We start from the raw sequence: 57,671 nt of genomic DNA, 5'->3' as shown, positions 1-57,671 counted from the left end.
TTATCCAAAGGCCGGTTGCCACCATTCTACTGATGGTCGCGGTGTTGCTGTCGGGCACTTTTGCCTACAACATGCTCTCGACCTCGGCGCTGCCACAGGTGGATTACCCGACTATTCAGGTAACCACGCTTTATCCGGGTGCCAGCCCGGACGTCATGGCGTCCGGTATTACCGCGCCGCTGGAACGCCAGTTGGGCCAGATGGCGGGCCTGAGCCAGATGTACTCCACCAGCGCCAGTGGTTCGTCGATCATTACCCTGAAATTCTCTCTGGATCTCTCGCTCGACGTTGCCGAGCAGGAAGTGCAGGCGGCCATTAACGCCGCCGACAGCCTGCTTCCCAAAGATCTGCCGAACCCGCCGACCTACAAAAAGGTCAATCCGGCCGACAGCGCCGTGCTGACGCTGGCCGTGACCTCCGAGTCGCTGCCGCTGACCAAAGTGCAGGATCTGGTCAATACCCGTGTAGCGCTGAAACTGTCGCAGATCTCCGGTGTCGGTATGGTGACGCTGGCAGGCGGCAATCAGCCTGCCATTCGCGTGCAGGTTAACCCGCGCGCGCTGGCGGCCCACAGCCTTACGCTGGAAGATATCAACACGCTGATTGGCAACAGTAACGTCAACGGCTCAAAAGGCGGCTTCGACGGCAAACACCATTCGATCACCATCGATGCCAACGATCAACTGCGCACCGCCGCGGAGTACGGCAACCTGATTGTCACCTATCAGAACGGGGCGGCGCTGCGCTTGCGCGACATCGCCACGCTATCCGAAGCACCGGAAAACCAGTTCCTGTCGGCCTGGGCCAACAAACAACCGGCGATCATCATCAGCGTGCAGCGCCAGCCGGGTGCCAACGTTATTTCGGTGGTGGACGCCATCAAGCAGCAGTTGCCGAAATTGCAGGAAGCCCTGCCGGATTCGGTTAAAGTCACCCTTTTATCTGACCGTACCCAGACCATCCGCGCTTCCATCAGCGACGTACAGTTTGAGCTGATGCTGTCAATTGCGCTGGTGGTAATGGTCACTTTCCTGTTCCTGCGTAACGTCGCGGCGACCTTAATTCCCAGCGTTGCGGTCCCGCTTTCCCTGGTTGGCACCTTCGGCGTGATGTACCTGTGCGGATTTAGCCTCAATAACCTCTCGCTGATGGCGCTGACCGTCGCCACAGGTTTTGTTATTGATGATGCCATTGTGGTGGTGGAGAACATTACCCGCAGGCTGGAAGAGGGGGAAACGCCGATGCAGGCGGCGCTGAAAGGCTCAGCACAGATCGGTTTTACCATCATTTCCCTGACGTTTTCGCTGATTGCCGTGCTGATCCCGTTGCTGTTTATGGGGGACGTGGTCGGGCGGTTATTCCGCGAATTTGCCATCACGCTGGCGGTGTCGATTTTAGTTTCGATGGTGGTCTCGCTGACCCTGACACCCATGCTGTGCGCTTATTTACTGCGCCATATTCCTGAAGACAAACAGAGCCGCTTTTACCGTAAGGGCGGGCAGCTCTTCGACAAGTTGATCGCCGGTTACGATCGGATGCTGATTGTGGTGCTCAATCATCAGCGTCTGACGCTGCTGGTGGCCGCCGCCACGCTGGTGTTCACCGCGCTGTTATATGTGATTGTACCGAAAGGCTTTTTCCCGTCGCAAGATACCGGGATGATTCAGGGCATTACGCAGGCGTCGCAGGATGTGTCCTTCGGCGAAATGGGCCGTCGCCAGCAGATGCTGACCGCCGCTATTTTGCAGGACCCGGCGGTGGACAGCGTCTCATCAACCATCGGCGTTGATGGCAACAACACCAGCCTGAACAGTGGCCGTTTGCAGATTAACCTCAAACCTTTTGGTCAGCGTGACGAACGCGCACCGGCCATTATTGCCCGCCTGAAACAGGAAACGGCGTCTGTGCCCGGCATTGAACTTTACATGCAGGCTTCGCAGGATCTGACGGTGGATGATCAGGTTACGCCGAGTCAGTACCAGTTCACGCTCGACGATGCGGACAGCGAAAATCTGGTCTCCTGGACACCAAAACTGATTGATAAACTCAGTCAGGAGCCAGAATTCAGCGACGTGGTCAGCAATCTGCAAAATCAGGGACAGGTGGCTTACGTTGAGCTGGACCGCGATGCGGCTGCCCGCTTTGGTATCACCGCCGCCGATGTTGATACCGCGCTGTATAACGCTTTCGGTCAGCGGCTGGTTTCCACCATTTTCACCCAGTCGAACCAGTACCGCGTAGTACTTGAAGTCGCGCCGCAATTCCAGCAATCTCCGGCTTCGTTTGAAGATATCTATCTGGCGACCAGCAATACCAACTCGGCTTCCGCGTCAGATGCCAACAGCACCTCGACCACCAGTGCGTCCGGTTCCACCACCAGTACGTCAGGGAGCGGCTCGTCCACAACGTCCACCACCTCCACGGCGGGCATGGTCCGGCTGACGTCGATTGCCAAAATCCATATGCGTACCGGCGCACTGTTGCAGGCGCGGCTGAATCAGTTCCCGGCGGTTACTGTTTCCTTCAACCTGAAAGACGGCCACTCACTGGAGCAGGCACAGGCGGCTATCAAACAAACCGTTGCCGACTTGTCGGTGCCGGACAGCATTACGCTGCGCTATCAGGGCGCGGCCTCCTCCTTTGAAAGTGCCACCGGCAACACGTTGTGGCTGATCCTCGCTGCGCTGCTCACCATGTATGTGGTGCTGGGTATTTTGTACGAGAGCTTTATTCACCCGGTGACCATTCTCTCGACGCTGCCGTCAGCGGCGGTCGGGGCACTGTTGTCACTGTTGTTCGCGAATACCGAATTCAGCCTGATTGCGCTGATCGGGGTGATCCTGCTTATCGGCATTGTGAAGAAGAACGCCATCATGATGATCGATTTTGCGCTGGAAGCTGAAAACAAACACGGCATGTCGCCGCGTGATGCCATTCATCAGGCCTGCCTGCTGCGTTTTCGGCCGATTCTGATGACGACAATGGCGGCGCTGCTCGGCGCATTGCCGCTGATGCTGGCGAGCGGATCCGGCGCAGAATTGCGCCAGCCGCTGGGTCTGGTGATCGTCGGCGGGCTTATCTTTAGCCAGCTGCTGACGCTCTTCTCCACGCCGGTGATTTACCTGATGTTTGACCGCCTGGCGACCCGCTGGAACCCGCGTCAGAGAAGAAAGCGTGCATTGCTGGAGGAAAAACAGCAGAACGCTCAACATCCGGCCGGTGATCGATAAATGAGCATCTCGCGCTTTTTCATCTTCCGTCCGGTAGCGACGCTGCTGCTGACCGGTGCCATTGTGCTGCTGGGACTGCTCGGTTACCGCCTGCTGCCCGTGGCACCGCTGCCGCAATTGGATTTCCCGGTGATTGTCGTCAGCGCCAGCCTGCCCGGCGCCAGCCCGGAAACGATGGCCGCAACCGTGGCGACGCCGCTTGAGCGCGCGCTGGGTCAGATTGCGGGCGTCAGTGAAATGACGTCCAGCAGTTCCCAGAGCAGCACCAACGTGGTGTTGCAGTTCGATCTTGATCGCGAGATCAACGGCGCGGCGCGTGACGTGCAGGCAGCCATCAACGCCTCGCGGGCCCTGTTGCCCAGCAGTATGCCGTCGCTGCCCACCTACCGGAAAGTGAACCCGTCCGACTCGCCGATCATCATGCTGTCGCTGACCTCCAAAACGCGCAGCAAAGGTGAGCTGTACGACATCGCCTCCAGCCAGCTGCAACAGAAAATCGCTCAGGTGAACGGCGTGGGTCAGGTATCGCTGGTCGGCTCGGCGCTGCCGGGCGTCCGTATCGATCTGCGCCCTGAGGCCATCAGCCATTACGGTATTTCACTCGACACCATTCGTTCTGCCATCGCCAACAGCACGACCAATTTGCCGAAGGGCGTTTTGCAGGGCTCCGGCCAGTCGTGGATGATTGAGGGCAACGGCCAGCAAAGCACGGCGGCGCAGTACAAAACGCTGATTGTGACGTATATCAACGGCTCGGCTATCCGCCTGAGTGATATTGCCAACGTCTATGATTCGGTTGAAGACAAATACAATATTGGTTACTACAACAGCACGCCGTCGGTGATGCTGGGCGTCACGCGTCAGGCGGGTGCCAACATACTGGAGACCATTCAGGCTATCAAAAGCGCACTGCCGCAGATGGAAGAGAGTCTGCCGGGAGACGTGGAGTTACATATTGCGCTGGACCGTTCGGGGACCATTTCCGGCTCGCTGCGCGCCACTGAAGTGACCCTGCTGGAAGCGACTTTTCTGGTGATCATTGTGGTGTTTGTTTTCCTGCGCAATTTGCAGGCGGTGATCATTCCGGCGCTGGCGTTACCGGTTTCGTTGATCGGAACCTGCTCGGTGATGTATCTGCTGGGCTACAGCCTGGATAACCTGTCGCTGATGGCGCTGATTATCGCCACCGGCTTTGTGGTCGATGACGCCATTGTCGTCCTGGAAAATATCACCCGGCATATTGAAGAGGGGATGGGGCCGGTGCGCGCCGCCATTAAAGGGTCGCAGGAAGTCAGCTTTACCGTGCTGTCGATGACGCTTTCGCTGGTGGCGGTGTTTATCCCGCTGCTGCTGATGGGCGGGATCCTCGGGCGCCTGTTCCGTGAATTTGCCGTGACGCTGACCATTTCACTGATCATTTCTATGCTGGTGTCACTCAGCCTGACGCCAATGCTCTGCGCCCGCTTTTTGCGCCGCAAATCGGCGGTGGAAAAACGTCAGCCGCGCATTTACCGCATTATAGAGCGTGCGCTTAACCGCCTGCTGGCCGGTTATGCCGCGGCGCTCGGCTGGGTGATGCGCCATCAGTTGATCACGCTGTTCGGTTTGCTGCTGACCATCATGCTCAACTTCTATCTCTATACTGTGGTCGAAAAGGGCTTCTTCCCCAATCAGGACACCGGCATGTTGATGGGTATGATGCGTGCCGACCAGAACACTTCCTTCCAGTCGATCCAACCTAAGGTGCTGGAATACAGCAAAATCATTCAAAACGATCCGGCGGTTGACGCAGTGATGAGTTCGGCGGGCAGCGGCGGGTTTGGCTCACGCAATACCGCCACGTTCTTTGTGCGGCTCAAAGATTACAAAGATCGCAGCGCAAACGCTAATGAAGTGGCTAACCGCCTGATGGCGGAAACCAGCAAGCTGGCCGGAGCACAGCTGTTCCTGATGGCCGCGCAGGATTTGCGCGTCGGCGCGCGCAGTGCCAATGCGCAATACCAGTACAGCCTGCAGGCCGATGACCTGTCGCTGCTGCGTGAATGGGGGCCAAAAGTTAAAGCCGCGCTGGAAAAAATCCCGCAGCTGACCGGTGTCGACACCGATTCACAAACCGGTGGGCAGGAAGTGCTGCTGACCATTGATCGCGACAAAGCAACGCGTCTTGGGGTCAACGTGCAGATGATCGACACGCTGCTCAATAACGCCTTCAGCCAGCGGCAGATCGCTACCATCTATAAAACGCTGAATCAGTATCACGTAGTGATGAACCTGACGGACGATTACACCAGCAACCCGGATGTGCTCAATCAGTTGTATGTGATAACGGATTCCGGCGCTCAGGTACCGCTGTCAGCCTTCACGACTTTCAGCGGGGCCAATGCGCCACTGTCGGTGGCGCATCAGGGGCAGTCTGCGACCACGACACTGGCCTTCAATCTGGCTGATGGCGTGGCGCTGGGTGACGCGCAGGGATTGATTAAAACGGCGATGGCGCAAATTGGCCTGCCGGACACGATTCAGGCCGGATTCGCCGGTACCGCGCAGGCGTTTGACTCCTCGGTCAGTATGATGCCGTGGCTGATCCTCGCCGCGCTGGCGGCGGTCTACATTGTGCTCGGCATGTTGTATGAAAGCTATATTCACCCGCTGACTATTCTTTCTACGTTGCCGTCAGCGGGCCTTGGCGCATTGCTGCTGATGCTCCTGACTAACACTCAGCTCACGGTGATTGCGCTGATCGGAATTTTGCTGTTGATCGGCATCGTGAAGAAGAATGCGATCATGATGATCGACTTTGCGCTCGACGCCGAACGCCGCCTCGGGCTTTCACCGCAGCAGGCGATCACTCAGGCCTGTTTGATGCGTTTTCGGCCGATCCTGATGACCACGCTGGCCGCCTTCTTTGGTGCGCTGCCGCTGGCGCTTGGCAGCGGCGGTGATGCGGATCTGCGCAGCCCGCTGGGGCTGGCTATTGCCGGCGGGCTGGCGCTCAGCCAGATCCTGACGCTATTCACTACGCCGGTGGTTTATCTGTATATGGACCGTTCGAGCCGCGCCACGCGCCGTTTATGGCATCGTCTGCGGCCGCACCACGCGCCATCGCCGGAGACCGGTTCACATGATTAATTCTTTGAAAAGCGAAACGATGCTGATGATTTCCCGTAACCCGCGTTCTGTTGTTTTCCGTCTGGCCCCGCTGGCTTTGGCGCTGCTGGTCAGCGCCTGCACCGTCGGCCCGGATTATCAGCGGCCATCCGCGCCGCTGTCGCTGGAGTTTAAAGAGGCCAAAGGCTGGACGGCGGCGATCCCGCAGGAGAATCAGGCCAAAGGCGACTGGTGGTCGGTGTATCAGGATCCGGAACTGTCCTCGTTACTGAGTCAGGTACAGATTTCCAACCAGAACGTCGCGCAATATGCCGCGCAGTATCGCGAGGCTCAGGCGCTGGTGACGCAGGCGCGTTCCGGGCTCTATCCGTCAGTGGATGCCAGCGTTGGCAGCACCCGCAGCGGGACGTCCCTGGCGGTGACTAAAAAACAATCCGCCGAACTCAGCGCCAGTTGGGAGCTGGATCTGTGGGGCAAACTGCGACGCACGGTCGAAGAGGATAAAGCCAGCGCGCAGGCCAGCAAGGCCGATCTGGCAGATGCCACGCTCAGTGCGCAGTCTGAACTGGCGCAGGACTATTTCCAGTTGCGGGTCATGGACGAGCAAATCGCCCTGTATAACCGCAGCATTGCCGCCTATGAGCGCTATCAGACCATCATTCAAAACCAGTACACCGGCGGGAATACCTCGCGCGCCACACTGGCACAGGCGCAAACTCAACTGGAAAGCACGCGTGCATCTGCGTTGCAGGTACAGTGGCAGCGCGCACAGATGGAACATGCCATTGCAGTACTGATGGGTAAACCGCCGGCGCAATTCACCCTGACGCCGCGTGAAATCAAATTCACCTTACCGTCTATCCCGCCGGGATTGCCGTCGCAGTTGCTGCAACGCCGCCCGGACATCGCCGCCGCTGAGCGCAACATGGCATCGGCCAATGCTGCCGTCGGTGTGGCAACCGCCGCGTATTATCCGGACCTGACACTGAGCGCCAGCGGTGGCTTTGCCAGCGATGCGTTCCATAATCTGTTCTCCCTGCCGAACCGTGTCTGGTCGTTAGGGCCAGAGCTGAGCCAGACCGTGCTAGATTTCGGCGCGACGCGTGGCAAAGTCGCCCAGGCCGAAGCCGCCTATGATGCGCAGGTGGCCGCCTATCGCCAGAGCGTGCTGGGTGCCTTGCAGGAAGTGGAAGATTATCTGGTCGAGCTGCATACCCTCGATGCGCAGACGCTGGCGCAACAGCGCGCCGCCGACGCTGCCAAAGAGTCAGCCCGCGTCACCTATAACCAGTATCAGGCCGGTATGATTGACTATCTCGACGTTGCCACCACCGAAAATACCAGCCTCAGCCAGCAGCAGAACGTTCTTTCGCTGCTCAGTACCCAGATGGTGACCAGCGTGAAATTGATCGCCGCACTGGGCGGTGGATGGAATGGGGACGTAGGGGAGTGATCGGCAGCAGGAGTTAATTTACCAAGAATTATCTTGTTAAATTAAGGAGGGATCGGCTAGGGTGGTCATTCACTCATTTCGTGACAGGATGCCAAATGCCGATTCTCTCCACATTCCATGCGCAGATTGATTATCAGGACAGCGGTTCAGGTGAGTCGACGCTGTTCTTAATGCCGGGCTGGTGCCAGCCGAAATCTGTCTTCGCCGATTTTGCCGCGCTGGCAGCGGAACACTTTCGGGTGGTCAGTATAGACTGGCGCGGGCACGGAAAATCCTCCACTGATGGCAAGGATTTTGATGGTGCCTCGTTGGTTGAAGACGGACTGGCCCTGATTAACCATTTAGGCCTGAAGCGGGTCGTGCCGGTATCAGTCGCCCATGCCAGCTGGGCTGCCGTAGATTTGGCGGAGCGTTTGCAGGAACGCGTGCCTGGGGTGGTGTTTCTCGATTGGATCATGGATCACCCTGCGCCTGAATTTTTCACCTCCATTGATCAGATGCAACGTGAAGATCAATGGCTCCACGCACGGGATCAACTGTTCGAATTCTGGCTGGCCGGAAGTCACTCGCCGACCATGATTCACCATATGAAAACGGAGATGGCCGCGTCCAGTTTCCAGCTATGGCGACTCGCCGGTCAGGTTATCCGTGATGCCTATCTTCACTGCGGTTCACCGCTTCAGCGCTTCGGACAATTCAAGAACCCACCGAAAATGTTGCATATTTACTCCCTCGATAGAAATGACGCTTATCTGAGTCTGCAACAACGATTTGCCTCACAGCATGATTTCTTCAATGTGAAACGTCTTGAGAATGCCAGAACCCATCTGGCTGTACTGGAAAGACCGCAGGATGTGCTGGATGTGATTCTGGAGTGGGGGAAGTAAATACGACCGATATTTTGAAGAATCGCAGCGCAATGTTCCCGTCTGTGGAACAGGTGTGATCATCACGCAGAATAAGATTTCTTTACGACTTTGTTCTTGTTGTGTTTGAGGCTTGTGGAGATAATATGAACAGGTTGTCCAAGATGGGCAACTATTGGCCTTCAGGCATATCAAAAGGAGTGATTGTGAAGACTTTAAAAATGATCGTCGCAGCGGTTCTGTTGGGTACGGTTTCTTTCGGTGCACTGGCTGCGAAAGAGATCACTCGTGAAGAAGCTGCTAAGTATGAAAAAGTCGGTGTCGTGGATACATCAGGTCAAACGACTGACCCGATGGATACGAAAGCAGCGCTTTCACGTCTGGCCGATGAAAAAGGTGGCAAGTATTTTGTTGTGATTGCTGCCCGTGAAAAAGGACGTTTCAGCGCAACGGCTGAAGTCTATAAGTAAGGGCTGCGTTTAGCTGTCCTTTTCAACCGGAAACGCCCCCTGACCTTCACACTGTTTCCGGTTGAAATCTGTTTATCCGTTCATTCTGTTCGGCGTCCTGTTTCCCCTTATCCCCTTAATGTCCGTCAAACTGTGATCCCTTTCATACTCCTGGTCTATTTGTCTATACAACTATACATTCCATGACTTTACTCTATTAACGGCGTTTTTTCGCCCATTGACGAAGGGGAAACGGATGATGAAATTAGGCAGCAAAATCCATGATTTGGGTAAAGCGCTGATGACGCCGATTTCGGTGATCGCCGCAGCGGGGATTTTCCTCGGGCTGGCGGCAGCGTTGCAAAACCCGGCAGTCACCGGCGAGTCTTTCGCGCAGATAAAATCGCTGCAACTGGTTATCGGTTTTATCCGGCAGGTATCGGGCGCGCTGTTTGCTAATTTGCCGCTGTTTTTCGCGGTCGCTACGGCGATGGGGCTGGCCAATGCAGAGAAAGCTACGGCAGCTTTCTCTGCAGTGATTGGCTTCGTCGGCCTGCACGTTGGGGTTAATTATAGTCTGCTGGCGCAGAATATTACGCCGGAGACCATTACCCTCGCCAAACTGACGGCCAAAGGCATGACTGAAAGTGATGCGATGATTTATGCGGCGGAGTTCACCAATACGCTGGGGATCTTCACCTACAACATGAGCGTACTGGGGGGGGTGTTGGTCGGGCTTATCACCATGTGGCTGCACAACCGTTTCTATACCATCGTGTTGCCGACGGCGATCGCATTCTTTGGCGGGCGGCGCTTTGTTCCGATTGTCACCATTCTGGTCCTGCCAATTGTGGGTGTGCTGATGTCGCTCATCTGGCCGACCATTGCCCTTGGCATTCAGTGGGTTGGTGAGCTGATTGGCCGCACCGGCGAGATAGGCACCTTTATTTATGCCACCTCCGAGCGGCTGCTGATCCCCACCGGCCTGCATCACATCATCAACGAGACGGTGCGCTTCACGCCGATTGGTGGCGTGACCACGGTGGACAATCAGAGCATTGTCGGTGCGCTGAATATCTTTAACGCCTCGCTGGCCGATCCCGGTGCGATTAGCGATCAGGTAACGCAGCAGGCCACTCGTTTTCTGGCGCAGGGTAAAATTCCGGTGATGATGTTTGGCTTACCGGCGGCGGCGCTGGCGATGTATCACTGCGCCCGGCCTGAGCATAAAGGCCGCGTGAAAGCGTTGATGCTGGCGGGAGCGCTGGCTTCTTTCACCACCGGTATTACCGAACCGCTGGAGTTTTGTTTCATCTTTGTCTCGCCGGTGCTGTATGTCATGCACGCGGTGCTGACCGGGATTTCATTTGTTCTGATGCAGATGTTCCACGTAATGATCGGCAATGTGCAGGGCGGAGCGATCGATTTCCTGATTTTCGGCGTACTCGGTGGCGCCAGGACTCACTGGTGGTATCCGCTGATCCTTGGGATCATTTATGCACCAGTGTACTACTTCAGTTTCCGCTGGGTGATCCTGCGTATGCAGGTCAAAACGCCGGGTCGTGAAGATGAAAACGATGCCGATGAGCGCGCGAAACCGGCGCAGGGCAATGAGAAGACCAAAAACATTATTCTCGGGCTGGGTGGCGAAGGGAATATTTCGCAGGTGGACTGCTGCTTTACCCGCTTACGGGTGAAGGTGAAGGATATGGCGCAGGTTCAGGATGAAACCCTGCTGAAAACCGGCGCGATGGGCGTGAAGCGCGTGACGGACAATGACGTGCATGTGATTTATGGCCCGCAGGTCGAGCAGGTGGCGAATCTGGTGAAGGCTGAACTCTCGGGGATCAGTTAATTCAGCGTTGATGAGAAGTCAGGAGGTTGGCTTTGCGGTTAGCCTCTTTTTTTGCCTTTCACTTCAGCGCGGATGCTGAAACTGTAATGTTGCTGGTTGTAATAGACGTCAGACACTTCGAACTTCATCCCGTCCGTGAATTCAGTCACGGCGCGCGAGTGTAGTACCGGTTCATCCCGTGACAGATTCAACGCCAGCCGGATCTGATGAGAGGGCAACTCTGCTGAAATCTCTTTATTGCTTCCCACCGGTTCGAAACCCTTTGCACGCAAATAGGCATATTTCGACGTGGTGAGATCTTCGCGGGTCAGATCGGGGAACATATCTGCCAGCAGCCAGCACTGTTCGTAGACAAAAGGCGCCTGGCCGAGCAGGCGCAGGCGTACCATAAAATGCAGCGCGGTGCCGACCGGCACCTCTAACGCGGCGGCGATCTCGGTATCCGCGCTGGTGCGTTTAAATTCCAGTACGCGATTTTCAATCGGCTGATTGATCTCGACCGCTAGTTCGCTGGCAGTCAGATGGCGGTCGAGCGGCAAATTGACTTTGCTAAGCGTCGTCTTTCTGACAACAAACGTTCCGCGTCCGCGAAAACGCTCCACCCGTCCCTGACGCACCAGATAATCCACCGCTTTACGGGCAGTCATGCGTGAGACGCCATAAATTTCACACAGCGCGGCCTCCGTTGGGATCGGATCGCCGGGTTTAATCTCTCCGGCAGTGATTTTTTCAGTAAGCTGCTGTTCTATTTGCAAATAAAGTGGAACGAACGAGGTTTTGTCGATTTTCATCAGCCCTCCGGTAAGCTGTTTGAATTGTATAGCGGGGTATACATTTGAACAAATTTAACGCGAAGAATTGTGCGCTGGGAGGGGTTTTGAGGCACGTGCGTGAGGGGAAAAAAACCCAACCCCGGATAGGGTCGGGTTGCAGGCTTTATTCAGGCAATAACGCCGATGAAGAGAACTGGCTGCCGCCCTCCTCCTGACGTTTGAAGCGCCAGCAGTGCTGATGATATTTCGCCACACTGTTACGGTGCGCGACGCTTATCACAGAGGTTTGAGGCAATTCGCTGACCAGCAGGCTGTACATCCGCTGTTCGGTTTCGTCATCCAGTGCACTGGTGGCTTCGTCGAGGAACAGAATATCCGGTTCGATAAGCAATGCGCGGGCAAATGACAAACGCTGCTGTTCACCAGGCGACAGGCGCTGGCTCCAGTTGGCGTATTCGTCCAACACACTTTGCAGATGCGGTAAGCAGCACTGTTCCAGCACGGTATTCAACTGGTCATCGGTGTAGTCGCGGCTGGATTCCGGGTAACTCAAGGCTTCACGCAAGGTGCCAATCGGTATGTAACTGCGCTGTGGCAGGAACAAATGACTTTTACCGGCGGCAAGGTGAATATTCCCCGCACCGTAAGGCCAGATCCCCGCAATGGCGCGCAGTAGGGTTGATTTACCACAGCCGGACGGGCCTGCAATCAACACGCGCTCACCGGCCTTTAGGCTGGCTGAAATGTTGCAAAACAGCGGGCTGCCGTTGGGTAGCTTCAGGGTTAAATCGTCGAGTTGCAGATCCACACTGTCTGATTCACGCACGCTGATACCGCGTGGCTGTGCGTTGACCTGATCGATTGCCGCATTGAAACCCGCCAGACGGTTTACACACGCTTTCCAGCTTGCGAGATCGGTAAAGGCGTTGATAAACCACGAGAGCGACCCCTGAACCTGACCGAACGCCGAGGCGATTTGCATCAGCGCACCCATCTGAATCGCGCCAGAGAAGTAGCGTGGCGAAGCGACCAGAATCGGGAAAATATTGGCGAACTGGGCGTAAAACGTGGAGGCGACGTTGAGGCTACGGGTGACCTTCATGATCGACCACCAGTTGGTTTTGATCGACTCAAACTTGCCACTTAGCTGCTCACGTTCGCTTTTCTCACCGTGATAAAGCGCGATCGCATCGCTGTTTTCACGCACGCGGATCAAACCGAAACGGAAGTTTGCTTCGAACCATTCCTGATTAAATCCGAGGCGTACCAGTGGCTTACCTACCCACCAGACCACGACCGAACCGACAATCGCGTAGAGCAGCGCGAACCAGAGCATATAGCCTGGGATGGTGAATTCATGGGAAGAGATGGCGAAAGTTAATGGTCCGCTGATGGCCCAAAGTATAAACACGAAGGAGAAAAGGGTGACTACGCTCGACAGCAGCCCGAGCACCAGCGAAAGCGTTCCGCTGGTCAGTGCGTTGAGATCGTCGGAAATACGCTGGTCCGGGTTATCCACCTGATGTTGATACTCGGTGTAATAATAGGCGTGATTGCCCAGCCACTTGTCCATATACTCTTCGGTCATCCAGCGCCGCCAGCTCATTTGCAGGCCCTGTGTCAGGTAGACTTTATAGATGGCAATGACGATAAAGAGCAGCGCCAGCCAGGTAAATTTGAACAGCTGGGCTTTGAAAACCGGATAGTTTCTGTTTTGCAGCGCATCGTAAAACACCCGGCTCCATTCGTTGAACTGAACGCTCAGGTATACGCTTGCCAGTGAAAGGATAACGATAGTGGTCAACATGCTCCAGGCACGCCACTTCTCTTCCGAGAGCCAATAAGGCTTAATCAACTGCCAGACAGCACGCCACGGTGCCGATTTCCCAGGTTTATTAGTCATAAATTGCCGTGTTTCAAAAATATTTATGTTGTGAATGAATCATCATCCCAGAATGAGTGACCCAGCGCGAGAGGGCAATGGAACACATGTAAGGATGTTTTTCCCGCGGTAAAGTTCAATTCCGTATTAAGAAAAGGGTGTTTGATGAAAGTGGTATTGAATCTGTTGATACTGGCAGGATGCTCAGTCAGTTTGCAGGCTTTGGCGAAAATCGATGAGCCTGACATTAATGGGGACTGCCTGAAGGCGGGTATTTACGCCTCCGCCGGGAAAGTGGCCTATCAGCAGGGCCAGTATAACAAGGCGCGCGAAGTGTTTCGTGACCAGGTGGCATGGAGTGAATTTTGCCATAAACCGCAGGATACCATTGCCACCGCCTACAACAATATTGCCCTGACCTATATCCGTCAGGGGCAGTACCGCAAGGCTAAAGCCTGGCTGGCACTGGCGCCGGAGGACAAGAAATCTCAATACAACCTCAGCCAGATTCAGCCCCAACTGAATGTTTTACCCGCCGCCCCGAGCGTCGCCGGGTTGTACTGGCAATACGCCGGTTATGGCAACTGGAACGTGGTCGAAGTGAAAGCCGAAGAGGCACAATTTCGCATTGATTTCAGCGGAATGTACATGGGGTTGATGTCACTCTATTACGGTCCGAATACCGGTGAGTTCTCGGTGGTGACAACGGTAAAAGAGGGAAAAGCGGAGTATCACGAAGTCGATGATAAAAATGCCGGTGGCGGTCAGTGCGTGGTTAATATGGATTTCGCTGCGGAACAGGTCAACCTGCACACCCTTGGCGACTGCGGTTTTGGCATGAACGTGCAGGCTGAAGGACCGTTTGTACGGGTCCTGTAGGTAGAATGTTGTCCTCCCCTAAACCCACAGGTCTGGGGGAGGACTGCAACATTACGTTTCAGAGTTTTACTGGGGCCACTTCATTTCACCCTTCAATACCTTTGCGCTCATCAGCAGCGACGAATCATCTTTCAACTGCGGATAGTGGCCTTTCATGGTGGTGATCAGCGCCGTGGAATCCTTGGCTTTTGGCAGCTCTTTTTCCAGCGTCAGCAGATAATCTTTGGTGAATCTCACCGATTCCAGCGTATGTGGTGCGCCGGGCAGGAAGTGGCCCGGCACGACGGTAGCCGGTTTCAGCGCAGTGATTTGATCCAGTGCGGCAACCCACTGCTGACGGGATCCCACGGTTTGGTTGTCGGCAACCCACAGATGCATGTTATTGCCATCCACCAGGACACCACCCACTACGGCTTTCAGCGAGGGGATCCACACGAAAGTGCGGTCGGCCACCTGGCCTTTCACTTCAAACTTTTTGCCTTCCAGTTCAAAGCTGTTGCCCTTCAGTGCCTGCGGCACGATCACGGTTTTCGGCGCATTTTCTTTCAGTTGCGGTCCCCAGAAGGCGACTTTGCCCTGTTTGGTGGCGTTGATTTCATCAATCGTCGCCTGAGTCGCGAGGATCTTCGCATCAGGGAAAGCGGCATGAACAACATCCAGCCCAAAGTAGAAATCCGGATCTGACTGGCTGATATAAATCGTGGTCAGGTTTTTGCCGCTGGCTTTAATCTTCTCCACCAGCTTTTCTGCGTCGTTGCGCTGGAATTGCGCGTCGATCAGCACGGCGTCTTTTTCACCGGTGATGATCTCAGACGATACCGGGAAGACGCTGTTTTCACCCGGATTGTAGACTTCCATTTTCAGATCAGCGGCATAGGCAGACAGGCTGGTGCCGAGCAGTAACGCGGTGGTCAGGGCGATTCTTTTGAAACGTTTGGCGTTCAGGCGCATGGGATTTCCTCAGAGAGAATAGGGGCAAAATAATAAATATCGGTAAGCACCTACTGTACGTTGCATAAAGCGGGAGAAAAACCGGATAATGCGCAACTGTTTGTTGCACAAACCGGACGAATCCATGGACAGAATTACCGCTGCTGAAGTTTTTGTCGCCATTGTTGAACGGGGAAGTATGGTCAGTGCCGCCGAGTCTCTGAATATGTCGCGCGCGATGGTGACGCGATATCTGTCTGAAATGGAAAAGTGGTCCGGTGCACGCCTGCTGCACCGCTCGACCCGTAAACTCAGTTTAACGGATGCCGGTGAAAACACCCTCGCACGCTGCCGGAAAATGCTGGCGGTGGCGGCAGAGATGGTGAGCGTGGGTGCCAGTCAGGACGACGCGCTGCGCGGTTTATTACGCCTGAGTTGTTCGCAATCTTTCGGGCAGGGCGCGGTGGTGATCGCCGTTGCGGAATTTTTACACCGCCATCCGCAGGTCAGCATTGATCTGCAACTCGAAAGCCGGGCGATCAACCTGGTGGAAGACCGCATCGATCTGGCGCTGCGCATCACCAATGATCTTGACCCTAACCTGATTGCCCGCCCGCTGGCGCAGTGTCCCTCCGTCGTCTGCGCCTCTCCGGCCTATCTGGCCGCTCAGGGGACGCCGCAAAAGCCGCAGGATCTGGCGCTGCATAACTGCCTGACCTACAGCTATTTCGGCAAAAGTCTGTGGCAGTTTGAGCGCGAAGGTGAAAAAACGGCGGTGCCGGTCAGTGGCAACCTCAGCGCCAATGAGTCGCTGGTGCTGCTGACGGGCGCGGTGGAGGGGGCGGGGATCGTTATGCAACCTTACTACTCTGCCGCGCCGCTGGTGGCCACCGGTCAACTGGTGGCATTGTTACCGCAATGGCAACCGCAAAACATGGGCATTTACGCCATCTACGCATCACGCCGGCAAATGCCAACGGCTTTGCGGGCATTGCTGGACTTTCTGGTGACGTGGTTCGCTGGGCATCCGCGCTGGTTGTCACTGAGTGCTGAAAAATAATCCGATGACACCGGTGGCACGACATTTTGAAACTTTTGCACACATTTTACTCATTATTTAAATATCAACTAGTTAAGGGTTTACCCATCCCATTTTGTGCCATCCGGTCAGGCCAAAACTGGTCAAAAGTGTGATCTGCGTGGTATTTCTGTGCCCTACGCAACATTGTTCTAACAATTATAAATAAACCAACGGGGAAATTTATGCCTGTTTCACTACTGGCACTGGCGCTGAGTGCGTTTGCGATCGGCACCACGGAGTTTGTCATCATGGGGCTGTTGCCTAATGTGGCGAACGATTTACAGGTCAGCATTCCGCTGGCGGGCTGGCTTATCAGCGGATATGCACTGGGCGTTGCCATCGGCGCGCCGATCATGGCGGTGCTGACGGCCAAATTACCGCGTAAGAAAACCCTGTTATTGCTGATGGTGATCTTCATCTTCGGCAACCTGATGTGCGCCTTGTCGTACAGCTACGGTTTCCTGATGCTGGCGAGGGTGATCACTGCTCTGTGCCACGGTGCCTTCTTTGGTATTGGGGCCGTAGTGGCCGCCAATCTGGTGGCACCGAACCGCCGTGCCTCAGCCGTTGCGCTGATGTTCACCGGTCTGACACTTGCCAACGTGCTGGGTGTGCCGCTGGGTACCGCGCTCGGTCAGGCGCTCGGCTGGCGTTCAACCTTCTGGGCGGTGGCGATTATCGGCGTGGTGTCACTGTTCGCGCTGTACAAGAAGTTGCCGGATAAGAAAGACGAAGAGCCAACGGATTTACGCAAAGAGATGGGTGCGCTGCGCGGTCTGGGACTATGGCTGTCGCTGTCGATCACGGTGTTTTTCTCCGCCGCGATGTTTGCGCTGTTCACCTACATTGCGCCGATGCTGACGGAAATCACCGGTGTGTCTGAGCACGGTGTCAGCTGGACGCTACTGCTGATTGGTCTGGGTCTGACGATCGGTAATGTGGTCGGTGGGCGTCTGGCGGACTGGCGTCTGGGCGCGACCCTGACGATGATTTTCCTGCTGATTGCCGTCTTCTCGGCGCTGTTTAGCTGGACCAGCGTGAACCTGCTGGCGGCTGAAGTGACGCTGTTCTTCTGGGCGATGGTCAGCTTTGCCGCCGTCCCGGCGTTACAAATCAACGTAGTCACTTACGGCAAAAATGCGCCGAATCTGGTCTCAACCCTGAACATTGCGGCGTTTAACGTCGGTAATGCGCTGGGTGCGTGGGTCGGCGGGGCAGTGATTGCCCGCGGCATGGGGCTGACAGCGGTTCCGCTGGCAGCATCTGGCCTGGGGCTGATTGGTTTTGTGCTGTGCATTGTGACGTTCCGCCGTGCGGCGAAAAAAGCTGAAAAAGCGATTGCCTGATGAATACGCCGCCCCCGACGTAATGAAGGGGGCGGTAAAATATTAAGGTGTTACCCAGACGTAGTCTGCCTGCCGCTTATCCACTTCAATCCCTTGTTCTGACAGCATTAATACCGTCACAGATGCTGTTGGCTGTATATCCTTCACATGCACCGGCACCCCAACGTTTCGGTTCGCATGATAGCCTCCTACGATCAACAAAGCCGGCTGCGGCGCGGCCAGCAGGCGCTGTGCCATTCTGCGGTCACGCTGCTGCTGAATCGCCAGCATCGCGTTGAGTTGTTGTGGCGCAATATTTTGCTGATGTGAGATGCGGATGGTTTCGGCAATGGCTTCTTTCACCGGCGCGGTGGCGCTGTTGTTACCGGCCGGGAAGACCGGGTTCTGGTAAAAGGCCATGATCTCGCTGCGGTCCAGATTGGCGTAAAGCAGCGGGTAAGGCGCTTTCATCGCGGCTATCACCACGTCGCTGTACATCGACCAGTCCCAGCCTTTTTGCCAGTTGAGCAGTTCCGCCACCTGCGTAGGACGGGCTTGCGGGTTGGTTTGCAGCCAGACTTTAACCTTATCCACCTGCGGTTGCTGGTTAGGTGTCAGCATTTCCATCAGTACGCTGCCCTGCGGGCGCAGCAGTGGCAGGCTCTGAACCAGCCAGTTTTCGATCTGATGGTGGTACGGATTGTCGTGCTTCTCACCGACAACCACCAGAGGTGCGTCAGCCAGATAGCTTATTAACTCAGACTGCGAAAGTGTTTTGCCCGTGCGTAAATCGGTAATGGTGCCGCCCGGCGGAGTGACCGGAGCGGGCATTTTTTGTGGCGTGGTTGAGCAGGCAGTGAGTGCCAGAATAGCCAGAAGTAAAAACTTGTTCATGGTGATCCTCATTTTCCATAGCGGGACTGTGTTCGCATGTTATGGATAATGATTATCATTTACAAGATCGCCTGCCGAGGGCCACCTCAAGACGTCCCGCAAACCGCTCTGCCTGCTGGTGGCAATGTTCGACGAAAGTGGTGACCAGCGCTGAGGCAGGGCGATGCAGCGGGCGGATCAGGCTGACAGTGAAGGGCACAGGCAGGCTGAACTCACGGATTACCATGCGGTCACCGCCGCGTTCCACGTAGTCCAGCGCGGTCAGCGGATTGACGACCGACACGCCGACGCCTTCACACACCATGCTGCACACGGACGCGGCGCTGTGGGTTTCCATCACCAGACGGCGGTTCACCTGATGCTCGGTGAACAAAATATCCTGCAGTTGGCGGTAGCTGTCGGTGGCGGACAGGCTGATAAAATTGTGACCGCTAAAGTCCTGCGGCGTGAGGCACTTTTTTGCTGCCAGTGCGTGGCCCGCGGGCAGCACACAGACTTCGTTGAGCGTCAGCAGGTTCTGGCGTTCGGTGCCGGCAGGCGTGTGGGTATTTTCGGTCAGCCCGAGGTCATGGCGTTGCGCCGACAGCCACTCTTCGAGCAGCGGCGATTCCTGCGGCACGATATTGAAGCTGACATCCGGATAGCGATCCAGAAAGGGTTTGCACACCGCAGGCAGCAACGACTGGCTGAACACCGGCAGGCAGACGATGGAGAGCTGTGCCTGTTCAAACTGACGGATGCCCTCCGCCGCGCTGACGATACGGTCCAGCCCGTAATAGGAACGCTGTACTTCCTCGAACAATCGCAGCCCTTGAACCGTCGGAAAAAGACGGCCGCGCAGGCGTTCAAAGAGCTGTAAATTCAGCAATTTCTCGCAGCGCGCCAGCTCGCGGCTGACCGTTGGCTGAGAAGTATTAAGCAACGCGGCGGCTTCGGTCAGGTTACCGGTAGTCATTACGGCGTGAAAAATTTCGATATGGCGCAGTGAAATGGCTGGCATGGGGACTCCGCAGGGCGGTGACGGGGGGCTATTCCCATATCATAAATGAATAGATTGGTGCGAAACAGATATTTTCCCGCAGAGAAGGGATCGGCGATACTCATGTTAACTTCTTCTTAGCCGATCTCAGGACTCTTTATGCCACGCGCCTTAAACGATACTTCTACCGCGCTGAATGCCGCCAATCTTCTGGCACTGACGCAGCAATATGGCTGTCCGGTTTGGGCGTATGATGCGCAGATCATCAGCGAGCGTATTGATCAGTTACGCCAGTTTGATGTGATCCGTTTTGCGCAGAAGGCTTGTTCGAATATTCATATTCTGCGTCTGATGCGTGAGCAGGGCGTGAAGGTGGACTCCGTCTCGCTTGGCGAAATTGAACGTGCACTGCTGGCCGGTTTTGTGCCAGGCCGTGCAGCCAGTGAGATCGTCTTCACCGCTGACGTGCTGGACCAGCCGACGCTGGACCGCGTGACTGAACTGGATATTCCGGTGAACGCCGGGTCGATTGACATGCTGGGACAGATTGGCCGCCAGAAAGCCGGACATCCGGTGTGGCTGCGCGTCAATCCTGGTTTTGGTCATGGCCACAGCCAGAAAACTAACACCGGCGGCGAAAACAGCAAACACGGCATCTGGTATGCCGATTTACCTCAGGCACTGGCTGAGATTGCGCGTTATGACCTGAAGCTGGCGGGCATTCATATGCATATCGGTTCCGGCGTGGATTACGCTCACCTTGAGCAGGTGTGCGATGCCATGGTGCGTCAGGTGATTGAAACCGGTCATGATATTGATGCGATTTCTACCGGCGGTGGTTTATCGATTCCCTACCATTTCGACGAAGAAGCCATCGATACTGAGCACTATTACGGATTATGGAACCGCGCGCGTGAGCAAATTGCCACACATCTCGGCCACGCTGTGCATCTGGAAATTGAACCGGGCCGTTTCCTGGTTGCCGAGTCTGGTGTGCTGGTGGCGCAGGTTCGTGCCGCTAAAAACATGGGCAGCCGCCACTTTGTTCTGTGCGATGCGGGTTTCAACGACCTCATGCGCCCGGCCATGTACGGCAGCTATCACCATATCTCATTGCTGCCAGCTGATGGCCGCGACCTCAGCGGACAACGGCTGATCGATTCAGTGATTGCCGGTCCGTTGTGCGAATCTGGCGACGTGTTTACGCAGGAAGCGGGCGGCGGCGTCGAAACTTTCCCGCTGCCGCCGGTGCAGATCGGTGACTATCTGGTGTTCCACGATACCGGCGCGTATGGCGCATCGATGTCATCGAACTACAATAGCCGCCCGCTGCTGCCGGAAGTGTTGTTCGAAAACGGCGTGCCGCGCCTGATCCGCCGCCGTCAGACTATTGAAGAGTTACTGGCGCTGGAACTGATCTGATTAAGTCCGGGGCTCGCCTGCCTTTCAGCGGCTGGCGAAAGGCCCTGGTAAGACTGATTCACGTAATTTCAATTCGCCGGTAAAGGGCATAATCGGCGCCAGCGGTTTGCCTTCAATCAGCCGCAGCGCCTGCGCAATGGCGGCGGCTATCATGGCGTCAATCGGCAGATAGACGGTCGAGAGCGCCGGATGCAAATACGCCGCGCTCGGCTCATCGTCAAATCCAAACAGGGAAAGATCCTCCGGCAGGCGAATTCCCGCCTGATGCAGCGCCTTCATCGCCCCGACGGCCATATCGTCATTACAGCAAAAAAGCGCACTGAAACTCACGCCGCTTTCCAGCAGGGTTTTACAGCCGTAGTATCCGCTCGGCACGCTGCTGTCGCCGTGGGCCACGCGTAGCGATTCAAACCGCAGCTGGTGATGAGCCAGCGCGGCTTTGTACCCTGCCAGCCGTGCCTGCGCGGTCGGCGTGCGCATCGGGCCGGTGATGCAGGCGATATGGTGATGGCCCTGTTTGATCAGAAACTCCGTCGCTTCAAAAGCCGACTGCTGCTGCTCAAAGTAGACGCAACGCTCGGGTGCGTCGGGCAGTGCGCGGTTGACGACCATCAGCGGAGTAGACAGGGTGCCGAGCAGGTTCATCAGCTGGCTGTCGGACATAAAACGGGTGTAGAGAATAATGGCATCGCAGCGCCGGTCAGCCAGCAAATGTACGGCCTGCAGCTCATCTTCTGGCGTGTCGTGGCCGTCGGTCACAATCAGGTGTTTACCACTGCTTTCCGCCAGTTTCGCGGCCTGACGCAGTAAGCGGCCAAAATAGGGGCCGTCGAAATTGGAGATAACCAGCCCGAGGCTGTGCGAGCTGTTGGTCGCTAGCGATTGCGCCAGAAAATTGGGCCGGTAGCCGAGTTCCTCCATGGCGCGAAATACCGCATCACGCGTGCTCTGTTTTACCTGCCCGGTGCCGTTAAGCACCCTTGATACCGTTGCTTTTGAGACTCCCGCGCGCAGCGAAACGTCTAACATAGTTACCATCGGTCTCTCATCCCCGCATCCGGCTAATTAAACTTAACTTTATCACAGCCCGGCGACGGGGAAGGGAGTGAAATCCGTCAGTTCGCCTGTTCTTTCTGCGCAAACATCTCTCGGCGCAGCAGGACGATCTCCCCGGCCAGATCCCGGCACAACATGGCGGTCATCAGGTGATCCTGCGAATGCACCATGATCAGGTTGACCGGGATCTTGCCGGTGCCCTCATCCAGACCGATCAGCTGTGTCTGCACTTTGTGTGCTTTGCGGGCCGCGTCATCCGAGGCTTTAAGCATCGTATCGGCTTCCTCCCACTGCTGTTTACGTGCGCTCTGAATCGCCATCATGGCGTGGGATCGCGCTTCGCCTGCGTTGATCAATAACTCCATGACGGTCTGTTCGAGGTCGAATTCCATCGTTAACTCCAATTGGTATACCAGAATGGGTGAAATTCATCATATTGGAATTCCAATATTCACATGTGAGAACGAGATCACAGAAATTAACCGTCAGTAAGCTATTTTTTGGCATACCAAATTGCGATGACGCTGTACGCACTGGATAAACAGGAAGACCTCAGAACCGGAATCTGACCTATTTCGCGACAGAAATTTTTTCTGGCACCTCTGCACCGGGTATTCACACTGCCTTCTGCGCGGAATAAACACCCAATAGTTTAACGACGTATAAGAAGAGTAGAGGTGGTGTTATGTCTTTACAGGATCGTTTGATTGACTCTCTCGGGGGTTTTGCCAATTCGTTTAATAGCCTGCGGTATATTATGGCCATTAAGGCGGCGTTTATTACGTTAATGCCCGTTATTATTGTAGGGGCATTTTCAGTGCTGATCTCCAATATGGTGATGGACCCGAAAAATGGCCTGGCGCATTTCGAGATGTTCTCCTGGCTCGCGACGCTCAAACCGATTATGAGCAGTATTAATTATGCCACGCTGAGTTTTCTGACTATCGGTGCGGTATTTTTAATTGGTATTGAGCTTGGGAAAATTAACGGTTCGCGTTCGTTATTTCCCGGCCTGTTGGCGGTTATCTGCTTTATTGCCGTCACGCCAACCACCGTCGATATGATGGTCAACGGCCAGATGCAGGAAGTTAAAGACGTTCTGGCGAAACAGTTCTCCGATACTAAAAGTCTGTTCCTCGGTATGTTTATTGCCATTCTGTCGGTGGAGATCTATTCCGCGCTGGAAAAGGTTAACCGTCTGCGTATTAAAATGCCGGAAAGCGTACCGCCAAACGTTTCGGCCTCTTTCTCTGCTTTAATTCCCGCCATTATTACCGTGGTGATCATCGCTACCTTCGGCTTTGTTTTCCATCGCGTGACCGGCATGTATTTATACGATGCGGTGTACGAGGTGATCCAACGTCCGCTCGAGTCGGTGATGCAAAGCCTGCCGGGGATCCTGCTGCTGATGTTTGTCGCCCAGCTGTTCTGGGTGATCGGCATCCACGGCAACCAGATGATCAAGCCTATCCGCGAACCGCTGCTATTAGGCGCAATTATGGTCAACATGACGGCGTTCGAACAGGGTAAAGAGGTGCCGAACATCATCACCATGCCGTTCTGGGATGTGTACATGAGCATCGGCGGTTCCGGTTGCACCATCGGTTTGCTGCTGGCGGTACTGATCGCCACCCGCCGCAAAGAGATGAAAGAGATCGCCAAGCTGTCGATGGGGCCGAGCTTCTTTAACATCAATGAACCGGTAATTTTCGGTATGCCGATCATGCTCAACCCGATCCTGGCTATCCCCTTCATTATCACGCCGCTTATCACCGGTACCATCGGCTACTTTGCTACCAGTCTCGGTTTTGCCGGGCGCGCCGTGGTGATGGTGCCCTGGACCACGCCGCCGATCATCAACGCCTGGCTTTCCACTGCCGGGTCGATGGGCGCGGTAGTCACGCAGCTTGGCTGCATCGTGGTATCGGTGCTGATTTATCTGCCGTTTGTGAAAGTGGCGTCGCGCCGTGCGGACATGGCGCAACAGCAGGCCATGCAGCAGCAACAGACCGCCAGCGTGCAGCGCACCGCATAACTTAATGAATCAGAAACGAAAAGAGGTAAGTGATGAGTAAGGTTTCTATTGCCATCCCGGACGGCTTTATCCTTGGCGCGGCGGCTTCTGCCTGGCAAACCGAAGGCTGGAGCGGCAAAAAATCCGGCCAGGATTCATATCTCGACCTGTGGTACAAAAATCACCGCCACGTCTGGCACAACGGCTATGGCCCGGCGAAAGCCACCGATTTTTACCACCGTTATAAAGAAGATGTGGCGCTGATGAAGGCCAGCGGCCTGACGCACTACCGCACCTCGATTAACTGGTCGCGTTTCTTCACCGATTACGAGTTAGGAACGGTGGATGAAGAGTATGCGGCCTACATCGACAGCTATCTCGATGAGATGAAACGTCAGGGTATCGAGCCGATGCTCTGTCTGGAGCACTATGAATTACCGGCATATTTGATTGAAAAATATGACGGCTGGAGCTCAAAGAAAGTCGTCGAGCTGTTCGTGCTTTATGCCGAGAAAGTCTTTGCGCGCTTTGCCGGAAAAGTCAGCCGCTGGTTTACCTTTAACGAGCCGGTGGTGGTGCAAACCCGGGTCTATCTGGACGCTATCCGCTGGCCGTTTGAGCAGAACACCGGCAAATGGATGCAGTGGAATCACCACAAAGTGCTGGCGACTGCCAAGGTGGTAGAACTGTTCCGCCGTCAGGGTTATGACCAGCACGGCAGCATCGGCGTGATCCTTAACCCTGAAGTGACCTATGCCCGCTCAACGGCAGCGCACGACCGACAGGCGGCGCATTTGTACGATCTCTTTTATAACCGCGTCTTTTTAGACCCGATGATCAAAGGGGAGTATCCGCAGGAATTGCTGGATCTATTGCAAAAGCACGACGTGCATTTCGATTATTCGGAGCAGGAGCTGACGGTGATCCGTAATAACACCGTTGATGAAGTGGGTATTAATCTTTATTACCCGCATCGCGTGAAAGCGCCGGGCCGTGAATGGAATAAAGAGACGCCATTCCACCCGGCTTTTTATTATGAACATTTCGAACTGCCGGGTCGCCGGATGAATACGTCGCGCGGTTGGGAGATCTACCCGAAAATTGTGTATGACATGGCGATGCGCATTAAAAATGAATACGGCAATATTCCATGGTTTATTGCCGAGAACGGCATGGGCATTGAAAACGAAGGCCGGTTCCGCGATGCCGCCAGCGGTGAAATTCAGGATGATTACCGCATTGAATTTGTCGCCGAACATCTTTACTGGGCACTGAAAGCCCGCGAAGACGGGTCGAATTGCGGGGGCTATATGTTGTGGGCGTTTACCGACAACGTTTCTCCCATGAATGCGTTTAAAAACCGCTATGGCCTGATTGAAATAGACCTCGACGATAACCGTAACCGCCATCAGAAAAAGTCATCGCACTGGTTTAAATCACTGAGTGAAACAGGCGTGCTTTCATTAACGCTGGACGACGAAGATAAATAACTGAGGGAATCGTATGAAACGTATCGTACTGGCCTGTTCAGCAGGCATGTCCACGTCACTGGTGGTCACCAAAATGGAAAAAGAGGTCGCGGCGCGCGGTCTGGAATACAAAATCTACGCTATTCCCGAGCAGGATTTACGCGATGAGCTGGAGCAATATGCGCAGGATGTGGTGGTGGTGCTGCTCGGCCCGCAGGTGCGCTTCAAGCTGACCGAGAATAAAAAACTGACAGATCGCTACAACATCCCGATCGCCATCATAGATTCGGTGGCTTATGGCACATTGAACGGTGCGAAAGTACTGGATCAGGCACTGAGTTTGCTACACTAGGCGCGGCTAAAAATCCGGTATACCTATCAGGTATGCCGGATCCCATTCATAGTTTTCGGGGCATTAGGGTGGAAGTGTGGAAAAGGGCGCGGTTTCGCAGGAACGTAAGCAGTATCAGGAAATAGGTCATGACCTGCGGGAGAAAATCCAGCAGGGGCATTTTGCTATTGGCACGCGTTTGCCGCCTGAACGAAACATGGCCGAAACCTACGGTGTCAGCCGCACCATTGTGCGCGAAGCCTTGCTGATGCTGGAGCTGGAAGGAACGGTGGATATCCGCCAGGGTTCCGGCGTGTATGTGATCCGAATTCCCTCGGCGGAAGAGGGGCAGGATGACCTGCTCTATCAGGGCCAGATCGGGCCTTTTGAGATTTTACAGGCGCGGCAGTTGCTTGAGAGCAACATCGCCGCGTTCGCTGCCAAGATGGCGACCAAAAACGATATCGAAAACCTGCGCCGTACGCTGGAGCAGGAACAGAGCGCGATTGTCGCTAACGACGAAAGTGGCGATAACGACCGTCTGTTTCACCTGCTGATTGCCGGGGCGACGCAAAATCAGATGCTGCTCGATTCGGTGAAAAATATCTGGCTGCACCGTGATTCCAGCCCGCTGTGGAAGCAGTTACACAGCCATATTGCCACCCGCGGTTACCGGCTGAAGTGGCTGGCGGACCACCAGAATATTCTGGCCGCACTGCGCCGCCGCGACGTCATGGGCTCATATCAGGCCATGTGGCAGCATATGGAAAACGTCAAAAATACCCTGATGGAACTCTCCGACGTGGACGCGCCGGAGTTCGATGGGTATCTGTTTGAATCAGTACCCATTTTTCAGGGCAAGATGGTTTAATGAAGGGTAATTACGACGATACTGCAGGGCCGGTCACTGAGTGACGGCGCACTAATGTTGGGCTGAACATGTGGGTGGTTTCCGGCAGCGGTTGCCCTTTGGCTAAGGCGAGCGCCAGCTGCGCCGCCTGATTGGCCATCGCGACCACCGGGTAACGCACCGTGGTCAGACGCGGGCGCAGATAGCGCGAAATCAGCACGTCATCAAAACCAATCAGTGAAATTTCCCCAGGTACATCAATGCTGTTGTCGCTTAAGACCGACAGCGCACCGGCGGCCATCGGGTCGTTGTAGCAGGTGACTGCGGTGAAGCTGCGCCCCAGCCCCAGTAAATCCGCCATCGCCTGTTCCCCGCCAATTTCATCCGGCTCACCGTAAGCGATCAGTTTGTCATCCACCGGAATGTTGTGCTCTTTCAGCGCGTCAAGATAACCCTGAAGCCGGTCAGTGGCGTCGGAAATGCCGTGGTTGGAACATAAAATTGCGATGCGCTGATGGCCACTCTGGATCAGATGACGGGTCGCCAGCCATGCACCGTGACGGTCATCCAGCGCCACACAGCGCTGTTCGAAATCGGGCAGGGTGCGGTTGATCAGCACCATGCCGGGGATCTGTTTCATCAGGCTTTGCAGCTCGTCATCCGGCAGCATTTTGGCGTGAACGACCAGCGCCGCACAGCGGTGGCGGATCAGCTGTTCAATCGCCTGACGCTCTTTATCGACATTATGATAGCCGTTGCCGATCAGCAGGAAATTCCCCGTGGCATAGGCCACCTGTTCGACCGCTTTTACCATGGCACCAAAGAAAGGGTCCGAAACATCAGCGACAATCAGGCCAAGGGTTTCTGTCGACTGCTGCGCCAGCGCGCGCGCATTAGCATTCGGGTGATATTGCAGATGTTGCATAGCGCTCTGCACCGCTTCCCGCGAGCTGTCACTGGCCTTGGGTGAGTGGTTTATCACGCGTGAAACCGTCGCGACGGAAACACCCGCCAGTTTTGCAACATCTTTGATGGTAGCCATTACACGTCCGAAATTTGTGTGAGGGTAAGCGTTTACACTATCAGTTTTGCGGAAAAAGCGGGGTGGGGCAAGGGATGCAGATCGCAACTTTGTGATGCAAGGCAATGTTTTGGGGATTAGTCACTGGCAGGTATACCCCGATTGAGGCCAGCTTCCCCTGCAAACCTCCCCGATTATCGATATTTGTGCTTTGAGTTTCTTCCTGCCGGAATGTTACTTTTAACCCTATTCACTTGCTTCTAATAATAATCCCATCCGAGAACAACATGACAATCAAACGCTATCCGCAACTGGCTCACTGGGGAGCCTATACCGCCGTCGTAGAAGACGGGCGGCTGATCCGCTGCGAGCCGTATTCGGCGGATGCCGATCCTTCGCCACTGCTCGACTCCATCGTCCCGCTGGTCTACTCCGACAAACGTATCCGCAAACCGGCGGTGCGCCGTTCGTGGCTGCAAAAGCGCGAAAACAGCGATCGAACCCTGCGCGGTAAAGAGGACTTTGTCGAAGTGGACTGGGATCTGGCGCTGGATTTGGTCGCAGAAGAGAACAAACGCGTACGTGACCGCTACGGCGCCTCGGGAATTTTTAACGGTTCATATGGCTGGTCCTCCGCCGGTCGCCTGCACCATGCGCGCTCCTTAGTGCGGCGTTTTTATTTCACCGGTGGCGGCGGCGTGGACCAGCAAGGCAACTACAGCTGGGGCTCGGCGCAGTTCTTCCTGCCGTATGTGATTGGCACCTTTACGCCGATGACCGGCCGCGTCACCTCGTGGCCAAGCGTAGTAGATAATGCGGAGATCCTGCTGGCCTTCGGCGGACTGGCGCTGAAAAATTCGCAGGTGGCGTCCGGCGGTGCCGTGGAGCACACGCTAAAACCGGCGCTTGAGCAGCTGGCGAAAAAAGGCACACCGGTGATTAACATCAGCCCGATGCGCGATGACTGCCCGGCGTTCCTGAATGCGGAGTGGATCCCTATCCGCCCGAATACCGACGCCGCCTTGATGATGGCGATTGCCTTCGAAATTCAGCAGCAGGGCGCGCAGGACGATGCTTTCCTCGCCAGCCACTGCGTGGGCTATCCGCAGCTGGCAGCTTATCTGCAAGGGGAAACCGACGGCGTGGCGAAAACGCCGGAATGGGCGAGCCACATTACCGGCATTCCGGCCGCACGCATCGCCGGTCTGGCGCAGCAGCTGATTGGCGTGCGCAGTTTTATCACCTGTTCTTACTCGGTGCAGCGCGCCCATCGCGGCGAACAGCCGTACTGGATGATGATTGCGCTCTCGGCGATGCTTGGGCAGGTCGGCCTGCCGGGCGGCGGTTTCTCCTTTGGTCACGGTTCGATGAACAGCGTCGGCAACCCGCGCTTTGACACGCCGGGCCCGGCGGTGAGCGCTGGGCCTAACCCGTCCGGCCTGTCGATCCCGGTGGCGCGCATCAGCGACATGTTACTTAACCCCGGCCAGCCGTATGAGTTTCAGGGTGAAACGCTGAATTATCCGGATATCCATCTGGTGCACTGGTCGGGCGGTAATCCGTTCCATCATCATCAGCAACTTAACCGGCTGGTGGAGGGCTGGCAGAAGCCAGACACGGTGATCGTGCAGGACAACGTCTGGACCCCGGCTGCCAAAATGGCCGATATCGTATTACCGGCCACCACCACGCTGGAGCGCAATGATATCGGCGGTTCGTCCCGCGACCGCTTCGTGCTGGCGATGCATCAGGCCATCGCGCCGCAGCATCAGGCGCGTAATGACTTCGACATTTTTGCAGATCTGGCTGAACGTCTGGGTTACCGCGAACAGTTCACTCAGGGCCGCGACGAAGACGCCTGGCTGCGACATATCTACCAAAAATGCGGCGAAGCGCAGAACGGTACCGGTGTGGAATGGCCAGACTTCGAAAGCTTCTGGGAGCGTGGCTTTGTCGAATTACCGATGCCGCAGAAAGATTTCGTCTTCTTCGAGGAGTTCCGCGAAAGCCCGCGCGCCAATCCGCTCGGCACGCAGAGTGGCAAAATTGAGCTGTTCTCCGAGAAAATTGCCAGCTATGGCTACAAAGATTTTGCCGGGCACCCTGAGTGGAAACCGCCGGTAGAGTGGCTGGGGTCTGACACCGCTAAACAGTGGCCGCTGCATCTGATCTCCATCCAGCCCAAAGACCGTCTGCACAGCCAGCTCGATCAGTCACCGCTGGCGCAGTCGAACAAAACGGCAGGTAAGGAAACGCTGATGATGCACCCTGAGGACGCCGCCGGACGCGGGCTGCAAAACGGCGCACTGGTGAAAGTCTCCAATGATCGTGGCAGCTGTCTGGCGGGCGTAGCGCTGAACGACGGTATTACCCGTGGCGTGGTGCTGATGGCAACCGGTGCGTGGTTTGATCCGGGTTTTGGCGGCAAATGGAAGGAGACCGAGCAGGCGGGAAACCCCAATGTGTTGACGCTGGATATCGGCACCTCACCGTTGACCCAGGGGCCGAACGCCATGAGCTGTTTAGTGGAAGTTGCGCCGCATCCGTGACGCCGCGATAGCGTTTGCAGCAACGCTAATGATTTGCCCAACGCGCTAAAATTTTATCGGGTAACTGCCTGATGTTTCATGAATGTGTGAACTTTGGCAGTTTTTCACCACTGGTTACACTTTGCGGGATTATGTTGCGATTGGCTGCTGGCTGGGCATTAGCTAAGCCGCTAAATTGAACGTCCCAGAGGTATTGATTGGTGAATCATCAACGTACTCTGTACGTTGATACCGATTAGATTTGCACCAACCTACGCGGATGCGTAGGTTTTTTTTGCCTGAAATTCACGATTTTTCTGTTATCTGACGTGCATATTCCTAAAGTGTCCTCCCTTGAATCGTCAAAATCCCCCCTGCTGTAGTATGCTGTTTCTATGTCCTTTTTTGCCCAAAATTCATGATGATTCATAAGGAGATGGCTCAGATGTACAACTTTCTATTTAGGTTTTTTCGGCTGCTGTTCCGGCTGGCGTTTCGGGTCACGGTGACACCGGAAAACGCCAGTTTTGATTATCCTAAGTTGTTGATAACCCCTAATCATGTCTCGTTTATCGACGGCATATTGTTGGTGCTTTTTCTGCCGGTCAAACCGGTGTTTGCGGTTTACTCCAGCATCACCGAAAGCTGGTATATGCAGTGGCTGAAACCTTATGTGGATTTCGTGCCGTTAGATCCGACCAAACCGATGGCAATCAAACGCCTGGTGCGTGAAGTCGAAAAAGGCCGCCCGGTGGTGGTGTTCCCTGAAGGGCGCATTACCGTCACCGGTTCTTTGATGAAAATTTATGACGGCGCGGCCTTTGTGGCGGCGAAGTCTCAGGCGACGGTCATTCCGGTGCGCATTGACGGTGCCGAGTACACACCGTTTGGCCGCCTGTTTGGCAGCTTTAAAATCCGCTGGTTCCCGAAAATCACTATCAACATTTTGCCCCCGCAACAAGTGCCGATGCCGGATGCACCGCGCGCCCGTGAGCGACGCGTACTGGCCGGGCAGAAACTCCATGACATCATGATGGATGCGCGGATGAGTACCCGTGATCCGCAAACGCTCTATCAGGCATTGCTGTCCGCGCAGACCCGTTATGGTCGCCGTAAACCTTGCATCGCTGATATCGCCTTCAAAGAGGACAGCTATCAGGGGTTGCTGAAAAAATCCCTCGGTGTCAGCCGCATTCTTCAACGTTTCACCCGTGAAGGTGAACACGTCGGCATGTTATTGCCGAACGCCACTATCATGGCGGCTGCGCTGTTTGGCGCGTCTATGCGTAACCGTATTCCGGCGCTGCTTAACTACACCGCGGGTGCGAAAGGCATCAAGAGCGCGATGAAAGCAGCGCAGATTGAAACCATCATCACCTCGCGTCAGTTTCTGGAAAAAGGCAAACTCACCCATCTGCCGGAAAATGTGCCGGAAGCAAAATGGGTTTATCTGGAGGATCTGAAAGATACGGTGACCACCGAAGATAAGCTGTGGATCCTCTTCCATCTGATCTTCCCGCGCCGGGCGATGCTGCCGCAAAAAGCCGACGACGCAGCGTTGGTGCTATTTACCTCCGGCTCAGAAGGCAACCCGAAAGGCGTGGTGCACTCTCATGCCAGCCTGCTGGCTAACGTTGAGCAGATCCGCACCATTGCGGACTTCACGCCGCGTGACCGGTTTATGTCCTCGCTGCCGCTGTTCCACGCTTTTGGCCTGACGGTGGGGTTGCTGACGCCGCTCATGACCGGCGCGCGAGTGTTCCTCTATCCAAGCCCGCTGCATTACCGCATTGTGCCGGAGCTGGTTTATGACCAGAACTGCACCGTGCTGTTTGGTACTTCCACCTTCCTCGGTAACTATGCGCGCTTTGCTCATCCGTATGATTTCGCCCGCCTGCGTTACGTGGTAGCCGGGGCCGAGAAGCTGTCTGAAAGTACCAAGCAGATTTGGCAGGACAAATTCGGTATCCGCATTCTGGAAGGTTATGGCGTGACGGAGTGTGCCCCTGTGGTTTCTATCAATGTACCGATGGCGACCAAAATCAACACCGTTGGCCGTATCATGCCGGGCATGGAATCGCGCCTGATTAAGGTGCCGGGCATTCAAGAGGGCGGGCGCTTACAACTGCGCGGCCCTAATATTATGAAAGGCTATCTGCGGGTGGAAAACCCCGGCGTGCTGGAAACCCCACAGGCTGAAAATGCCGAAGGCGAAATGCAGGCTGGCTGGTACGACACCGGAGATATCGTCACCCTCGATGAGCAGGGATTCTGCGCCATTAAAGGCCGCGTAAAACGCTTTGCTAAACTGGCCGGTGAAATGGTGTCGCTGGAAAGCGTGGAGCAACTGGCGGTGAAAGCCTCGCCGGATGCTCAACATGCGGCGACGTCGCGCAGCGACAGCAGCAAAGGCGAAGCCCTGGTGCTGTTTACTACCGATGCCGAACTGCGCCGCGATGCGTTGTCGAAAGCGGCCCGCGACCTCGGATTGCCAGAACTGACCGTGCCGCGCGATATTCGCGTGGTGAAAGCCTTGCCGTTACTGGGCAGTGGTAAACCTGATTTTGTCACCCTGCGCGAGATGGCAGAAAAACCGGAGAACGAGGCATGAGTCAGCCCTTAGCTGCAAAATCCCCGCTGATGTCGCGCAGCATGACGGCGGTGATCGCCGCGCAGTTCCTGTCGGCATTCGGCGATAACGCGCTGCTGTTCGCCGCACTGGCATTAATCAAACAGCAGCTTTACCCCGACTGGAGCCAGCCGATTCTGCAAATGGCGTTTGTCGCCACTTATATCATTCTCGCGCCCTTTGTCGGCCAGTTCGCCGACAGCTTTGCCAAAGGCCGGGTAATGATGTTTGCCAATATTCTCAAACTGGCCGGGGCTGCCATCATTTGCGCCGGTCTGAATCCTTTCCTTGGTTATACCCTAGTCGGGATTGGCGCGGCGGCTTACTCACCAGCTAAATACGGAATCCTCGGTGAAATCACCGAAGGTGAACAACTGGTGAAAGCCAACGGCCTGATGGAAGCGTCAACCATCGCGGCTATTTTACTCGGTTCGGTGGCCGGTGGTGCGCTGGCTGACTGGAGCATTCTGGCTGCGCTCGGTATCTGTGTGCTGGCCTATGCGGCGGCAGTGGTGGCGAACTGGTTTATTCCGAAGCTTGCAGCGGCGCGCCCGGGGCAGTCATGGAATCCGAAGGCCATGACCACGACCTTCTTCCGCGCCTGCCGTATTTTGTGGAACGATGGTGAAACCCGTTTCTCTCTGGTGGGTACCAGCCTGTTCTGGGGCGCGGGCGTGACGCTGCGTTTCCTGTTGGTGCTGTGGGTGCCAGTGGCGCTGGGGATTACCGATAACAAAACTCCGACGTTACTCAATGCCATGGTTGCGATTGGCATCGTCTTTGGTGCGGCGGCGGCGGCCAAGCTGATCACCCTCAAAACCGTTAAGCGCTGTCTGCCTGCGGGCGTGGCAATTGGCGTGGCAGTTGTTGTCTTTGCGGTACAAACCAGCATGATGAACAGCTACGCGCTGCTGGTGATTGTGGGCGTGCTGGGCGGATTCTTTGTCGTGCCGCTGAATGCCCTGTTGCAGCATCGCGGTAAAGAATCGGTTGGTGCAGGTAACGCGATTGCAGTACAGAATCTCGGTGAGAATACCGCGATGCTGCTGATGCTCGGCCTGTACTCGCTGGTGGTGATGATGGGCGTTCCGGTGGTTGGTATTGGAATTGGCTTCGGTGTGGTCTTTGCGCTGGCGATTACCGCGCTGTGGGTGTGGCAGGTGGTGCAGAAACGCCGCAAATAACTCACCGTTTTTAACCAACAAAAACCCCGGTTAATCCGGGTTTTTTGTATATTATCGTGATGCATCCTGTCAGATTTACCAGTAGCCCAACCACTTCCACCATAATCCCCCAATCAAGATCCAGATAATCAGATTAATGACGCTCAGGATAAATCCGGTCTTCCACCATTCCCCCAGCGTGACATAGCCCGAACCGAAGATAATCGGGGCGGTGCCAGTACCGTAGTGGGTCAGGGACATCATCAGGGAGGAAGAGAAGGCCAAAATTAAGGCTAAGAATGCGGGAGGTGCGCCAAGAGCCAGACCGGCGGTGAAGAAGGCGGCAAACATGGCGGTGATATGCGCGGTGGTGCTGGCGAAGAAGTAGTGGGAATAGACATAGACCAGAACCAGCAGGATCGTGCCGCCAATCCAACCGATGCCTAAGTGATCAATCGCGCCGCCAACACTCTGCGACAGCCAGCTGATCAGGCCAAGTTTACCGAGAAACATCGCCATCATGACCAGCGCCGCGAACCAGACGATGGTATCCCACGCGCCCTTATTCTTGAGTAAATCATCCCAGCTTAATACGCCCGTTATCAGCAAAATGGACAATCCCATCAGCGCCGCCGTTGTTGGATCAACTGCCCAGGCACTACCCAATAAGAGCGCCGGAATACCCGCCCACAGCAGCAACAGCAAACCAAATGCCGCCAGCGTGATTTTCTCCGGCAGGGAAACCGGCCCCAATTCGCGCATTTTCTCTTTGGCAAATACCTGAGCATCCGGCGTTATTTTGATTTGGGGCGGGTAAAGCCAGTAGATCACCAGCGGAATGACAATCAGCGACACCAGCGCGGGCAGCAGTGCTGCGATGGCCCACATTCCCCAGGTCAGTTCAAACGCTGAACCGGTCTCTTTCATAATCAGATTAACAATCAGAGGATTAGGGGCCGTGGCGGTAATAAACATCGCCGATGTGATCGGGTTAATATTATAGTTAACCAGCGCTAAGTAACGGCCAATTTTCTCAGTCGATCCCGGCTCCGGTTTTGAATTAAAACTGTCGGCAATCGAGCGCATAATCGGATGAATAATCCCGCCGCCACGGGCGGTATTACTGGGTGTGACCGGTGCCAGGAGGGTTTCGGCAATTGCCAGTGCGTAGGCGATACCCAAAGTACTTTTACCGACCAGCGAAATAAAATAGTAACCGATACGCGCGCCCAGCCCCGTTTTATTCAGGCTTTGCGACAGCATGATCGAAACACCAATCAGCCAGATAAGATTATTTGAAAAACCACTTAACGCATCATTGAGTGCCGCCGCCGGTTTGCCGGGGTTGGTCACCCCGGTGAGCGCGACCAGTGCAATGGCAATGATGGAAATGGCGCCAATGGGCAGGGCTTTACCGATAATGGCGGCGATCGTGCCGACAAACAGCGCTAACAGATGCCAGGCATTGGGCGTCACATTTTGTGGCTGCGGAATAACAAACCAGATAGTCAGCGTAATAATAATCACGATAAGGGAGGGAACAGGTTTCAGCGGTGTCATCCGATCCATAATATTTTCACTCTTCCAGAGATAATCAACATCTCAGAAAAGCAGGAACAACAATCTGAGATTAATGAATGCCGTTATTCTGTGATCAATGCTGGCCGCATGGGGAGAGGTGCACCGACCCTTCATCGATAATAGAGAGTGGGGGAAGGATAATATTTGTCCGAAGTCATCTATGGTGCAGGAAAGTCATAAAAAAGGGCACTGTGCCGTCAACGTTGACGACTACACAGCGCCCTCTCTGATAGTGATGCTTTGGGATTATGGTGCAGGAATAGTGAAGCGTTTATGGATCTCTTCAAGCGAGTTCAGCACATTTTGATCCAGCGTAAGGTTCTGGCTGTCGATATTGATCTTCAACTGCTCCAGCGTCGTTGCGCCGAGCAGGGTGCTGGCAACAAACGGCTGTTGGCGAACAAAGGCCAGCGCCATCTGCGAAGGATCCAGACCGTGCTTTTTCGCCAGCGCGACATATTCGGCCACTGCGGCTTCAGACTGCGGAGAAGAGTAACGCGTGAAGCGGCTGAACAGCGTGTTACGTGCATTCGCCGGTTTCGCCCCATTCAGGTATTTGCCACTCAGCGTACCGAACGCCAGGCTGGAGTAAGCCAGAAGCTCTACGCCTTCGTGCTGGCTTATCTCGGCCAGACCAATTTCAAAGCTGCGGTTCAGCAGGCTGTAAGGGTTTTGGATCGACACAATGCGTGGCAGATCGTGTTTCTCGGCCAGTTGCAGATAGCGCATCACGCCCCACGGCGTCTCATTAGATACGCCGATGTAGCGGATTTTCCCGGCGCGTACTTGCTCATTCAACGCTTCCAGCGTTTCCAGAATAGTGACCGGTGAGCTGTCGTCGGTGTATTGATAACCCAGCTTGCCGAAGAAATTCGCCGGGCGCTGTGGCCAGTGCAACTGGTAAAGATCCAGATAATCGGTATTCAGGCGCTTAAGACTGGCGTCCAGCGCGGCGCGGATATTTTTGCGATCCAGATATTGATCCGGACGGATGGCGTTGTCGCTGCCGCGTGAAGGACCGGAGACCTTACTGGCCAGCACGATCTTTTCACGATTGCCGCGGGCTTTCAGCCAGCTGCCAATATAGCTTTCGGTAAGGCCCTGGGTTTCAGGACGCGGCGGCACCGGATACATTTCTGCCGTATCAATCAGATTGATGCCAGCAGCAACGGCGTAATCCAGCTGTTGGTGGGCTTCGGCTTCGCTGTTCTGTTCACCAAAAGTCATGGTGCCAAGTCCCAGTAAGCTCACTTCTAAAGAACTGTGGGGTATACGGTGATATTGCATTGCCGGTCTTCCTTACTTTTTGAGGATGTCAGGCTGCTTAAAAGGGCCTTAACTGACCTTATGTCTATTTTAAATTAAAGACGTTATCTTTTTTAAAGACGTTGTCTGTGCGTCAGGGACGATATCTGACTATATACAAGCGATGCGGGTGGGGGAAGTGGCAAGCGGAGATCGGCAGGAAATGGCAACGCGGGAGGGGATCGCAGGGCGAAATGCCAGCGGTAAACCTCCCGCTGGCGTCAGTTCTGAAAGTCCTCAGGGCGTGCTTAACGTTTCATGACCTGGCTGACGTCGTCATTATTTATCTGACGTTCATTACCCTGCTCATCGGTGTAGCTCAACAAGCCGGTGGATTTGTCCAGTTTAGGCTTGCCGTCCGTGAGGATCATGTTGCCGTCTTTGGTTGAAATCACATAATCACTGGCGCAACCGGCCAGACTAACTACGATCAGCGCTGCGCTGATCATCAATAAGCCTTTTTTCATTGCTGTTCCTTAATTGTGGGCTTGTCCAAACAGTTATCAGCGTAGCAAAACTCCCGGCTGACGTTAGGTGAAAAAGGGTTTTTTGTGTCTTTAAAAGCAGAAAAATCAACTAAAGCAGAAAATGCCGCGCCAGCAAAGGTCCGGTAAAACTCTTTTTGAGATAAAAACCGCGCGGCAAAGTCATGATGGGTTGGCCAAATTCGCCGATGGCTTCCGTCAGCGCTTTGCTATTGGCGCCTTTCGGGCGCAACTGCAACACCTCGCCGTGGCGGGCAGTAATGGTTTCGACTTTCCCCAGTACGATCAAGTCCATCAACTCTTCCCAGTCCTGACGCAGCTGTTGCTCCTCTTCTGCACCAGGGCTCCAAAGCAACGGCGCACCAATCCTTCTTTCTGCGAGCGGGATCTGGCGTTCGCCTTCGACAGGGATCCACAGGACGCGGGCAAGTTTATGGCGTACATGGCTATTTTCCCACGTCACGCCGCTGTTGCCCGTCAGCGGGGCGACACACACAAAGGTGGTCTCCAGCGGCTTTCCGGCCCGGTCAATGGGGATAGTTTTGAGCTCGATGCCTATCTCGGCGAAATCCTGCTCCGGTTTACTGCCGGCCATCGCGCCCAGATAGACTTCCAGCAACATGCCGACCCAGCCTTTTTCACGTTTCAAATCCGGCGGGATCGCCAGAGAGGCGTGTGTGGCTAATTCACCAAGTGAATATCCCGCCAGGGATTGTGCGCGGGTCAGCAGCGCCTGTTCGTCACGCGGTGGCGTGGTAATCGGTAATGGGATCGACATACAGCGAGTTCCGCGTGGTTGGTTAATTTTCATACGCAGGTGCGGCGCTTATGGAAATTAAAAGTTATACCCTTGGAGACCACAAATAATAGCATGATTTATTGCGGTTTTTTTTCCGCGATGCGTCGAAACGAGAGGGAATAATTTAAGGTTAACCCACAGTTGAGGCGGACAATGAACAGGATCTTCCCCCTAGTTATCCACAGATTTTCTGGATAACCCACTCCAATGACGATCACTGGTTCGATTTACAGGCTTGACTGTGGGGGTATTTTGTCATTTCGCCCCATAATTAGCCAATGGATAGCTTTTCTCTGTGGATAAAAACGTCATTGGTGGATCTTTCACCAGATGAGGATCCGTAAGGAGATAAAGTGATAAATAAACCCGGTGGAGAAGCTGTGAATTACTTTTAACTTATTGAAATAAATTAAATTAAATGAGGGTGTAAAAACGACCGGGGAAAAGCTTAAAATAGTTTTACCCCTCTTGCTATGAAGTTCTTCACACACCTATCCACAGAAAAAGTGAATAAAATTGCATGGAATGGGGTGTGCCTGTTTATAACTTTGCCATTTCGCCTGAGTTATCCCATTTTTATTGATGAAGATAGGGGCGAAGCAGTGGTTTACCGCCTCTTGGTAGTGTGAAACAATCAGAACATCTATGATTTTATGCTTATCGAGGTAGTCCGGTGATCGATGATGATGGCTACCGCCCGAATGTTGGTATCGTAATCTGCGACAAGCAGGGCCAGGTTTTATGGGCCAGACGGTACGGCCAGCACTCTTGGCAGTTTCCGCAAGGGGGCATCAACCCTGGCGAAACTCCCGAACAGGCCATGTATCGTGAGCTGTTTGAAGAGGTGGGTCTTGGCAGAAAAGACGTGCGAATTCTGGCTTCGACCCGTAACTGGTTACGCTATAAATTGCCAAAACGTTTGGTGCGTTGGGATACAAAGCCGGTGTGTATCGGCCAAAAGCAAAAATGGTTCCTGCTGCAATTGATGTGCAATGATGCAGACATCAACATGCAGCGCAGCAGTACGCCAGAATTTGATGGCTGGCGCTGGGTGAGTTTCTGGTATCCGGTGCGTCAGGTCGTGTCCTTCAAACGTGATGTTTACCGCCGCGTGATGAAAGAGTTTTCTATGACCGTGATGCCAATGCAGGAAATTCCCGTGCCCCGGACATCGCCCGCTTATCGTCGGAAAAGAGGCTAAGTCACGAAGAAATGCTCACGCGTTTGCGAGAAATTGTTGAAAAGGTAGCGATGGCGTCCAGCCTCAATGATGCGCTGGATGTATTGGTCAATGAAACCTGCCTGGCGATGGACACTGAAGTGTGTTCTGTGTATCTCGCTGACAATGACCGCCGTTGTTACTATCTGATGGCGACGCGAGGTTTGAAAAAACCTCGCGGGCGCACTATTGCACTGGCTTTTGACGAAGGTATTGTTGGGCTGGTGGGCCGTCTGGCTGAACCTATCAACCTTGCTGATGCACAAAGCCACCCGAGCTTCAAATATATCCCCCAGGTGAAAGAAGATCTTTTCCGTTCTTTCCTCGGCGTGCCGATCATTCACCGCCGCCAGCTGCTTGGCGTATTGGTTATCCAGCAACGCGAACACCGGCAGTTCGATGAAAGCGAAGAGTCTTTCATGGTCACGCTGGCCAACCAGCTGGCCGGTATCCTTTCTCAGGCTCAGCTCAACGTTCTTTATGGCCGCTTTCGCCAGACCCGAGTTAAGGCGCTGGCCGCCTCCCCAGGCGTTGCCATTGGTACCGGCTGGCAGGACAGCACACAGCCTTCTCTCGATCAGGTCTATATGGCCTCCACGCTGGATACCGTGCGTGAGCGTGAACGCCTGACCCGCGCACTGGAAGATGCCGGTGCCGAGTTCCGCCGTTTCAGTAAACGCTTTAGCGCCAGCGCGCAGAAAGAAAGTGCCGCCATTTTTGACCTCTACTCGCACTTGCTGAACGATGCACGGCTCAAGCGTGAGCTTTTCTCTGAAATCGATAAAGGCTCAGTGGCGGAGTGGGCAGTCAAAAAAGTTGTCGAAGAATTTGCCGCACAGTTTGCCAGCCTGCAAGACACCTACATGCGCGAACGCGGCAGTGACCTGCGGGCGCTGGGGCAGCGGCTGGTCTTCCATCTGGATGACAGTATTCAGGGTAATACCCAGTGGCCGGAACGCTTTATTCTGGTGACTGATGAGCTGACGGCGACGTTATTGGCCGAGGTTCCTCAGGACCGACTGGCGGGGGTGGTGGTACGTGATGGTGCCTCGAACTCCCATGCCGCAATACTTGTGCGGGCAATGGGGGTGCCTACCATTATGGGGGCCGACATTCAGCCCTCGCTGCTCAATCAGCGCCAGTTGATTGTCGATGGTTACCGCGGCGAGCTGCTGATTGACCCAGAGCCGGTGCTGGTCAACGAATATAAGCGCCTAATCAGTGAAGAGATGGAGCTGAGTCAGCGCGCAGAAGATGATGTAGAAGAACCTGCGGCAATGAAAAGCGGCGAACGGGTTCAGGTTATGCTCAATGCGGGCCTGAGCGCCGATCACGAAAAACTGTTCGGCAGCCGCGTGGATGGCGTAGGCCTCTACCGCACTGAAATACCGTTCATGCTGCAAAGTGGTTTCCCCTCGGAAGAGGAGCAGGTGGCGCAGTATCAGGGGATGTTACAGCTGTTCCCGACCAAACCGGTGACGCTGCGTACGCTGGATATCGGTTCTGACAAACAGCTGCCGTATATGCCCATCAGCGAGGAGAACCCTTGCCTGGGATGGCGTGGTATTCGTATCACCCTCGACCAGCCGGAAATATTCCTGATTCAGGTCCGCGCCATGCTGCGCGCCAATGCCGCCACCGGTAACCTTGGTATTTTGCTGCCGATGATCACCAGTCTTGAAGAGATTGATGAAGCGCGTCGTCTGATCGATCGCGCTGCCCGCGAAGTACAGGAACAGCTCGGTTACGACTTACCTAAAACGCGCCTCGGTGTGATGATTGAAGTTCCCTCCATGATCTTCATGCTGCCTTCACTGGCAGGCCGGGTCGATTTTCTTTCGGTAGGAACCAACGATTTAACGCAGTATCTGCTCGCGGTTGACCGCAACAACACCCGTGTTGCCGGTCTTTACGACAGCCTGCATCCCGCCATGCTGCGGGTGCTTAAACACATTCTGAGCGATGCTGAAGCGGCAGGTTTACACCTTAGCCTGTGTGGTGAAATGGCGGGCGACCCAATGGGTGCACTGCTGCTCACCGGCATGGGGTATCGCAATCTCAGTATGAACGGGCGCAGCGTGGCCCGTATTAAGTATCTGTTACGCCGTATTGATCTGGCTGACGCACAGGAACTTGCCAGCCGGGTGCTTGAAGCACAGTTCACCACTGACGTTCGCCATATGACCGCAGCGTTCATGGAAAGACGCGGGCTGGGCGGTTTAATTCGCGGCGGTAAATAGAAACGTTAAGGCGTCCTTTTGCTCGTCGCCAGGTACGTTAAACGCGCTAAGGTCAGGGTGTGAGACGTTTTTTTACAGAACTTTTCCAGCCTGTCTTGTCCGTGGTGAGTACTGCCTGTGCTATGATCCGGCCCCTGCTGACCCCTAACCGGGCGATAACAATAAACTACTTGTGGTGATAGATGAGTAACAGCTATCTGGCGTTTCCCCAGTTTGACCCGGTCATTTTCTCCATAGGACCGGTTTCCCTTCACTGGTATGGCCTGATGTATTTGGTCGGTTTTGTCTTCGCAATGTGGCTGGCCGTACGCCGCGCCAACAAACCAGGCAGTGGCTGGAAGAAGGAAGAAGTAGAAAATCTGCTGTACGCCGGATTCTTAGGTGTCTTCCTCGGTGGCCGCATCGGTTATGTGCTCTTCTATAACCTGCCATTGTTCCTCGAAAACCCGCTCTATTTATTCAAAGTCTGGGACGGCGGTATGTCTTTCCACGGTGGTTTGATCGGCGTCATCGTCGTCATGCTGTGGTTTGCTCGTCGTACTAAACGCACGTTCTTCCAGGTTTCCGATTTCATTGCACCCCTGATCCCGTTTGGGCTGGGTGCCGGCCGTTTAGGTAACTTCATCAACGGCGAATTATGGGGCCGTGTGACGACTGATGTACCGTGGGCGATGTTGTTCCCTGGCTCCCGTCAGGAAGATATCGTCATTGCTGCCGCTGACCCTAAATGGCAACCGCTGTTGAACCAGTACGGTGTCCTGCCTCGCCACCCGTCACAGGTGTATGAACTGCTGCTTGAAGGTGTGGTGCTGTTTATCATCCTCAACCTGTTCATCCGTAAACCGCGCCCGATGGGGGCTGTCTCTGGCTTGTTCCTGATTGGCTACGGCGCTTTCCGCATCATCGTTGAGTCTTTCCGCCAGCCGGATGCACAGCTTGGCCTGTTTGACGGTTTCCTCAGTATGGGACAAATCCTTTCCATTCCAATGATTGTCATCGGTCTCATCATGATGATCTGGGCATATCGCCGCCCGCAGAAACAATTGTCGTGAGGTAACATGAAACAGTATCTGGATTTAATGCAGAAAGTGCTTGATGAGGGCACACCTAAAGCTGACCGTACGGGTACGGGTACGGTGTCAATTTTCGGTCATCAAATGCGTTTCAATCTGCAAGATGGCTTTCCGTTGGTCACGACCAAAAAATGTCATTTACGCTCCATCATTCATGAGCTGTTATGGTTCCTGAAAGGCGAAACCAATATCGCTTATCTGCGTGAGAACAATGTCTCTATCTGGGATGAATGGGCAGATGAAAATGGCGATCTTGGGCCGGTTTATGGTAAGCAATGGCGTGCCTGGGGCTCTGCCGACGGCAAGCAAATTGATCAACTGAGTAATGTGGTAAATCAGTTGAAACAAGACCCTAACTCCCGACGCATTATCGTTTCTGCGTGGAATGTCGGAGAGCTGGATCAAATGGCTTTGGCGCCTTGCCATGCTTTTTTCCAGTTCTATGTGGCTGACGGTAAGCTCTCCTGCCAACTGTATCAGCGTTCATGTGACATCTTCCTCGGGCTGCCTTTCAACATCGCAAGCTACGCCTTGTTGGTGCATATGATGGCCCAGCAGTGTGACCTCGAGGTCGGTGACTTCGTCTGGACCGGTGGTGATACGCATCTATACAACAACCACATGGATCAGACACATTTACAACTGAGCCGTGAGCCGCGTGCTTTACCGAAATTAATCATCAAACGTAAGCCTGCTTCCCTGTTTGACTACCGTTTTGAAGACTTCGATATCGAAGGCTATGATCCGCACGCTGCGATCAAAGCCCCTGTTGCCGTTTAAGTCATACCTCCCCGTTGGTTAAATACCGGCGGGGTCTTCTACCGTAAAGAACGCCTCTCCCTGTTCTGGCTACTTTTCTACGCTTACCCCCGTTTTTCGCTACAACTATTTCTGCCCGTTTAAGCATCTTGCGAGTCATCCCGCAAAAAATTTTGTCGTGCCATACCGATGTTCAAAAACCTTCCAGAGGATTGCCGGAAAACCGTGCTTTGCCGGTTGTTGGTAAAACGGGACTGAGTAAACTCGCCGCATGAAAACAACCTTTGAACTTAAGCAGCAGGGCATGAGCCTGATTGAAATCCTGGTCGTCATTATGCTGATGAGCATCTGCAGCTTGTGGGGATTGCGCGGCTGGCAGGATTATCAGCAGGCGCTTCGTCTTGAACAAAATGCGCAGAGATTGCGGCTTTATCTCGTTGGTTTACAAACGCAAGCCAATGCTTATAACCGTTCGATAATCATATGGGCCATCGGGGGAGGGCTGGGCTGTGTCGGCTATTCGGTACGCCCGGAAAACTGTGCAGCTTCTGCTAGCCAACCGCGCTTTGTCGTGTCAGAACCTCACATGGAACTCGTCGATTTCACTGAAAAAGTGATGGGTTTTTATGGTATCCGCAATGGCGCGCAAGCCGGACATATCACATTGAGAAATTCCGCCGGGGGCATTCGGTTGGTCCTATCAGCCAGAGGACGGATCCGGTTATGCAGCGAAAACAAACGTATGTCAGGGTTGCCTTTATGTTAGCGGGTAACGACCGCACGCAAGGTTTCACGCTGCCAGAAATGTTGATGGCGATCAGTATTGGCAGCGTGCTGATGCTCAGTGCTGCACAGCTTTATCCTTTGCTGCGTCAGCGCAGTCAGAGTCTTAGTCGACATTTTCAGTTGGACCAACTCCTGAGAGGGACGGTTTTCAATATTGAAAAGGACTTACGGCGTGCCGGATTTTGCAATGGTGAGTGCAAGGGTAAAATCGTGACTTTCGGAAACAGCGAGGGGGAGCGGGCAAACTCCTGCATCATTATTGTTTATGACCTGAATCGTAACGGCCGCTGGGACCCGCCCGGCAGCAGCGAGCCAGACTACTTTGGCTACCGCTTACGTCAGGGAGGGATAGAGACGCAGCGTGGAACCGATAGCTGCACCGGCGGAGGCTGGGAAAAGCTGTTAGATCCATCCGAGGTGCAGGTGACGGAATTTAACGTTACAGAACCTGTTGCTTCTGAGAGGGGACATTTGTACTCCATCATGCTGTCTGCACACTGGAGCGATGCCCCCGCCATTCACCGGCAGGTCGAAAAAAAGGTGGCTGGGTATGAACAATGAAAAAGGCGTTCAGGCCGGTGATCGTCAGCGCGGCAGTGCGATGATCCTGAGTATCATGATGATGATGTCTCTTGGACTTCTTGTTCTGTCAACGCTCGGCCAGCATCTGTCAGGGGCTTTAATGCTCACGTCGAGCGAACATCGTTATCTTCTGGCATGGGAACAAGCCGAATCATCACTTAATTGGGGGATGCGGCAACACTGGGCTGTGTCGCCGGGCAGTGGCTGGCAGTGTCAGACAACCTCCAATGAGTCGACAGGGCGGCTCAGGAGTTGCATTCGCCCTTCACTGCGGGAAGGTGTCTTTCTGCTTAAAGGTGAGGGGGCGGTCGATAAGAGTGCACCAGCCGTCTTGCTGTTTCAGCAAACCACGGCGACCGGGGCGTCGGATGGACAGTATATTTTGGAGGCACTGAATCAGGGGTGGCTGGATTTCTGTCCGGAGTCAGATCCTGCCTATTGTGATGAAGATAGCGAGGTAGCCGATGGAAAAGGGCTTTAGTTTGCCAGAAGCATTAATCGCCACCCTGCTGCTGTCCGTTTCAATCCTTGGTTTGCTGCAATACTATCAGTCGCTGACTCAGGGATTTATACGCCAGTGGCAATTCCGGCAGGCGTGGACGGAGGTGCATGCTCAACTTGATGCCTACGCGGTCACACGAAAAAATAATGCTATCTCTTTAGCCGGTTGGGAAAGTCGGCTCACTGCCGTTGCCGCTAAGGAAGGGTGTGAAACTGCAACCGTCCGTGTTCAGACACCCTCAGGGTATATCGCACAGTCATCCCGGCTATTTTGCGACCGGAACTCTTCACCGGCTTTATGACAACAGTAAAGCCTGTAGCCTTTGGTTTGCATTACGGTTGAAGCTGGTTAGAGTAACCTGCTGAGTTACGTAATCGGTCCTATTAATTTTGTCCTCAAGGAAGCACTCATGTTTACGGTTTATCATTCCAATCAGTTAGATATTCTGAAAACGCTCACGACGAAGCTCATTGAGGGACGCCCGCTTGCCGACCCATTCCGTCAGGAAGTGATTCTGGTACAAAGCCCCGGTATGGCCCAATGGTTACAAATGGAGCTGGCACAAACTTTTGGCATTGCAGCCAATATTGCTTTCCCGCTGCCTGCAACCTTTATCTGGGATATGTTCACCAAAGTGCTGCCTGGTATTCCTAAAGAGAGCGCCTTCAGCAAAGACGCCATGACCTGGAAACTGATGTGGCTGCTTCCCCAGAAACTGCCTGACGACGATTTTGTCGCCCTGCGCCATTATCTGGATGATGACGAAGACAAACGTAAAATTCACCAGCTTGCTGCCCGCGTAGCGGATCTGTTCGACCAATATCTGGTTTACCGCCCTAAGTGGTTGCAGGCTTGGGAAAATGAAACCGAAATTGAAGGGCTTGATGAGTCTCAACGCTGGCAGGCCTCACTTTGGCGTGCGCTTTGTGCCTATACCGAGGAGCTACATCAGCCTGAATGGCACCGCGCTAACCTGTATCAGCGTTTTATTTTTGAATTAGATAAAGCGAAAGAAACACCGGCTGGTTTACCGTCCAGAGTGTTTATTTGCGGTATTTCCGCATTACCGCCGGTTTATCTTCAGGCCCTTCAGGCTCTTGGCCGACACATCGATATTCATCTGATGTTCACCAATCCCTGTAAATACTACTGGGGTGATATTCAGAACTATGCGTTTTTGGCACGGCTGCAAAGCCGTAAGCGTCGCCACTTTCTTGAGAAGTCAGAAGCCTCTCTTTTTCGGGATCCTTCACAGGCCGCCCAGCTTTTCAATGAAGAGGGCGAACAGAATATCAGTAACCCTCTTTTAGCCTCATGGGGAAAACTGGGGCGCGACCATATGTATTTATTGTCGCAAATTGATGAAATCCAGGAAGTTCAGGCCTTTGTGGATGTGGGACATAACAACCTTTTACATGCTATTCAGCAGGACATGCTGGAGCTGGAAGATAACGCGGTGATCGGTATGACCGCCGAAACGTTACTCCACAGTGATCAGAAAAGAACGTTAGTTCCAGATGACCGTTCGGTCAGTCTGCATGTTTGCCATAGCCCGCAGCGTGAGGTCGAAGTACTGCATGACAACCTGCTGGCATTAATTGATCAACACCCTGATCTTACCCCGCGTGACATCATCGTGATGGTGGCGGATATCGACAGCTATGCGCCTTATATTCAGGCAGTGTTTGGTAATGCTCCCGCAGACCGCTACCTGCCTTTTGCCCTTTCTGACCGTAAAGCGAGTCAGGCACATCCGGCTCTTCAGGCTTTTATCTCATTGCTTGACCTGCCGCAGAGTCGCTTTACTGCCGAGCAGGTGCTGGGGTTGCTGGAGGTTCCTGCGCTCGCCGCCCGTTTCTCTATTGATGAAGACGGGCTTCGTCTGCTTCGCCAGTGGGTCGGAGAATCCGGTATCCGCTGGGGGCTGGATGATGACAACGTACGTGAATTGTCACTGCCGGCTACCGGCCAGCATACTTGGCATTTTGGCCTGACCCGTATGCTGTTAGGTTATGCGATGGACAGTCATTCCGGTGAATGGCGGGGCGTTTTACCCTACGATGAATCAACCGGGCTGGCAGCCGAGCTGGCTGGCCATCTGGCGGAGTTACTGATGCAGCTCAGCCAGTGGCGAATTACTTTATCGCAGCCTCGCCCTGTGACTGAATGGTTACCACTCTGTCAGGAGTTGCTCGCTACCTTCTTCTCCCCTGAAGGGGAAACGGAAGTTGCTTTGGCACTGATTGAGCAGCAGTGGCAGAAAGTTCTCAGTCAGGGTGTAGCCGCGCAATATCCGGACGTTGTGCCGCTATCTATTTTGCGTGACGAGCTCTCTTCTAAACTCGATCAGGAACGTATCAGCCAGCGTTTTCTTGCCGGGCCTATTAACTTCTGCACCCTGATGCCCATGCGTTCAATTCCTTTCCGCGTAGTTTGTTTACTGGGTATGAACGATGGGATTTACCCAAGAACCTTACCGCCATTGGGTTTTGATCTGATGTCGCAAAAGGTCGAGCGTGGGGATCGTAGCCGCCGTGATGATGACCGCTACCTCTTTTTAGAAGCCCTGCTTTCTGCTCAAGACCACTTTTATATCAGCTATATAGGTCGCTCAATTCAGGATAACAGTGAGCGTTATCCTTCTGTGCTGGTAAGTGAGTTGCTGGAATATATCGGGCAGAGTTATTGTCTCGACGGAGACAGCCGTTTAGGTGCTGATGAAAGCGCTGCGCGCGTCACCAACCACCTGCTGTGCTGGCATCCCCGTACACCTTTTGATATTGCCAACTTTGAAGCAGGTAACGAACATCAGAGTTATGCCGCTGAGTGGCTGCCTGCCGCCAGTTTACAGGGCGATGAGGCTATAGATTTCAATCAGCCTTTAGAGCCCCTGCCTCTGACTGAAGTGACGCTTGATAACCTGTTACGTTTTTATCGCCATCCGATCAAAGCCTTCTTCCAGATGCGGCTGAATGTCAGCTTTGTACTGGAAGAGACTGAGCTTTCTGATGAAGAACCTTTTATTCTCGATAATCTCGATCGTTACCAGTTCAATTCTCAACTCTTAAATACGCTGATTGACGAGCAGGACAGTGCGCAGCTTTTCTCCCGCATTCGGGCTTCCGGTGGACTCCCTTATGGACCTTTCGGTGAGATTTACTGGCAGAAACAGCTCGACGAAATGTCGGCGCTTGCAGAGCAAATCCGTAGTGAAAGACGGGAGAGCTGTAGTATCGAACTTGACCTTCCGGTGGGAGATATCCAGCTGACAGGATGGTTGCATCAGGTGCAGGATGATGGCCTGTTACGCTGGCGGCCTGCTGCCTTGCTGGCGCGGGATGGCCTGTTGTTATGGATTGAACATTTGGTCTATTGCGCCAGTGGAGGGACAGGTGACAGCCGCATGTACGGGCGAAGTGGAACCGCCTGGCGCTATGCAGCATTATCGCCAGAAGGAGCACGGCAACATCTGGAGGATCTTATCGCGGGTTATCTGCAGGGGATGGCTGAGCCGTTAATTCTGCTTAATAAAAGCGGCTGGGCGTGGTTGTCACAATGTTTTGATCAAAGCACCGGTATCGTGAGTCACGATGCGGAAAAACAGGAAAAAGGGCGCAGTAAATTACTGCAAGCCTGGCAGGGCGATTACCGTGTTCCCGGTGAAGGGGCCGATCCCTATATTCAGCGCGTCTTCCGACAGATTGATACACAAATGCTGGAGATTATCGTCCGCGAAGCTGAGCGCTTCCTTTTGCCTATTGCCCGGCACAATCTGGCATAGTAGAGAGATGGTGCAAATTTATCTGATTGAGGGAGAGTGGCAATGTTAAAACAGCTTACCCGTGTTTACGGGTTACTGTTGTTATCGGTCTTTTTGGTACCCGCAGCGTGGTGCGCAACTGACTGGCAGCCGTATTCACAAGCCATCAATAAGAGTCAGAACGATCCTCGTCAGTATCAGGCAATAAAATTGGCTAACGGACTGACGGTATTGTTGGTCTCAGACAGCGAGGCCAGTAAGTCGTTAGCGGCGCTGGCGATTTCTGTTGGTTCCCTGGAAGATCCCGACTCCCAACTGGGGCTGGCACACTACACCGAACATATGTTGCTGATGGGGTCCAAAAAATATCCGGAGCCTGAAAGCCTTTCTGAATTCCTCAAAAAACATGGCGGCAGCCATAATGGCAGCACTGCGTCCTATCGTACGGCGTTCTATCTTGAAGTGGAGAATGATGCGTTGCAACCTGCTGTCGATCGCCTGGCAGATGCTATCGCTGAACCTCTTCTTGACCCCACCAATGCCGATCGGGAACGCAATGCGGTGAATGCCGAGCTGACCATGGCGCGTTCGCGCGACGGTATGAGAATGGCGCAGGTGCGGGCGGAAACCCTTAATCCTGCGCATCCTAGTGCCCGCTATTCCGGCGGTAATCTTGATACTCTGAAAGACAAACCTAACAGTAAATTGCACGATGAGTTACTGGCGTTTTATCACCGCTATTACTCGGCCAACCTGATGGTTGCCGTCATATACAGCAATAAACCTTTACCGGAACTGGCGCAGTTGGCCTTTGATACTTTCGGCAAAATCAGTAACCATAATGCTGAAGTACCAGCGATCACTGTACCAACCCTGACAGACGCGCAAAAAGGCGAGTTCATTCATTATGTTCCGGCACAGCCCCGTAAGCAGTTGCGAATTGAGTTTGCCATCGATAACAACAGCGCGGATTTTCGCAGTAAAACAGATACCTATATCAGTTATCTGATTGGCAACCGCAGTCCAAACACGTTATCAGACTGGCTGCAAAAAGAGGGGCTGGCTGACGGTATTAACGCAGGCGCTGACCCGATGGTCGACCGTAATCAGGGGGTCTTCAACATCTCCGTCTCGTTGACGGATAAAGGACTGGCACAGCGCGATAAAGTCATTGCAGCAGTCTTCAGCTACTTGGCCGAAATACGTCAGCAGGGCATTAAGCAGGATTATTTTGATGAAATTTCGCATGTTATGGCGCTGGACTACCGCTATCCGGCCCTGACTCGCGATATGGATTATGTTGAATGGCTGGTGGATACCATGCTGCGTGTCCCTGTTGAGCATGTTCTTGATTCACCTTACCTCACCGACCAGTTTGATCCGGCCGCTATCAGCTCACGCCTTGATGAGCTGACTCTACAAAACGCACGTTTCTGGTATATAGGGCCTGACGAACCGCACAACAAAGTTGCCTATTTCGTGAATGCTCAGTATCAGATTGATAAAGTGCCGGCCGAAAAATTTGAACAGTGGAAAGCCGATGAGCAACAGATCGCCCTGACTCTGCCTGCGTTGAATCCCTATATCCCGGACTCGCTGGCGCTGGTAAATAAGGGCAGCACTGCAACCAAACCCGAACTGATCGTAGAGAAAAAAGGGCTGAGGGTCTTTTACATGCCGAGCCGTTATTTCTCCGCTGAACCTAAAGCGAATGTCACTGTGTCATTCAGGAATGCCAAGGCCCTGAATAACGCCAAAAATCAGGTGTTATACGGATTGACGGATTATCTGACCGGTGTGGCATTTGATGAGCTGAGTTATCAGGCGTCCATCGGTGGAATAAGTTTTGCCACTTCTCCGGATAATGGTTTGCAGTTCACCGCCAGCGGTTTTACCGAACGCCTGCCGGTATTACTGAGCAAACTGGTAGACAGTTACCCTGACTTCCGGCCGACGCAGGAACAGCTGGATCAGGCAAAGTCATGGTATCTCGAGCGCCTTGCCTCTGCGGATAAAGGCAAAGCCTTTGAGCTGGCATTGCAACCGGTGCAGCTGGTTTCACGTCTGCCCTATACCGAACGGGAAGAGCGCGAAAAACTGGTTGCAGGTATCACACTGGAGCAGGTCAATGCCTACCGTGAAAGCCTGATCCACGATGCTGCCGTAGAGATTATGGTCGTCGGGAATATGACGTCGCCTCAAGTTAAGGCTATGTCTGAAGAGATCGTGAATAAAATCGGTGCTCACGGTTCTCAGTGGTGGCGCGGTAGTCAGGTGGAAGTCAGGCATCCACAAAAGGTTAATATCCAGCGTCAGGGCAGCAGCACGGATTGCGCGCTGGCCGCTGTTTATGTGCCGACGGGCTACGATGAAATCCAGAGCATGGCCTACAGTTCACTGCTCGGTCAGATCATTCAACCCTGGTTTTACAGTCAGTTGCGCACTCAGGAGCAGTTGGGTTATGCCGTGTTTGCATTCCCGATCCCGGTCGGCAAGCAGTGGGGTATAGGCTTCCTGCTCCAAAGCAACAGTAAGCAACCGGATTATCTCTATCAGCGCTATCTGGCGTTTTATCCTCAGGCGGAAAAACGTCTGCGTGAAATGAAAAATGATGAATTCGCCCAGTACAAACAGGGGCTGATGAACGAGATGCAGCAGCGGCCACAAACGCTGGACGAAGAGTCAGATCGTTTCGCCAATGATTTCAGCCGGGGTGAGAACCACTTCGGGACGCGTGACAAAGTGATCGCGGCCATTAGCGGACTGACGCAAACCCAGCTGGCAGATTACTTCCATAAGGGCGTGATCAAAATGCAGGGGCTGGCAATGTTGTCTCAGGTGTCCGGTAACGACGCTAAGCCAGCGGCATATGCAGCACCTGCGGGTTTCAAAACCTATGCCGACACTTCTGCAGTGCAAAAAACACTTCCCCATCGGGTGAGTCAATAATGGCAGATATTATTGCGCAGAAACTTGAGCCTCTGACGCTCCCCCTGACCGGTGCCAGACTGATTGAGGCTTCGGCAGGAACGGGAAAAACATTCACGCTGGCGGTGCTTTATTTACGTCTGCTGCTCGGGCTGGGTAAAGAGGCGGCTTTCCCCCGCAGCCTGACGGTGGAAGAGATTCTGGTCGTGACCTTCACCGAAGCGGCCACCGAAGAATTACGCGGGCGCATCCGTGGCAATATTCATGAGCTGCGGCTGGCGTGTGTACGCGGGCAAAGCGAGAACCCGATGATGACGGCGCTGATGGCGCAAATTGATGACTTGGCTTTTGCTGCGCAAACCTTGCTGGCTGCCGAAAGGCAAATGGACGAAGCTGCAATTTACACCATTCACGGTTTTTGCCAGCGGATGCTGACCCATAACGCCTTTGAGTCGGGGATTCTGTTTGAGCAAACGTTGGTACAGGATGAATTACCGCTTCGTCGTCAGGCCTGCGCGGACTTTTGGCGTCGTCATTGTTATCCGTTGCCGCTGGATATTGCGCGGGCTATCTCGCAAAAGTGGAGCGGGCCGGAAGCCTTGTTAAGCGATCTTGCGCCTTATCTGCACGGTGAAATGCCAACGCTGCGCCAGCCCCCTGCCGATGATGAAACGATAGAGATCCGACATCAGCAGATCATCAGTCGCATTGACGGTATCAAGAATCAGTGGCGTGCCGCCGCGGCAGATCTGAATGCCATTATCGCCGACTCGGGGGTCGATAAACGCAGTTACAGCACCCGTTTTTTACCGGTGTGGCTGGAAACTGTCGGGCAATGGACTGTGCAGGAAACTGAAGATTACAGCCTGCCAAAAGAACTGGAACGTTTCCGCCAGTCAGTATTGTTTGAGAAAACAAAAAAAGGAGATCCGCCAGCACATCCACTTTTTGAGGCGGTTGATGCAATCTATGCTGAGCCGCTGAGTTTACGCGACCTGATTGTCGCCCGCGCCCTGAGCGAGATACGTTTCACCATTCAGAAAGAGAAGCGTCAGCGTGCGGAGCTGGGTTTCGACGATCTCCTCAGCCGTCTCGACGGTGCGTTACATCAGCCGGGCGGAGAACTGTTGGCACAGGCGATTCGCAGCCGTTACCCGCTGGCGATGATTGATGAGTTTCAGGATACGGACCCTCAGCAATACCGGATTTTCCAGCGTCTTTATGTTAACCAGCCGCAGTGCGGTTTGTTGCTGATCGGGGACCCAAAACAGGCGATTTATGCATTCCGTGGTGCGGATATTTTTACCTATATGCGCGCCCGCTCTGAAGTTAGTGCCCACTATACAATGGACACTAACTGGCGCTCGTCCTTCAGTATGGTGCAGGGCGTCAACCACCTGTTTTCTCAGGTGGAGTCACCTTTTCTTTTTTCCCAAATCCCCTTTATTCACGTTGCGCCAGCGCCTAAAAATGCTGAACTGGCCTTTGAATTTTCCGGGGTTAAGCAACCTGCATTACATTTCTGGCTGCAGCCGGGGGAAGGCGTCGGAGTCAGCGATCACCAACAACTGATGGCACGTCAATGTGCCGCGCAGATCCGTGACTGGCTGAATGCCGGTCAGCAGCAGCAGGCATGGCTGGTGAGTGCCAAGGGGCGTCAGCCGGTGCAGGCGTCGGATATCACGGTTCTGGTCCGCAGCCGTGCTGAAGCGGCGTTGATACGGGATGCATTAAGTGGCCTGAATATTCCCTCGGTCTACCTTTCAAATCGCGACAGCGTGTTTGATACCGCAGAAGCGAAAGATATTTTATGGATCCTGCAAGCCGTTCTGGCGCCTGAGCATGAACGTACATTGCGCAGTGCAATGGCCACCGGTGTGATTGGGCTGGATGCCCTTACGCTTGACCGGTTAAGTAACGATGAGCGCGCTTGGGATGCGCTGGTCGATGAGTTTGATGGCTACCGGCAGCGCTGGATGCGTCGTGGGGTTTTGCCGATGCTCAAGTCATTAATCAGTCACCGGCATCTGGCAGAGAATCTGCTAGCGATCGCCGGTGGAGAGCGGCGTTTGACGGATTTACTGCATCTGGGAGAATTGTTACAGGAAGCCGCAGTTCAGCTCGATAGTGAGCACGCACTGGTACGTTGGGTAGCGCAGCAGATATCGGCCCCTGACCGGCAATCACAAAGCCAGCAGTTGCGTCTGGAAAGCGACCGGCATCTGGTTCAAGTGGTAACGATCCATAAATCTAAAGGGCTGGAATATCCGCTGGTCTGGTTGCCTTTCATCAGTAACTTCCGCCAGCAAAAGCAGGGGCTGTATCACGACCGTGATACGTTTTCCGCCATGCTCGATCTCAACAGTGATGAGCAGAGCCAGATACTGGCCGAAGAAGAGCGCTTGGCGGAAGATCTCCGCCTGCTGTACGTTGCGCTGACCCGTTCTGTTTACCACTGTAGCGTGGGGATTGCTCCGCTGATTCAGGGCACGCGAAAAAAACAAGGCAACACCGATTTGCACCTCGGCGCATTGGGCTATCTGGTACAACAGTCTCAGGCGGCCGATTCGCAGGTGCTGAGCCAGTATTTATCGGCGTTATGTTGTGATGACGTGGTGTTTTCAGTCATTGAGTCCCCCGAACAGACACCATGGGTACCCCCTGTTGAAATCAGTAAAACACTCTCAGCACGACAGGTTGAGCGAAAGATTCAGGACAACTGGCGGGTCACCAGCTACTCAGGACTGCAACAGCACGGTACGGCGCTGGCACAGGATTTACTGCCGAGACTGGATGTCGAGGCCGCAGGTGAACAGCAACCGGCTGCAGAGCCGCAGATGAATGCGCACACTTTCCCTCGTGGCGCTTCGCCGGGGACTTTCCTGCACAATATTTTTGAGGAGATCGCTTTCGACCAACCGGTTGACGATGAGTGGCTGATTGAGAAACTGAGCGCTCAGGGGCTGGACTTGGCATGGCTGCCGGTGCTGAAAACCTGGATTGATACTATTTTGCAAACACCCCTCGGTGAACCAGCGCTAACACTCAGTGCGCTGGACGGTGAGAAACTGCAGTCAGAGTTGCAGTTTTATCTGCCAATTGATGGGCTGTTGCAGGCTCCTCAGATGGATGCGGTGGTAAAACGCTACGACAGTCTCTCCGCGCTCTGCCCGCCGCTGAATTTCCAGCAGGTTAAGGGGATGTTGAAAGGGTTTATCGATCTGGTTTTTTACTGGAATGGGCGCTACTACCTGCTCGACTACAAATCTAACTGGTTGGGCGAAGACAGCAGCGCTTATACGGAATCAGCCATGGAAAATGCCATGGCCGAACACCGTTATGATTTGCAGTATCAGCTCTACACGTTGGCGCTGCATCGCTATTTACGCCACCGCGTTGCGGGTTATGATTATCAGCAGCATTTTGGCGGTGTTATCTATCTTTTCCTGCGCGGAATGAGTACAGAACATCCGGGTAATGGCGTCTTTCGCCGCCGCCCTTCAGAGGCGTTTGTTGATACCCTGGACCGCTTATTTAAAGGGGATACGGTCGCGGATGTAACGATGCCAGACAATATAAGGCCAGTGGAGGACAGCTTATGAACCTCTTATTTGAGCAAGCGCAGAGTTGCGGCGCATTAAGGCCACTGGATGTTCAGTTCGCCCGCATGATTGCGGCTGAGAGTGTTTTGGAGAACGAGCAAGCGGCCATTATGCTTGCTGCCGCCTGTCTGAGCGCCGAGGCGGGTGGCGGGCACGTGTGTCTTCATCTTGATCAACTTCAACCCAATACGCTGTTTGATGGCCGTTTTCCGGCGCTGGCCAGCGCACTATGGCATTCGGCCGGATCACCGGATACTCAACAATGGCTGGCATTGCTGCATCAGCAGACGGCAGTCAGCAACGGCACCTCCCCGGCACCGCTGGTATTACAGGACAATCGTCTCTATCTGCAACGCATGTGGCAAAGCGAAGGGGAAGTGGCGGTTTTCTTCAATACTCAGGAAGTAGCGGGTTCATCGCTTAGCGTTGATGAGGACAGACTCCGGGATATTCTGAATACCTTGTTTGGTGAAGCGACTCCCCGCAGTGATATCGACTGGCAGAAGGTTGCGGCGGCAGTGGCGGCCACCCGTCGTATTTCCGTGATTTCCGGAGGACCGGGCACGGGAAAAACCACCACGGTGGCCAAACTGCTTGCGGCGCTGGTTCAGCTTTATCCCGAACAGAAATTGCGTATTCAACTGGCCGCTCCGACAGGAAAAGCAGCGGCGCGTTTGACGGACTCCCTCGGTCAGGCCAGCCTGCGACTTCCGCTCAGTGCGGAAGAACGTGAGATTTTCCCGGCGGAAGCCTCGACGCTTCACCGTTTACTTGGCGCTCAGCCTGGCAGCCAGCGTATGCGTTACCATCGCGGCAACCCGCTGCACCTCGACGTGCTGGTGGTCGATGAAGCTTCAATGGTCGATCTGCCGATGATGGCCCGTTTGATTGAAGCATTGCCGGAGCAGGCGCGGGTGATACTTCTTGGCGACCGCGATCAGCTGGCATCCGTTGAGGCCGGTGCCGTGCTGGGCGATATTTGCCGTTTTGCCGAACAGGGTTACAGCCCTGAACGCGCGACGCAGTTGAGTTATCTTACAGGGTGTCAGCTGGAACCGACGCAGGCATCAGGCCCGGCCAGCGTACGCGACAGCCTTTGCCTGTTACGGCGCAGCTATCGTTTCGATGCGGGATCAGGCATAGGGTTGCTCGCCTCGGCAGTGAATGCAGGTAACAGTGCGGCGGCGGCAGAAGTTCTTGGTAGAGGTTTGCCCGATGTGACGGGCTATCCGCTGAACGAAACGGAAGATTTTCAGCCTTTGCTCGATGCCTGTGTCAGCGGGTATACGCCTTATTTGCAGGGCGTGGTTAAAGGCGATCCGGCAGACCATATTTTGGCGGCCTTTGGACGTTTTCAAGTACTCTGTGCGTTGCGGGAAGGGCCGTTTGGTGTGAAAGGGCTGAATGAGCGCATTGAACAGCGGCTAAACCGCAAAGGACTCATTCGCAGGCCAGCAGCGTTGGCGGGTAAATGGTACGAGGGGCGCCCGGTAATGATCAGCCGTAACGACAGCGCATTGGGATTGTTCAATGGTGATATCGGTATCGCCTTACAGGACATGGGGGGGGAACTGAGGGTCTGGTTCCAGTTACCCGGCGGTGAGTTAAAATCGGTACAGCCCAGCCGCTTACCGGCGCATGAAACAGCTTATGCCATGACGGTGCATAAATCTCAGGGCTCCGAGTTCGAGCACACGCTGTTTGTACTGCCTAACCATTTCCTGCCGGTGCTGACCCGTGAACTGGTTTACACCGCCATTACCCGCGCAAAGGCAAAACTCTCACTTTATGCCAGCGAGAAAGTATTCAGCATCGCCACCCGCACGCGGACGCAGCGGCGCAGCGGACTGACGCAAAGGTTAA

Annotated in this window: 41 protein-coding genes (2 of these 41 only partly in view); 29 read left to right on the top strand and 12 right to left on the bottom strand. The window is 54.4% G+C overall.

Features of this window, described 5'->3' with window-relative positions; all coding sequences use genetic code 11:
* The 6 genes from ACZRKO_RS15740 to ACZRKO_RS15715 form a co-directional block, all read left to right on the top strand.
* Positions 1–3,230: the 3' portion of an efflux RND transporter permease subunit gene (locus ACZRKO_RS15740; protein ID WP_463738207.1), read on the top strand. It extends 19 nt beyond the left edge of the window; only the last 3,230 of its 3,249 coding nucleotides appear in the window; its start codon lies off the left edge, out of view; its stop codon occupies positions 3,228–3,230.
* Complete coding sequence (locus ACZRKO_RS15735; protein WP_463738206.1) at positions 3,231–6,359, top strand: efflux RND transporter permease subunit; 3,129 nt, start codon at positions 3,231–3,233, stop codon at positions 6,357–6,359.
* 19 nt (positions 6,360–6,378) lie between these two features.
* Entirely contained in the window at positions 6,379–7,791 is a 1,413-nt protein-coding gene (locus tag ACZRKO_RS15730) for an efflux transporter outer membrane subunit (protein WP_463738513.1), read from the top strand.
* Between the two features lie 95 nt (positions 7,792–7,886).
* Positions 7,887–8,678 (top strand): alpha/beta hydrolase, encoded by a 792-nt coding sequence (locus ACZRKO_RS15725; protein ID WP_463738205.1) that lies wholly within the window; start codon positions 7,887–7,889, stop codon positions 8,676–8,678.
* A 185-nt stretch (positions 8,679–8,863) separates the two neighbouring features.
* Positions 8,864–9,127 (top strand): YdgH/BhsA/McbA-like domain containing protein, encoded by a 264-nt coding sequence (locus ACZRKO_RS15720; protein WP_463738204.1) that lies wholly within the window; start codon positions 8,864–8,866, stop codon positions 9,125–9,127.
* 235 nt (positions 9,128–9,362) lie between these two features.
* The gene (locus ACZRKO_RS15715) at positions 9,363–10,961 is read left to right on the top strand and encodes a PTS transporter subunit EIIC (protein ID WP_463738203.1); all 1,599 of its coding nucleotides are present in this window, start codon (positions 9,363–9,365) and stop codon (positions 10,959–10,961) included.
* A 38-nt stretch (positions 10,962–10,999) separates the two neighbouring features.
* Here ACZRKO_RS15715 and ACZRKO_RS15710 read toward each other — a convergent pair whose 3' ends face one another.
* Together ACZRKO_RS15710 and ACZRKO_RS15705 are read right to left on the bottom strand one after the other, a co-directional pair.
* Complete coding sequence (locus ACZRKO_RS15710; RefSeq protein WP_463738202.1) at positions 11,000–11,752, bottom strand: GntR family transcriptional regulator; 753 nt, start codon at positions 11,750–11,752, stop codon at positions 11,000–11,002.
* A 145-nt stretch (positions 11,753–11,897) separates the two neighbouring features.
* Entirely contained in the window at positions 11,898–13,637 is a 1,740-nt protein-coding gene (locus ACZRKO_RS15705) for an ABC transporter ATP-binding protein/permease (RefSeq protein ID WP_463738201.1), read from the bottom strand.
* A gap of 144 nt (positions 13,638–13,781) precedes the next feature.
* Between ACZRKO_RS15705 and ACZRKO_RS15700 the strand changes: the two genes are divergently transcribed.
* Positions 13,782–14,495 carry a tetratricopeptide repeat protein gene (locus tag ACZRKO_RS15700; protein ID WP_463738200.1) on the top strand — a complete coding sequence of 238 codons (714 nt, stop codon included), beginning with the start codon at positions 13,782–13,784 and terminating at the stop codon, positions 14,493–14,495.
* A gap of 66 nt (positions 14,496–14,561) precedes the next feature.
* Here ACZRKO_RS15700 and ACZRKO_RS15695 read toward each other — a convergent pair whose 3' ends face one another.
* Entirely contained in the window at positions 14,562–15,446 is an 885-nt protein-coding gene (locus ACZRKO_RS15695; protein WP_463738199.1) for an MBL fold metallo-hydrolase, read from the bottom strand.
* A gap of 124 nt (positions 15,447–15,570) precedes the next feature.
* On the opposite strand from ACZRKO_RS15695, the gene ACZRKO_RS15690 reads away from it, so the two are divergent.
* Both ACZRKO_RS15690 and ACZRKO_RS15685 read left to right on the top strand, forming a co-directional pair.
* Positions 15,571–16,485, top strand: a complete 915-nt coding sequence (locus ACZRKO_RS15690; RefSeq protein WP_463738198.1) for a LysR family transcriptional regulator — start codon at positions 15,571–15,573, stop codon at positions 16,483–16,485.
* 203 nt (positions 16,486–16,688) lie between these two features.
* Complete coding sequence (locus tag ACZRKO_RS15685) at positions 16,689–17,852, top strand: MFS transporter (RefSeq protein WP_463738197.1); 1,164 nt, start codon at positions 16,689–16,691, stop codon at positions 17,850–17,852.
* Between the two features lie 42 nt (positions 17,853–17,894).
* On the opposite strand, the gene ACZRKO_RS15680 is transcribed toward ACZRKO_RS15685, so the two are convergent.
* Positions 17,895–18,725 (bottom strand): ChaN family lipoprotein, encoded by an 831-nt coding sequence (locus ACZRKO_RS15680; protein WP_463738196.1) that lies wholly within the window; start codon positions 18,723–18,725, stop codon positions 17,895–17,897.
* A 55-nt stretch (positions 18,726–18,780) separates the two neighbouring features.
* Positions 18,781–19,725 (bottom strand): LysR family transcriptional regulator, encoded by a 945-nt coding sequence (locus ACZRKO_RS15675; protein ID WP_463738195.1) that lies wholly within the window; start codon positions 19,723–19,725, stop codon positions 18,781–18,783.
* Between the two features lie 138 nt (positions 19,726–19,863).
* Between ACZRKO_RS15675 and lysA the strand changes: the two genes are divergently transcribed.
* Positions 19,864–21,126 carry a diaminopimelate decarboxylase gene (gene lysA, locus ACZRKO_RS15670; RefSeq protein WP_463738194.1) on the top strand — a complete coding sequence of 421 codons (1,263 nt, stop codon included), beginning with the start codon at positions 19,864–19,866 and terminating at the stop codon, positions 21,124–21,126.
* Between the two features lie 24 nt (positions 21,127–21,150).
* On the opposite strand, the gene ACZRKO_RS15665 is transcribed toward lysA, so the two are convergent.
* Together ACZRKO_RS15665 and ACZRKO_RS15660 are read right to left on the bottom strand one after the other, a co-directional pair.
* Entirely contained in the window at positions 21,151–22,164 is a 1,014-nt protein-coding gene (locus tag ACZRKO_RS15665) for a LacI family DNA-binding transcriptional regulator (protein WP_463738193.1), read from the bottom strand.
* Between the two features lie 77 nt (positions 22,165–22,241).
* Positions 22,242–22,574, bottom strand: a complete 333-nt coding sequence (locus ACZRKO_RS15660) for a PTS lactose/cellobiose transporter subunit IIA (RefSeq protein WP_463738192.1) — start codon at positions 22,572–22,574, stop codon at positions 22,242–22,244.
* A 293-nt stretch (positions 22,575–22,867) separates the two neighbouring features.
* On the opposite strand from ACZRKO_RS15660, the gene ACZRKO_RS15655 reads away from it, so the two are divergent.
* The 4 genes from ACZRKO_RS15655 (at position 22,868) to ACZRKO_RS15640 (ending at position 26,867) form a co-directional block, all read left to right on the top strand.
* On the top strand, positions 22,868–24,217 hold the full coding sequence (locus tag ACZRKO_RS15655; RefSeq protein WP_463738191.1) for a PTS sugar transporter subunit IIC: 1,350 nt from the start codon (positions 22,868–22,870) through the stop codon (positions 24,215–24,217).
* A gap of 32 nt (positions 24,218–24,249) precedes the next feature.
* Positions 24,250–25,686 (top strand): glycoside hydrolase family 1 protein, encoded by a 1,437-nt coding sequence (locus ACZRKO_RS15650; protein WP_463738190.1) that lies wholly within the window; start codon positions 24,250–24,252, stop codon positions 25,684–25,686.
* Positions 25,687–25,699: 13 nt separating this feature from the next.
* Positions 25,700–26,017, top strand: a complete 318-nt coding sequence (locus ACZRKO_RS15645) for a PTS sugar transporter subunit IIB (RefSeq protein WP_463738189.1) — start codon at positions 25,700–25,702, stop codon at positions 26,015–26,017.
* Between the two features lie 76 nt (positions 26,018–26,093).
* Positions 26,094–26,867 carry an FCD domain-containing protein gene (locus tag ACZRKO_RS15640; protein WP_463738188.1) on the top strand — a complete coding sequence of 258 codons (774 nt, stop codon included), beginning with the start codon at positions 26,094–26,096 and terminating at the stop codon, positions 26,865–26,867.
* A gap of 10 nt (positions 26,868–26,877) precedes the next feature.
* Here ACZRKO_RS15640 and galR read toward each other — a convergent pair whose 3' ends face one another.
* Positions 26,878–27,888 (bottom strand): HTH-type transcriptional regulator GalR, encoded by a 1,011-nt coding sequence (galR, locus tag ACZRKO_RS15635; RefSeq protein WP_463738187.1) that lies wholly within the window; start codon positions 27,886–27,888, stop codon positions 26,878–26,880.
* A 266-nt stretch (positions 27,889–28,154) separates the two neighbouring features.
* Here galR and ACZRKO_RS15630 point away from each other — a divergent pair, with 266 nt between their 5' ends.
* The 3 genes from ACZRKO_RS15630 to lplT all read left to right on the top strand — a co-directional run bounded on the left by ACZRKO_RS15630 (position 28,155) and on the right by lplT (position 34,208).
* Positions 28,155–30,416: a molybdopterin guanine dinucleotide-containing S/N-oxide reductase gene (locus ACZRKO_RS15630; protein WP_463738186.1), complete on the top strand. Its 2,262-nt coding sequence runs from the start codon at positions 28,155–28,157 to the stop codon at positions 30,414–30,416.
* A 424-nt stretch (positions 30,417–30,840) separates the two neighbouring features.
* On the top strand, positions 30,841–33,006 hold the full coding sequence (gene aas / locus ACZRKO_RS15625) for a bifunctional acyl-ACP--phospholipid O-acyltransferase/long-chain-fatty-acid--ACP ligase (protein ID WP_463738185.1): 2,166 nt from the start codon (positions 30,841–30,843) through the stop codon (positions 33,004–33,006).
* Positions 33,003–34,208: a lysophospholipid transporter LplT gene (lplT, locus tag ACZRKO_RS15620; RefSeq protein ID WP_463738184.1), complete on the top strand. Its 1,206-nt coding sequence runs from the start codon at positions 33,003–33,005 to the stop codon at positions 34,206–34,208. Before aas ends, lplT begins: the two co-directional genes overlap by 4 nt.
* A gap of 75 nt (positions 34,209–34,283) precedes the next feature.
* On the opposite strand, the gene ACZRKO_RS15615 is transcribed toward lplT, so the two are convergent.
* From ACZRKO_RS15615 to mutH, 4 genes are all read right to left on the bottom strand, one after another.
* The gene (locus tag ACZRKO_RS15615; protein WP_463738183.1) at positions 34,284–35,756 is read right to left on the bottom strand and encodes a DASS family sodium-coupled anion symporter; all 1,473 of its coding nucleotides are present in this window, start codon (positions 35,754–35,756) and stop codon (positions 34,284–34,286) included.
* Positions 35,757–36,014: 258 nt separating this feature from the next.
* On the bottom strand, positions 36,015–37,055 hold the full coding sequence (locus tag ACZRKO_RS15610; protein WP_463738182.1) for an NADP(H)-dependent aldo-keto reductase: 1,041 nt from the start codon (positions 37,053–37,055) through the stop codon (positions 36,015–36,017).
* 266 nt (positions 37,056–37,321) lie between these two features.
* Entirely contained in the window at positions 37,322–37,540 is a 219-nt protein-coding gene (locus tag ACZRKO_RS15605; RefSeq protein ID WP_463738181.1) for a YgdI/YgdR family lipoprotein, read from the bottom strand.
* Positions 37,541–37,649: 109 nt separating this feature from the next.
* Positions 37,650–38,336, bottom strand: a complete 687-nt coding sequence (gene mutH / locus ACZRKO_RS15600) for a DNA mismatch repair endonuclease MutH (protein ID WP_463738180.1) — start codon at positions 38,334–38,336, stop codon at positions 37,650–37,652.
* A gap of 694 nt (positions 38,337–39,030) precedes the next feature.
* On the opposite strand from mutH, the gene rppH reads away from it, so the two are divergent.
* The 12 genes from rppH to recD all read left to right on the top strand — a co-directional run.
* On the top strand, positions 39,031–39,558 hold the full coding sequence (gene rppH, locus ACZRKO_RS15595) for an RNA pyrophosphohydrolase (RefSeq protein ID WP_463738179.1): 528 nt from the start codon (positions 39,031–39,033) through the stop codon (positions 39,556–39,558).
* Positions 39,559–39,569: 11 nt separating this feature from the next.
* Positions 39,570–41,816 carry a phosphoenolpyruvate--protein phosphotransferase gene (ptsP, locus tag ACZRKO_RS15590; RefSeq protein ID WP_463738178.1) on the top strand — a complete coding sequence of 749 codons (2,247 nt, stop codon included), beginning with the start codon at positions 39,570–39,572 and terminating at the stop codon, positions 41,814–41,816.
* Between the two features lie 182 nt (positions 41,817–41,998).
* Complete coding sequence (gene lgt, locus ACZRKO_RS15585) at positions 41,999–42,868, top strand: prolipoprotein diacylglyceryl transferase (RefSeq protein ID WP_463738177.1); 870 nt, start codon at positions 41,999–42,001, stop codon at positions 42,866–42,868.
* Between the two features lie 6 nt (positions 42,869–42,874).
* The gene (gene thyA / locus ACZRKO_RS15580) at positions 42,875–43,669 is read left to right on the top strand and encodes a thymidylate synthase (protein ID WP_463738176.1); all 795 of its coding nucleotides are present in this window, start codon (positions 42,875–42,877) and stop codon (positions 43,667–43,669) included.
* A gap of 250 nt (positions 43,670–43,919) precedes the next feature.
* On the top strand, positions 43,920–44,414 hold the full coding sequence (locus ACZRKO_RS15575) for a prepilin peptidase-dependent protein (protein WP_463738175.1): 495 nt from the start codon (positions 43,920–43,922) through the stop codon (positions 44,412–44,414).
* Positions 44,408–44,995: a prepilin peptidase-dependent protein gene (locus ACZRKO_RS15570; RefSeq protein WP_463738174.1), complete on the top strand. Its 588-nt coding sequence runs from the start codon at positions 44,408–44,410 to the stop codon at positions 44,993–44,995. The genes ACZRKO_RS15575 and ACZRKO_RS15570 overlap by 7 nt, the downstream gene beginning before the upstream one ends.
* Entirely contained in the window at positions 44,985–45,497 is a 513-nt protein-coding gene (locus ACZRKO_RS15565) for a YgdB family protein (protein ID WP_463738173.1), read from the top strand. The genes ACZRKO_RS15570 and ACZRKO_RS15565 overlap by 11 nt, the downstream gene beginning before the upstream one ends.
* Complete coding sequence (locus ACZRKO_RS15560) at positions 45,481–45,819, top strand: prepilin-type N-terminal cleavage/methylation domain-containing protein (protein WP_463738172.1); 339 nt, start codon at positions 45,481–45,483, stop codon at positions 45,817–45,819. The genes ACZRKO_RS15565 and ACZRKO_RS15560 overlap by 17 nt, the downstream gene beginning before the upstream one ends.
* Positions 45,820–45,927: 108 nt before the next feature.
* Positions 45,928–49,299 (top strand): exodeoxyribonuclease V subunit gamma, encoded by a 3,372-nt coding sequence (recC, locus tag ACZRKO_RS15555; RefSeq protein WP_463738171.1) that lies wholly within the window; start codon positions 45,928–45,930, stop codon positions 49,297–49,299.
* A gap of 42 nt (positions 49,300–49,341) precedes the next feature.
* Positions 49,342–52,227: a pitrilysin gene (gene ptrA, locus ACZRKO_RS15550; protein WP_463738170.1), complete on the top strand. Its 2,886-nt coding sequence runs from the start codon at positions 49,342–49,344 to the stop codon at positions 52,225–52,227.
* Positions 52,227–55,808 carry an exodeoxyribonuclease V subunit beta gene (gene recB / locus ACZRKO_RS15545; RefSeq protein ID WP_463738169.1) on the top strand — a complete coding sequence of 1,194 codons (3,582 nt, stop codon included), beginning with the start codon at positions 52,227–52,229 and terminating at the stop codon, positions 55,806–55,808. The genes ptrA and recB overlap by 1 nt, the downstream gene beginning before the upstream one ends.
* Positions 55,805–57,671: the 5' portion of an exodeoxyribonuclease V subunit alpha gene (recD, locus tag ACZRKO_RS15540; RefSeq protein WP_463738168.1), read on the top strand. Its footprint extends 14 nt past the window's final position; 1,867 of the gene's 1,881 nt are visible here — the first part of the coding sequence; it begins with the start codon at positions 55,805–55,807; its stop codon lies beyond the right edge, outside the window. The genes recB and recD overlap by 4 nt, the downstream gene beginning before the upstream one ends.

The sequence above is a fragment of the Ewingella sp. C233 genome (genome assembly GCF_055407225.1).
Note: the sequence above shows the minus strand (reverse complement) of the source record. Positions and strands in the feature narration are given on the sequence as shown.

What these genes read in the sequence shown, in the direction of transcription:
- ACZRKO_RS15735 (WP_463738206.1), top strand. Translation starts at nt 3,231, where the DNA reads ATGAGCATCTCGCGCTTTTTCATCTTCCGTCCGGTAGCGACGCTGCTG.
- ACZRKO_RS15730 (WP_463738513.1), top strand. Translation starts at nt 6,379, where the DNA reads ATGCTGATGATTTCCCGTAACCCGCGTTCTGTTGTTTTCCGTCTGGCC.
- ACZRKO_RS15725 (WP_463738205.1), top strand. Translation starts at nt 7,887, where the DNA reads ATGCCGATTCTCTCCACATTCCATGCGCAGATTGATTATCAGGACAGC.
- ACZRKO_RS15715 (WP_463738203.1), top strand. Translation starts at nt 9,363, where the DNA reads ATGATGAAATTAGGCAGCAAAATCCATGATTTGGGTAAAGCGCTGATG.
- ACZRKO_RS15710 (WP_463738202.1), bottom strand. Translation starts at nt 11,752, where the DNA reads ATGAAAATCGACAAAACCTCGTTCGTTCCACTTTATTTGCAAATAGAA.
- ACZRKO_RS15705 (WP_463738201.1), bottom strand. Translation starts at nt 13,637, where the DNA reads ATGACTAATAAACCTGGGAAATCGGCACCGTGGCGTGCTGTCTGGCAG.
- ACZRKO_RS15700 (WP_463738200.1), top strand. Translation starts at nt 13,782, where the DNA reads ATGAAAGTGGTATTGAATCTGTTGATACTGGCAGGATGCTCAGTCAGT.
- ACZRKO_RS15695 (WP_463738199.1), bottom strand. Translation starts at nt 15,446, where the DNA reads ATGCGCCTGAACGCCAAACGTTTCAAAAGAATCGCCCTGACCACCGCG.
- ACZRKO_RS15690 (WP_463738198.1), top strand. Translation starts at nt 15,571, where the DNA reads ATGGACAGAATTACCGCTGCTGAAGTTTTTGTCGCCATTGTTGAACGG.
- ACZRKO_RS15685 (WP_463738197.1), top strand. Translation starts at nt 16,689, where the DNA reads ATGCCTGTTTCACTACTGGCACTGGCGCTGAGTGCGTTTGCGATCGGC.
- ACZRKO_RS15680 (WP_463738196.1), bottom strand. Translation starts at nt 18,725, where the DNA reads ATGAACAAGTTTTTACTTCTGGCTATTCTGGCACTCACTGCCTGCTCA.
- ACZRKO_RS15675 (WP_463738195.1), bottom strand. Translation starts at nt 19,725, where the DNA reads ATGCCAGCCATTTCACTGCGCCATATCGAAATTTTTCACGCCGTAATG.
- lysA (WP_463738194.1), top strand. Translation starts at nt 19,864, where the DNA reads ATGCCACGCGCCTTAAACGATACTTCTACCGCGCTGAATGCCGCCAAT.
- ACZRKO_RS15665 (WP_463738193.1), bottom strand. Translation starts at nt 22,164, where the DNA reads ATGGTAACTATGTTAGACGTTTCGCTGCGCGCGGGAGTCTCAAAAGCA.
- ACZRKO_RS15660 (WP_463738192.1), bottom strand. Translation starts at nt 22,574, where the DNA reads ATGGAATTCGACCTCGAACAGACCGTCATGGAGTTATTGATCAACGCA.
- ACZRKO_RS15655 (WP_463738191.1), top strand. Translation starts at nt 22,868, where the DNA reads ATGTCTTTACAGGATCGTTTGATTGACTCTCTCGGGGGTTTTGCCAAT.
- ACZRKO_RS15650 (WP_463738190.1), top strand. Translation starts at nt 24,250, where the DNA reads ATGAGTAAGGTTTCTATTGCCATCCCGGACGGCTTTATCCTTGGCGCG.
- ACZRKO_RS15645 (WP_463738189.1), top strand. Translation starts at nt 25,700, where the DNA reads ATGAAACGTATCGTACTGGCCTGTTCAGCAGGCATGTCCACGTCACTG.
- galR (WP_463738187.1), bottom strand. Translation starts at nt 27,888, where the DNA reads ATGGCTACCATCAAAGATGTTGCAAAACTGGCGGGTGTTTCCGTCGCG.
- ACZRKO_RS15630 (WP_463738186.1), top strand. Translation starts at nt 28,155, where the DNA reads ATGACAATCAAACGCTATCCGCAACTGGCTCACTGGGGAGCCTATACC.
- aas (WP_463738185.1), top strand. Translation starts at nt 30,841, where the DNA reads ATGTACAACTTTCTATTTAGGTTTTTTCGGCTGCTGTTCCGGCTGGCG.
- lplT (WP_463738184.1), top strand. Translation starts at nt 33,003, where the DNA reads ATGAGTCAGCCCTTAGCTGCAAAATCCCCGCTGATGTCGCGCAGCATG.
- ACZRKO_RS15615 (WP_463738183.1), bottom strand. Translation starts at nt 35,756, where the DNA reads ATGGATCGGATGACACCGCTGAAACCTGTTCCCTCCCTTATCGTGATT.
- ACZRKO_RS15610 (WP_463738182.1), bottom strand. Translation starts at nt 37,055, where the DNA reads ATGCAATATCACCGTATACCCCACAGTTCTTTAGAAGTGAGCTTACTG.
- ACZRKO_RS15605 (WP_463738181.1), bottom strand. Translation starts at nt 37,540, where the DNA reads ATGAAAAAAGGCTTATTGATGATCAGCGCAGCGCTGATCGTAGTTAGT.
- mutH (WP_463738180.1), bottom strand. Translation starts at nt 38,336, where the DNA reads ATGTCGATCCCATTACCGATTACCACGCCACCGCGTGACGAACAGGCG.
- ptsP (WP_463738178.1), top strand. Translation starts at nt 39,570, where the DNA reads ATGCTCACGCGTTTGCGAGAAATTGTTGAAAAGGTAGCGATGGCGTCC.
- lgt (WP_463738177.1), top strand. Translation starts at nt 41,999, where the DNA reads ATGAGTAACAGCTATCTGGCGTTTCCCCAGTTTGACCCGGTCATTTTC.
- thyA (WP_463738176.1), top strand. Translation starts at nt 42,875, where the DNA reads ATGAAACAGTATCTGGATTTAATGCAGAAAGTGCTTGATGAGGGCACA.
- ACZRKO_RS15575 (WP_463738175.1), top strand. Translation starts at nt 43,920, where the DNA reads ATGAAAACAACCTTTGAACTTAAGCAGCAGGGCATGAGCCTGATTGAA.
- ACZRKO_RS15570 (WP_463738174.1), top strand. Translation starts at nt 44,408, where the DNA reads ATGTTAGCGGGTAACGACCGCACGCAAGGTTTCACGCTGCCAGAAATG.
- ACZRKO_RS15565 (WP_463738173.1), top strand. Translation starts at nt 44,985, where the DNA reads ATGAACAATGAAAAAGGCGTTCAGGCCGGTGATCGTCAGCGCGGCAGT.
- ACZRKO_RS15560 (WP_463738172.1), top strand. Translation starts at nt 45,481, where the DNA reads ATGGAAAAGGGCTTTAGTTTGCCAGAAGCATTAATCGCCACCCTGCTG.
- recC (WP_463738171.1), top strand. Translation starts at nt 45,928, where the DNA reads ATGTTTACGGTTTATCATTCCAATCAGTTAGATATTCTGAAAACGCTC.
- ptrA (WP_463738170.1), top strand. Translation starts at nt 49,342, where the DNA reads ATGTTAAAACAGCTTACCCGTGTTTACGGGTTACTGTTGTTATCGGTC.
- recB (WP_463738169.1), top strand. Translation starts at nt 52,227, where the DNA reads ATGGCAGATATTATTGCGCAGAAACTTGAGCCTCTGACGCTCCCCCTG.